Here is a 57,671-nt window from a genome sequence, read left to right as displayed (position 1 = left end):
GAGGGCGTGACCGTGGTCCGCCGCCCCGTCAACGGTGGTTTCGGTAAGGCAGTGAACTCCGGTGTCGCTGCCGCGACCGGTGAATGGGTTTTCATCCTCAACAGCGACCTGGAGCTGGATAACACCTTCGTCTCGCGCATGCTCGCAGCCGTGGAACGCCACGGCGAGGTGCTGGCTAGCCCGCAGATCATTGGCCACGACGGCAAGCAGCAGTGGGTGGCACGTAAATTCCCCACCGCAGCGCATATTGCGTGGGAATGGTTCACCCCGCTGGCTCGTTTCAAGCCGACCAACTGGTGGCACCGTGGCGTTGGCCACGACGTTGAGGCATGCACCGGCACCTCCGACGCGAAGGTTGACTGGGTTATGGGCGCGTGCATGGTCGTGCCCCGCGCAACCTTCAACCGCCTCGGCGGGATGGACGAGCGATTCTACATGAATAGCGAAGAGGTGGACTTCCAGTACCGCCTCTCGAACGCTGGCGTGGACCGCTACCTGATTCCTTCGGTGACTGTAACCCACGAGGGTGGCGGATCTTCGCCCTCCGAGCGTCGTGTGCAGTGGCTGACCACCGCCCGCTTCATTTATGCGGATAAGTGGGGTTGGGAGAAGAAGCTTGCTGCTGCTCTGCGCGCTACCAGCTACGCAAACTTTGCGGTGAACTCGGTGCGCGGCCTGCGCAATAAGGATGTGGACGCTCGTGGCTTCCTTGCCACCGAGCTGGAGCGTATTGTCAAGGCAGAGCGCCGCGAGAACTAGGTGTGAAACCGCCGGAATTTACCGTGATGGTTCCGCATGATTTGTTGCCTTCTTCATATGAAGGTTCACATAGAACGTAGGAGGCGACACAGTGCACTCGAGTGTGTCGTCTCCTGCTTTCGTTGTAAAATTTCAATAGGTATGTTTTACCTCAAATTAGAGGTGAAACTTTCCGATCCTCTTCACTCCAACACATAGCACCGCACGGTTCTGCCCTGCGGGTTCTTATAGCAAACGCCGACAGGATTCAATCCTCATATGACTCAGCCCAAACTTCTACTGCTCTCACCCGCATTCCACGGGTACTGGAAGGCAATTCAAGCATCCCTGGAAGTGCACGGATATGAAGTGCGCACCCACATCTACGATGCCCCGGGTACTCTGCCCGAGCGCATCCTCAACAAGCTTGCCCACGAGCTACCCGAGAAGTATCGCCCCGAAAGCTTTGCGGCTCAGGCAACTCGTAAGGCTATCGACGCTTTCAACGAGTTCCGCCCCGATATTGTGCTGGTCATTAAGGGCGATATGCTCTCCCGCGAATGGTGGGACCTGCTGGAGACCTCCGGCGTTCGCTACGGCACCTGGCTGTACGACGAAATGCGCCGTATGAGCTACACCGAAGAGGACCTGCACCACCTGGGCGCGCTGGCAAGCTACAGCCCGCTGGATGCGCAGCACCTGCGCGAGCAGGGCTTTGAGGTGCTCGACATGCCTAACGCCTACGACACTCACTGCCCGGTTGTTCCCATGCGTGAGGACTCCATCAACTTTGTGGGCGCTAAGTACCCCAACCGTGAGGAGACCCTGCAGGCGCTGGTCGCTGCCGGTCTGCCGGTGCGTGCGTACGGTCGTGCCTGGTCGCGTCACCCCTACGACATTCTGCGCACTAAGCAGTTCAAGGACTCCGGCGTGCCCGCAGGTCGCGATATTGACCGCTCTGAAGCGTACGGCATTATGGCGTCCTCCCCGGCAACGCTGAACATCCACAATAACCAGGATGGCTTCACCATGCGCACCTTCGAGGCTCCCGGTGTGGGCGCTCTGCAGGTGATTGACCGCCCCGACGTGGACCGCTACTACATTCCGGGTGAAGAGGTTCTGGTCTACGAGAGCATTGATGAGCTCATCGAGATTTGTACCCGTATTTTCCGTGACCCTAAGTGGGCTCGTCAGATTCGTGAAGCCGGTCAGAAGCGTACTCTGGCTGAGCACACTTTCGATCAGCGTGTGAAGATTTTGGAGCAGCTATGGGCCTAACCTATCCCCTCGACATTGATGCTTGGGCTGCCTGGCAGAAGCGGCAGAACACCCTGCGCTGGGCTAAGACCGAGGCACGTAGCCTCGTTGGTCGTCTGCGCGGGGGCGCGGCGGAACAAGAGGCACCTGTCGGCGGTGTACTATACACCCGCGGCGCGGTACCGCGCGTGCTCATTGTGCTCGATTCATTCTCTCCGACAAGTCGCAACTCCCTGCTGGAGCCTCTCAAGCACCTCGAAAACGTGGGCGTGGCCCTGTGGGTCCCCGAGGACGCCTCGGAGTACCTCAACGGTCAATACGCCACCGAGCGTTACGGCCGCGATGCCTGGACCGAACGTGAGATAACCGCCGACGAGCTGCAGGAGCTCCTGCCCGGTGTACGCGTGGTCCTTTCTCTCGGCCATTACCTGGCTCGTGGCGCGGCAGCCTACGAGTTCTCTCGCGCGATCGGCGCTGAGTACTGGGTTGTTCAGCACGGCCTGCTGGTGCCGCAGGCTCCGCCGTTGCCGGTCGGCTGCACCCTGCTGGCGTTCAGCGAAGCTGACGCAGAATTCTGGGCATCGGGTCGCCGAGACGTGACCACGCACGCGGTGGGTTCGCAGCTGCTCTACCTGGCAGCCCAGAAGGCCGCTGGCACTGAGGCACAGAAGCAGAACGACCTGGAGCCCATCTTCCTGGGCCAGATGCACGGTGCGGAGCTTCCGCGCGCATCCTTCGCCTACGCTTCGCATTCCTTCTTGAAGAAGTTCGGCGGCGTTTACCGTCCGCACCCGAGCGAGAAGGATAAGCTGTCAGTACTGACCCATAAATTGTGGGAGAAGGAAGGCATCCGTATTGACCGCTCCGGCACTCCGTTGAACGAGGTACCGAACCCGGTCGTGTCGATTTTCTCTACCGGTGTTCTGGAGGCGGCAATCCGCGGTATCCCGGCGTGGGTGTACCACCCGGCACCGCCGGCATGGCTGGTGGAATTCTGGGATCGCTACGGCATGAACCAGTGGGGTCAGGAACCGACCCCCGCACCGATTCAGCCGGATAAGGAGCCCGCGCGTCGCATCGCCGAGCTCATGATTGAAACTTTGGAGGCATAATGCGTATTCTCTGCGTCATTCCCGTGCGCGGTGGCTCGAAGGGCATTCCGCGTAAGAACCTGCGTCCTATCGCGGGTAAGCCGCTGGTTGCATGGACTATCGAGCAGGCACTGGCTGCTAAGGAAGAAGTCGCCGGCGAGCACGAGTTGCGTGTTGTCGTCTCCACCGACGATGCTGAGCTGGCTGATATCGCCCGCGAGTACGGTGCCGAGGTGCCGTTCATTCGCCCGGCACACCTGGCTGAAGATACCACTGCAACCGAGCCAGTCATTGAGCACGCCATCGAGTTCTACACCGAGAACGGTTGGGAACCCGAGGCTGTCATGCTGCTGCAGGCAACCAGCCCCGTGCGTCTGCCCGGTACCCTGGCTCGTGCGGTCCGCCAGTTCGCTGAGAACGGTAAGGACTCCATGGTCGGTGTGATTCCGATTGGTCCGTTCATCTGGACCTGGCACGCAGACGGTGAGCCCACCGCGGCATTCGAGATTATGCATCGCCCTCGCCGCCAGGAGCTGACCAAGGAAACCTTCCGCTACCGCGAGAACGGCTCGATGTACATCACCAAGACTCACGTGTACATGGACCACCATAACCGCCTTGCGGGTTACCCCGGCGGTACCATTGACTTGTTCATGCTGGACGAGGTCGAGGGCGTCGACATTGACGCACCGATTGACTTCTCCGTGGCAGAGCACCAGCTCACTCAGATCCTGGCCGAAGGCAAGTAGCCTTCACCAGCGGCAGTACCTCGTCTGCCGCTCCCGGCTTGACCGGCACTCAGGCATTCAACTAAACACTCAAACGAAAAGGTCAAAATCGTGATTATTGAACGCAATATTGCCCCCTACGTGGTCTTCGCTGAAGACCCGATTCTCAACGCCCTGCAGAAGATTTCTGCTAACGGCCAGCGCATCATCTTCCTGGTGAACGAGTCCGGTATTCTGCGCGGTTCGCTCTCTGACGGCGACTTCCGTCGTTGGCTGATCGCTAACCCGACCGCATCCCTGGAGACCAGCGCTCTGGACGCTGCGAACACCAACCCGCAGACCGCACCGGCTGACGCTGACCCCGAGACCCTGCGCGCATACTTCGCGAAGGGCATCAACCACGTTCCGCTGACCGACGAGCGCGGTCACCTCGTGGCACTGGCAATGGACGAGCAGGACGTCCTGCGCATCGGTAAGCACACCATCAGCGAGGATTCCCCCTCCTTCATCATTGCTGAGATCGGTAACAACCACCAGGGTAGCGTTGACTTCGCTAAGGAACTGGTGGACCTGGCTGTTGAGTCCGGTGCGGACGCTGTGAAGTTCCAGCTGCGTGACATGGACGCTCTGTACCGCCAGCGCGGCGCAGCAACCGCAGGTGAGGACCTGGGCGTTCAGTACACCCTGGATCTGCTGTCCCGCTTCTCCCTGACCGTTGACCAGATGTACGAGGTCTTCGACCACGTCAAGCAGCACGACATGGACATCATGTGCACCCCCTGGGACGCACCCTCCGTTCAGGCGCTGGTTGACTACGGCATCCAGGGCATGAAGATTGCTTCTGCTGACCTGACCAACCATGAGCTGTTGCGCGACGTTGCTTCCCGCGGTCTGCCCATGCTGGTTTCCACCGGTATGAGCCGCGAAGAGGAAATCCGCGAGTCGGTTGCCCTGCTGCGTAACGCTGGCGCATCCTACGCTCTGCTGCAGTGCCAGTCCGCATACCCGGCACCCTTCAAGGACGTCAACCTGGCATACATGGACCGCCTGGCTGAGATCGGTCAGTGCCTGGTCGGTTACTCCGGTCACGAGCGTGGCTACCACGTGCCGATTGCTGCTGTTGCTCGCGGCGCGAAGATCATTGAGAAGCACTTCACCACCGACAAGACCCTCGAGGGTAACGACCACACCGTCTCCCTGCTACCTGAAGAATTCAAGGCGATGGTCCAGCAGATTCGTGAGGTTGAGGCAGCTATTGGTTCTGCTGCTCCTCGCGAGGTGTCCACCGGTGAGCTGATGAACCGCGTGAACTTGGCAAAGTCCCTGGTTGCTACCCGCCACATTGCTAAGGGTGAGGTCGTGACCGAGGCTGACGTTGCTGTGAAGTCCCCCGGCCGCGGTCTGCAGCCGAACTACCTGCCGCAGCTGCTGGGCCGCACCATGCAGCGCGACGTTGAAGAAGGCTCGTTCTTCTTCGAGGGTGACCTGAAGGATGACCTGGTGACCCGCCGCGACTTCAAGTTCGACCGCCCCTGGGGTCTGCCGGTTCGTTACCACGACTACAAGCCGCTGATTGAAGAGGCTAAGCCGGACTTCCTGGAGTTCCACTTCTCCTACAAGGACCTCGAGATCAACATCGACGACGTCTTTGACTCCAAGCTGGACATGGGCTTCACCACCCACCTGCCCGACCTGTTCGCAGGTGACTTCCTGGTGGACCTCGCCTCCAAGGACCCCGAGGTGTGGGAGCGCTCCATCGCTGAGGTTCAGCGCACCATCGACATCACCCGTGACCTGACCCGCTACTTCACCGTAGATGAGGACCCGGTCATGGTTGTGACCATGGGTGGCTTCACCAAGGACAAGCACATCCCCGCTGCTGCACGTGCTGAGAAGTACGAGCGTATCGGTGAGGCCCTGAAGCGTCTGGATGCATCCGGCGTCCGCCTGGCGGCTCAGACTCTGCCCCCGTACCCCTGGCTGATGGGTGGTCAGCAGTACCACAACCTGTTCCTGGATCCGAAGGACACCGCAGAGTTCTCGCGTGCATTCGACACCGCGCTCTGCCTGGACATCTCTCACACCATGCTTGCTTGCAACTTCCTGAACATTCCGCTGTCGGAGGCTGTTGAGCAGCTGGCACCGCTGTCCATTCACCTGCACCTGGTGGACGGCACTGGCGTTGACGGTGAGGGCGTTCAGGTTGGCGAAGGCGATGTCGACTGGGCATCCCTGGGCAAGCAGCTGCGTGAGCTGGCACCGAAGGCATCCTTCATTCCCGAAATCTGGCAGGGCCACATCAACAACGGTGAAGGCTTCTTCACCGCGCTGGACCGCCTCGAGAAGTGGCTGTAGAAAGTAGACACTCACTCATGAATTCAAACGGAGTTCCCACGGCCCTGTGGGTCGTTCCGGTTCCCGATTTTGGTGGAGTAGCTCGGCACGTTGTCGATATGGCACGTGCCGGGCTCCCCGGCTTTAACCTGGTGGTTCTCGCACCCGAGGGTAAGCTCACGAGCCGTCTTGAGGAACTGGGCGTCACCGTCATCAAGGCTGAGTTCGGTCCCGACTACGGTTTTAAGACTTCTTTTGCTTCTTTGCAGAAGGCTATTGAGCAGCTCCGCCCGGAGATTGTGCACAGCCACCTCGCATATGCGGACGTCGTCGCAACCGCTGTGGTGAATGCTCTGCGCATCCGTAGCGTTATCAAGCGCGGTACCTGCGTGCCGAAGCTTCTGACCACTGAGCACGGTATTGCCGGTAACGACTCGGTGTACCACGGTAGCTCCTGGCGTTCTAAGCTCATGGAGACCGTGCACCGTGTGCGCCTGTGGGGTACCGATCAGGCGATTGCTGTTTCTCGTTCTACCGCTGATCAGATGCGCGCCAAGTGGGGCGCTCGTGGCGTGGAGCTGGTGTATAACGGCGTGGATATCCCCGAGGTACATGCGGCTGTTGAGCAGCAGCGTGTTCCCTCTGAGGGGGGTCCGCGTATTCTCTCGCTGTCTCGTCTGTCTCCTGAGAAGGGTATTGACGTGCTGTTGGATGCTTTTGCGCAGCTTCGTGCTGAGTACCCGAAGGCTCATCTTGAGATTGCGGGCTCTGGCGATTTGGCATCCGAGTTGCAGGCTCAGGCTCAGCGTCTGAACCTGGGCGATTCGGTGACCTTCAGCGGCTTCGTTAACCCGATTGAGGCGATGGGCCGTAGCGACATGATTGTTCAGCTGTCGGTGTGGGAGAACTGCTCCTACACTCTGCTGGACGCTAAGGCTGCGGGCCTGAAGACTGTGGCTACCGCGGTGGGTGGTAACCCGGAGATTCTGGGCGCCGACGAGCTGGTGGACCGTCAGAGCGCAACTCTGACCCAGGACGTTCTGCAGGCGATGCGTCAGCAACTGCAGAAGGACGATTCGGAGCCTTTCACCTGGATTTCGAACGAGCAGATGGCTGCTCAGACAGTTGATATTTACGCACGTGTACTTCGAGGAGGCCGATGATGAGCCAGACTTCGCAGGTTTACGCGCACTTGAATGAACCTACTGAGAAGCCTGAGGTTTCGCGTTTCTCTGAAACTGTGTCTCGCGGTAGCGAGTATGTCCGCCATCAGAGTAGCCAGATTCGAATGCCTGAGTTCATCATGGCATTCATGCTTCTGTTCGCTACGCCTATTGCTGGTATCGGTCTGCCCTTTAACCAGGTGGTTGTTATTGTCTTGGCACTATACGGCTTGACCCGTAAACCGACTTTTGACGTGAGCCACTTTTCGGGTCTGCGTGCCATCATGTTTATTGCGATGGGGTACCTCGCAATTGTCTCGATGAATGGTGTCCACTCGGAGGATGCGTCGGACTGGACTCGACGTTTGCTTCGTCTTGTGGCTGCAACAGTGCTGATTTGGACTATTGCCGCAGGCCGACTGCATATTCGTTCCATTGTTCTGGGCTATTCGGCAGCTATTCTTTTCAACGCGGTAGCTTATTTTGCTGGTTTTGCTCCGGTGACCGGTTACTACGGCTACCTGACTGGTTGGCTGAACGATAAGAACTTCTCAGGCCTGGTGTATTGCCTCTTTGGCTTGCTAATCCTGAGTTTTGCCCGCAATAAGATTGAGGTCATCCTCGCCATAGTGGTCTTCTCCGGGCTATTGTGGGCTACGGGTTCTCGTACCTCTATCGCGGCGTATGCAGCGGGTCTGATTTGGATCGTTATTGCTCACCGTATGAAGACTTTCGGCCGCATTGCCTTGGGTGTGGCCCTGTACTGGCTGATCGATATTCTGACCAGCGACTACGCGCACTCTGGTGCCTTCGCAGATCGTACCGGTACCGATGCGCTTCGTTCACTGATTGACCAGGCATCTGAGATTAAGGTTCAGGCTGCTGGCTTCTTCGGGCAGGGCTTGGGCGAAGCGTATGTATATCTGGCACATACTGGTTCGAAGACCTGGTTCTTCCACAATTCATACTGGTCTGCCCTGGTTGAGGGCGGCTGGCCCTGGATGATTCTGGTTGTCACTATTACTGTTCTCTTTATCGTGAACGTATTTAGCGGTCAGAAGACCCTGCCCGCAAAGTTTTATGTTGTGCAGGGTGCAGGCGTTGCCATCATGATTTGTGCATCGCGTCTGGGTGAGGTGTTCTACACCTGGCCGTGGGCTGTTGCCTGCGGACTGGCTTTGCGTGTGTTGTTGCTCGAGCGTGAACAGCGTCTGGGCACCGGCCATGACGAGGCGAGTATCGAGGGCTTTGACGAACGAATTGAGATTCGTGATGCAAAGGAATCTAAAGACCAGCCGCTAATAGCGCAGGGTGCACGTGAGGGGTAGAGGAAGTACACACGGATCGTTTCTGATCTGGGTGCCTATTTTCTCTGCATCGTGAGCGTCGTGTAACTATCTGCTGAACCGCTTATTGAAGCGCCTTGTTCTGGCGTATCCGGGGGAGTCTGGATTGTTCTCTAGAAGGACAAAACAACATTCCCCTTGTGAATTGCTCTAGGAGTAGAACAATGAAGAAAGAACTGTATATTGCTACCAATAACGGTGATATTGGTGGCGGCGAGGTTATGCTTCTGAACATTGCCCGCGCAGCCCGTAACCTCGGGTACAAGGTCACCATTGTGGGCCCCTCGGAACCGAAGCAACTCATGGAAGCTGCCGCGGATGAGGGTTTCCCTCGCATTATGTTGCCTGCTAAGAATCGCGCACAGTACATGCTTGCTTTGCGTGCATGGCATGCCCAGAATAAGGATGTCCTGCTTTGGTGCAATGGTCTGGTTCCCGCAGTAGCAACGGGTGGCCGTAAGAACCGCATCGTACACCTGCATCAGTACGCTACTGGTATCAATGCCAAGCTGGTACCGTTCGCTCGTCGTAATGCATCGGTTACTTTGGTGCCTAGCCGTTACGTCGCACGTGCTTGCCCTGGCAGCGAGGTTTTCGCTAACTGGGTCAACGGTGTCTCAACTGAGCTGGACCATCACGTTGGCGATCGTCGTCTGCGTGTTGGTTTCTTGGGTCGTCTGACTCCTGCTAAGGGTATTCCTGCTCTGTGCGAGGCGTTGAGCATTCTCAACAAGGATGAGATCATCTACGATTTCATCATCGGTGGCGAGCCTGTCTTTGCTTCTGAAGAGGGCCGTGTTGAGGTTGAGACTGCTCTGGCTCGTGTCGCACCGTTCAGCACCCGTTTGGGCTGGACCACTCCGGACCGATTGTTCTCTAACATTGATATGTTGGTTGTCCCCTCGGCTGGTGCTGAAGAGTCCTTTGGACTTGTGGTTGCTGAAGCGATGAGCGCGCGCATCCCTGTCGTTATCAGCGATGCTGCACCTCTGATGGAGGTTGTGGGTGGCAACGGCTCCTACCCCTATATCGTCCCGGTGAACCAGCCGCAGGCACTTGCTCAGGCGATTGAGAAGCTGGGTCAGGAAATCCGTGAGGAGACTGAAGAGCTGGCGGAGCGAACCTCCGAGCTGTTCTGGCGTTGGCAGGAAAACTACTCGCCTGAAGCAGGTAAGGTCCGTGTTGGTGAGATTCTGGAGCGTTTTATCCGCTAAGGTGCTTCTAAACGTATAAGCCATTCCCAGCGGAGATCCTCTCACTCAAACCCTGAAGGAAAATTATGACGACTACCCACCGTTACAAGGCCGCGGTTATCATCCCTTCTCGCGGTGGTGCAGATATTCTGCACTACCCGCTGGATGCCCTTGCCGCCCAGACCGAGAAGGACTTCCAGGTTATCGTGGTCCTCGACGGCGATATTGATAACAGTGAAGCTGTGCTTGACCGATACATTGCAGAAGGCAAGCTGAACCTGACCAAGATCGTTTTCGAGGAGAACCGCGGCCGCGTGGCTGCGTTGAACGCTGGCCACCGTGCGGCTGATGCGGATGTTCTTATCCGTTGCGATGACGATCTTGAGCCTGCTGCCGACTACGTTGAAGCGCGGATCCGCCTGCACCGTGATTACGACGGTGTGATTGGTACCTTGAAGAACGTGTACCCGGACACTCCCTACTCTCGTGTGTACGGTAACTTCCGCGATGCCCGATTCAAAGAAGGTGCCCTCAGCGTAGCTGAAGAAGGCCGTTGGCTGTACTGGAACGGCAACTCTTCTATCTCTGCTGAGTACTTTGACCGTACTGGCGGCTACGACCCCGCGTACCGCCTCTACGGCTGGGAAGACGTAGACATGGGCAAAATGGTTCATGACGCTGGTGGCCGTATCATCATCTCTGATGAGGTCGAGGTCAAGCACTACGCCGAGGCTACTACCGCTGCAGTGCGTGCTCTGCGCGCCCTGCACTCGGGCTCTGCCCGCACCATCTTCGTCCGTAAGCACGGCGAGGAAGCACACCCTGCCCCGAACCCGACGGGTCCGTGGGGGTTCTTGGTCAAGACCCTCGCTCGTTTCACCACCGAGAAGACCATTAAGGCTCTGGGCGATGCGAGCGATAAGATTCTGCTCAAGCTGCCTGCTAAGGCTGCTGAGAAGCTTGTGGCACTGCAGGTCGAGGCTGCATCCTACGCCGGTATTCACTATCCTGAGCGAGCTCAGAAAGTTTTCTAGGAGGAAAAGAAAATGTCACTCACTCAGCTCTTGACCTCCGCTCCGTTTACCGGGCCGAAGAACCCTGACGCGGTGCTTGCGGATATCCCGAAGAGCCTCAAGAAGCTTGGCCGCCTGGTGCGTCGTTACGTGCCGCTGGTGAAGCCTGAGGCTACTGAAGAGATTGCAATTGCCCACGACTACCTGACTCAGCGTGGCGGTGCGGAGCGTGTTGTGCTGGCAATGCACCGTGCGTTCCCGGATGCACCGATTTACACGACTCTGTACGACCCGGAGGGCACCTTCCCGGAGTTCAAGGACGCGAAGATTATCACGAGTCCGCTGAACAAGATTGGCTATCTGCGTCGTAACCACCGTATGGCTCTGCCGATTCTGCCGTTTGCTTCTTCTTTCTTGAAGGTGCCAGCTGAGCGTGCTGTGGTGTCCACGACTGGTTGGGCGCACGGCTTCAACTTCGCCGGCCGAAAGTTCATTTACTGCCATTCGCCGGCGCGCTGGCTCTATCTGAGCGATCAGTACCTGGGCGAGAAGAGCACCGGTCCCGTGCCTCTGCTGCTGAAGACTCTGCGTCCTGCACTGATGCTGTGGGACCACTGGGCGGCTCACCGTTCGGCGGTCTACGTAGCGAACGCGAGCGTGATTAAGAAGCGCATTGAGACGGTGTACGGTAAAAAAGATGTTCCGATTTTCTTCCCGCCGCACTCGGTAGACACCACCGCACCGGTTGAACCTATTCCGGGTCTGGAAGAGTTCACTGAGTCGGAGGACTACTTCCTGATTGTTTCGCGCCTGCTACCCTACAAGAACGTTGATAAGGCTGTTGAGGCATGCAACGAGTTGGGTAAGAAGCTGCTGGTGGTTGGTCGTGGCCCGGAGAAGGAACGCCTTGAAGCGCTTGCGGGCCCCACTGTTCGTATCGTTTCTGGTATTTCGGATGCCCAGCTGCGTTACGCGTACCGTCACTGTCTGGCGCTTCTGGCTATCTCTTATGAGGACTTCGGTATCACCCCGCTGGAGGCGGGCGCTAGCGGTAAGGCTGTGATTGCGTACCGTGCGGGCGGCTTCCTGGATACCATTCAGGAAGGCAAGACCGGTATGTTCATCAACCAGCCGACCGTGGAGCAGCTGGTGGAAGCGCTCAAGGCTTTCAACCCGGATGACTGGGACGCTGACTATATCCGTGAGCACGTTGACGGTTTCTCGGAGGCTCGTTTCATTAGCCGTCTGAAGACTTACGTGCAGGCTCTGCCCGAAGACTAAAAAGAGCTAGGTGGCTCATAGAAGAAGGCGGGGCGGTAGAACTATAAAGTTCTACCGCCCCGCCTTCTTTGTGTCTTCTTGGAAGCCTAGCGGGCTTCTAGGAGCCCCTTGGAGAGCAACTCGGGGATGAAACCCTCGATCTGCGGCCCCATGGTCTCTACAGGCTGTTCATACATTTCGCAGAGCAGATCGATAGCCTCCTGTAGAGACATCGGGTCCTCAAAGATACTCCAAATAATGGAGGCCGAATCCTGAAGAACAGACAGCTCACCGTTGGCAAGATTTGCAAGATACGTTGCTGTGGGGGAGTACTTAGCGAACTCTTCAGAATGAACGTACGCGATGTTCTCGGGGATACCGTAGACAGTCTGATGGGAATCTACCGGGTTGCTCATTTTTTCACCTTGATTCCGAAACGTTCAAAGAACTTGGCACGAATTTCAGCCTTGGTGGGGGTGCGTCCCAGCTGCATTGCCAAGTGGTCCTTATTCACGAAGAAAATATTTTTGAGGGTGCGTAGCTTATCGTGCAGGGTGGTTGCTGACTGCAGACGCCCAATCCACTGAATATAGTGGGGGACGTCCTGAGAGACAGACAGCCACAGCAGGTAGTCGCGGTCGTCACGGTACTGCTCCAGACCGCCCATCGCTGCGCTATACGCCAGGGAGGAGTCAAGCTCCTCCGCACGGGCGCGCAGGCGCTGCCAATCGCTGTAGGAGAGCAGAGAGACCAGATAGTTAATATCTGCGCTGTAACGCGATGCCGCGCGGGCGCGGTGAAGCACCACGAGAAGACGCGCATCCAAATCGCTGGGGACAACGCAGGGACGGTGAGCGATCATGCGAGTCTTACGTGCCGCCCAGACACGGTCAAACGCCTTCTCATAATCGCCATGGCGTCCAAGACCGGGGAAGAAACGATGAATGTCGGTCAGACCCCATGAAGCGTGGTAGAGCGTCATCGCGTGTTCGAACACGGAGCCTGTCTCGAAATGGGCTTGAATACGCCATCCGTCTGCCCTGAGGATCTCTACAAAGCGGTCCACGTGAGAGGGGCGAACCAGCAGGTCAGCGTCGGAGCTATACCTGCCCTTGCGGTAAATTTCCTGGGAGAAAGCGTAGCCTTTGACATGCAGAATATCGATGGAATGCAGGTCGGCAATTCGCTGGAAGTAGGCGTGCGCAAGCCGAATCCGTGCCGCAAGAGGAGTGGTCTGCGGCTCCGGGGTATTGGGTGAGTGAGTGGTCACAATAGCCTTTCGGTGCACATGTATACCAGATAAGTATAAGGCGGGACGGACAGAAAAACTGCCCATCCCGCCCTAAGTTGCTCCCTAAGATTTAGGGGGCTTATTACGTTATTACTTCTTAGCCGAGGACTTCTTGGACGACTTCTTATCGCCGTCCTTACCGTAACCGTAGTAGGTGGAGTAACCGACGTACGAGCTTGCGTAACCGAAGCCGTAGTAGGAGTTACCCAGGCCCTTACGGGGTGCACGGTTCAGAACCATACCGAAGAGGTTAGCGTTAACCTTCTTCAGGATGCTTGCTGCCTCAGTCATCTGTTCACGGTGGCTTCGACCGATAGAACCAACGAGGATCACGCCATCCACGGAGTGGGAGAGCAGCGAAGCGTCGGTCACGGGCAGTAGCGGCGGAACGTCGACAACCACGATGAACTCTTCGGAGAGCTCGTTGATCAGCTGGCGCATCTTATCCGAGCCCAGAAGTTCGGAGGGGTTCGGGGGGATACGACCTGCGGGCAGGACGAAGAGGTTCGAATCGCCCAGCTGGTGCACAGCGTTAGCAATCTCAACCTGGCCAGCCAGAACCTGGGTCAGACCAACCTTAGCGTCGAGCTTCAGCTTCTTAGCCACGGTCGGGCGGCGGAGGTCGGCGTCAATGAGGATGACGGGCGAACCTGCATCAGCCATTGCGCGAGCCAGCGAAAGCGACACGGTCGACTTACCTTCACCGGGCACTGCGGAGGTGACGATGAACGAACGAGGGGGAGTGTCAACGTTCACGAAGCGCAGGTTAGTGCGCAGCTGACGGATGGACTCCTGTGCGATGTGATCGTCGGTGTCACCGTTAACGATATTCTCTTCGTTCAGGTCCTCACTGACGGGCAGAACGCCGAGGACGCTTGCACCGGTTGCCTTGGTAGCGTCGTCACGGGTACGGATACGCTGATCAAGTGCGCGGCGCAGGAAGATAGCCAGATACACCAGGGCCAGGCCAGCAACGGCGCCAACGAGCACGTTCTGCTGGTAGTTCGGAGCCACCAGCGGCGGGTTCACGCTTGCGTTGTTCAGCGGAATCACGCGAACGGTGTTGTTGGTGGTGGGGGATGCGCTAGTGTTTTCGCCGTTCACCAGTGCCTGAGCGTTACCGGGGTTCTGCTCAATTTCCTTGATGTAGTCGGCGGTAGCCTGCAGTGCACCGTTAGCGAGCAGCTGTGCGTTCTTCGGGGAAGAAGCCTGTGCGCTTACGGTAATCAGTGCAGCGTTGTCACCTGCGGTTGCGGTGAGGCTAGAACGAATCTGACCGGTGGTCAAGGACAGTTCGGGGTTGTTCTGCTTAATCTTCTGTGCCACGGCCTCAGAGGAGACGATAGCTGCGTAGGAGCGAGCACGCTCCTTAGCGGCTGTAGAGCCCGAGAGAACATCCACCGTACCGGACTCGCCCACGGTCACGTAGCCCGAGGACGATGCAGCATAGACCTTCGGCTGGAGAGAGGCATAGCCGAAGCCCGCTGCGGCACCGACAACGATGCCAATGATCAGCAGCCAGAGGTTAGCCCTCGTGGTGCGGAAAAATTCCAAAATGGTCATGGTAGTGAGAATACTCCAGAAAGGTTTGAGTTAGCGTACCTGCAACGTGGAGTGTTGTTGCAGGCGGTGAAGGGATACTAGATCCCCTGGTGGGTTATTAGCGGAGCAATCCGAGCAGGTAGCTACCGTAGCCGCTCTTGACGAGGGGGGTAGCGATGTCGCGCAACTGATCATCGGAGAGCCAGCCGTGGCGCCACGCAATTTCCTCCGGGCAACCAACTGACAGGCCCTGACGGCTCTGAACGGTGCGGATGAAGTTAGTGGCATCAGCGAGTGAATCAAAGGTTCCGGTATCGAGCCACGCAGTGCCACGAGGCAGAACCTCGACCTTCAGTTTACCCTGTTCCAGGTAGACGCGGTTAAGGTCAGTGATTTCCAACTCACCGCGCGGAGAAGGCTTAATCTGACGTGCATACTCTACAACCTTCGAGTCGTAGAAGTACAGACCCGGAATTGCGTAGTCGCTCTTGGGGTTCTCGGGCTTCTCTTCGATGGACAGCGCGTTGAAGTTCTCATCGAATTCCACCACACCGTAGGCGCGAGGGTCAGCAACCCGGTAAGCGAAGACGGTTGCGCCGTCCTTCTGCTCGTAGGTGGCAAGCTGAGTACCCAGGCCGGGGCCGTAGAAGATATTGTCACCGAGCACGAGTGCTACAGGGTCGTTACCAATAAAGTCAGCACCCAGAATAAATGCCTGTGCCAGGCCATCCGGAGAAGGCTGCACCTTGTATTCGAGATTAATACCGAAACGGGAACCGTCACCGAGCAATCGCTGGAACTGCTCCTGATCGGCAGGAGTGGTAATAATCAAAATATCGCGGATACCCGCCAGCATGAGAGTGGACAGCGGGTAGTAAATCATCGGCTTGTCATAGACCGGAGTGAGCTGCTTGCTAATACCCTGAGTGATAGGGTGCAAACGGCTTCCGGTACCGCCGGCAAGAATAATTCCCTTCATAACTTCTTATTGTGTCATGTTTATCTCGTTGTTGAGGCATAAAAATCACCGTTTAGCCAGGTAAAATCTACCGTATGGCTCACATTCTTGTTACCGGCGGTGCCGGTTTTATTGGTTCGAACTTTGTTCACCACCTCATCGATAACACTGATCACACTATTACTGTGCTGGATAAGATGACCTACGCCGCAAATGCTGCGTCTTTGGATGGTCTTCCTGAATCCCGCTTCAAGCTCGTCGTAGGCGACATCGCCGACCGCGAGCTGGCTGACGAACTGGTCAGCAAGGCAGACGCTGTTGTCCACTACGCTGCGGAATCGCACAACGACAACTCCCTGTCCAACCCCGAACCGTTCATCCACACTAACCTCATCGGTACTTTCAGCCTTCTGGAAGCAGTCCGTAAGCACGGTACTCGCTACCACCACATCTCCACCGACGAGGTCTTCGGCGACCTCGAGCTGGACGATCCTGCAAAGTTCACCGAAACCACCCCCTACAACCCCTCTTCTCCTTACTCCTCCACCAAGGCAGGTTCCGACCTGCTCGTGCGTGCATGGGTCCGCTCCTTCGGTATTGAAGCAACCATCTCTAACTGCTCCAACAACTACGGCCCCTACCAGCACATCGAGAAGTTCATCCCCCGCCAGATCACTAACATCCTCTCGGGCCTGACCCCGAAGCTGTACGGCGAGGGCCTGAACGTTCGTGACTGGATTCACGCGTCCGACCACTCTTCTGCTGTGCTGCGCATCCTGGAGCAGGGCAAGATTGGTGAAACCTACCTCATCGGTGCAGACGGCGAAGAGAACAACATCACCGTTCTGCGTACCATCCTGCGCCTGATGGGTAAGGATGAGAACGACTTCGAGCACGTGGTTGACCGCCCCGGTCACGACCTGCGTTACGCAATCGACGGTAGCCGCCTGCGTGCAGAGCTCGGCTGGGAGCCGAAGTTCACCGACTTCGAGTCCGGTCTTGCCGACACCATTAAGTGGTACACCGACAACCGCGGCTGGTGGGAGCCCCTGAAGGCTGAGGTTGAGGCTAAGTATGCAAAGGCTGGCCAGTAATGACCAAGGAATTGAAGGTTACTGAAACCGAGATTCCCGGCCTGCTCATCATTGACCTGCCGGTTCACGGCGATAACCGCGGCTGGTTCAAGGAAAACTGGCAGCGCGAAAAGATGGTCGCAGCCGGTCTGCCCGACTTCAACCCGGTGCAGAACAATATCTCCTTCAACGCTTCGGTAGGTACCACCCGCGGTATCCACGCCGAGCCGTGGGATAAGTACGTGTCGGTTGCGACCGGCCGTATCTTCGGTGCGTGGGTTGACCTGCGCGCTGGCGAGTCCTTCGGCAAGGTCGTCACCGTTGAGCTGGGTCCGGACACCGCAATCTTCGTGCCCCGCGGCGTGGGTAACTCCTTCCAGACCCTGGAAGAGAACACCGCCTACACCTACCTGGTGAACGACCACTGGTCGGCGGACGCAGTATCCGGCTACAGCTTCCTGAACCTTGCCGATGAGACCGTCGCCATCGACTGGCCCATCGACCTGGCGAAGGCTGAGCTCTCCGAGAAGGACCGTAACCACCCGCGTCTGAACGAGATTAAGCCCCTGGAAGCTGACCCGATCCTGATTATTGGCGCGGGCGGTCAGCTCGGCACCGAGCTGGTTCGCCAGCTCACCGAGCAGAACGTACCCTTCCTGGCTGTGGACCGCGACCGCCTCGACCTGGGTAAGCCCGAGCAGTGGCGCGACGCATTCCGCTGGCGCTCCTTCCGTGCGGTCATCAACGCTGCAGCGTACACCGCAGTGGATCAGGCAGAAACCCCCGAGGGTCGCCGCGACGCCTGGGCAGCTAACGCCCTGGGCGTGAGCGCTCTTGCCTCCATCTGTGAAGAAGCTAACCTGCCGCTGGTACACGTATCCACCGACTACGTCTTTGACGGTTCCCTGCCCCTGGGTGAGGAATACCCGGAGGATCACCCCTTGGCACCGCTGAGCGTCTACGGCGCATCCAAGGCTGCCGGTGAGGTTGCCGCCGCCGCGTGGCGTAAGCACTACACCCTGCGCACCAGCTGGGTTGTCGGTGCTGGCAAGAACTTCGTGGGCACCATGGCCTCCCTGGCAGAGCGCGGCATCGACCCGTCCGTGGTCGCCGACCAGTGGGGTCGCCCGACCTTCACCCAGGATTTGGCAGCTGCTGCTCTGCACCTGCTCTTCTCGGGCGCGGAATACGGCACCTACAACGTGTCGAACACCGGCGAGGTCATCAACTGGGCCCAGTTCGCCCGCGCGGTGTACGAGGGTACCGGCCACGACCCGGCACGCGTCAGCGACACCACCACCGAGGCCTACTTCGCCAACGTTGAGCTTTTCGCTCACCGTCCGACGAACTCGGCAATGGACCTGTCCAAGCTGATTGCCGCAGGCTTCACCCCGCGTGATCACCGCGAGGCGCTTGCCGCCTACTTGGCAGAAATGGGCTCCTAATCCTCTAAGGAATTGGCTCTATATCTGCTGACAACAGCATAAAAGGCGTGAAAAGCGCCATATCACAGGTTCCCGGCCCTTGAAGAAGAGCCGGGAACCTGTACAATATTGTCTTGGCCAAGGCGGTGGAATACACGAAACGTGTAGGTCCGTAACTGACGGTGGCTGGTTGGAAAGAGATTTCTGGCGCCAGTCCCTATTCCACTTGGCGCATAACTTCTAACCAAGAAAGGGTGGACAACTCATGTCAGATACCATCAAAATTTCAGCTACCGTACGTAGCGACTTCGGCAAGGGCTACGCGCGCCGCATCCGCATGGCAGGCGACATCCCCGCCGTCATCTACGGCCACGGCGAAGAGCCCAAGCACGTAGTACTCCCCGGCCACGCAACCACCCTGGCTGCCCGCGTCCCCAACGCTATCCTCGACCTCGACATCGAAGGTGAATCACACCTCGCAATGATCAAGGACATCCAGCGTCACGCAATCCGCCCTGAACTGCAGCACATCGACCTGCTGACCGTTAAGCGCGGCGAGCGCGTTGAGATTGAGGTTCCTGTACACGTTGAAGGCGAGCCTGCTGTTGGCGCCGTTGCTAACCAGGAAGAAACCGTTCTTCTGGTTGAAGCTGACGCACTGAAGGCACCCGAAGCTTTGACCGTGAGCATCGAAGGCCGCGAAGCTGGCGCTCACGTTCTGGCATCAGACGTTGAACTGCCCTCAGGCGTAACCCTGGTTGCAGACGCTGAACTGCTGATCGTTAACGTTTCTGAGCCCGAGGAACTCGACGTTCCCGAGCCCGGTGAAGAAGGCGAAAACGCACCCGAGGGTGACATCGTTGAAGCTTCCGAGGAATCAGATCAGGCTGGCGAAGCTCACGACTCAGATAACTCAAAGCACTAGACCGCGCCCTGCGCCTAGCGCAACAATGATTTGTGGATGGCCCGCCGCTACCTCTCTTCTGAGGTGGTAGCGGGCCATACTCATAGAATGGTGTAGTCCATGAATTTTCTAAAAACCTTTTACAGCGCCGTGGAAAGGGCGAAGATATGTCTGATGCGTGGCTCATTGTTGGTCTGGGGAACCCGGGCCCGGAGTACGAGAAAACCCGCCATAACATCGGCCAGATGGTGGTTGATGAACTGGCGCGTGAAGTAGGCGGTGGCTTCAAGAAGCACGGACGCGCGCGCGCCCAGGTGCTGGAAGGACGTTTGGGTATAGGCGGACCCAAGGTAGTGCTGGCCAAGCCCCTGACCTATATGAACACCTCGGGCGGCCCGGTATCGGCTCTAGCCCAGTTCTACGATATTAACCCCGACCGTATCATCGCGGTGCACGATGAACTGGATATCCCCTTCGACACCATTAAGCTCAAGATTGGTGGGGGAGAGGGCGGCCATAACGGTCTGCGTGATATCACCAAGGCGCTGGGCACCAAGGACTACTACCGCGTGCGTACCGGCATCGGTCGTCCGCCCGGACGCATGGACACCGCGGACTTCGTGCTCAAACCCTTCAGCAGCACCGAAGCGAAGGCTCTGCCGTTCCTCATCTCGAACGCCGCGGATGCAACCGTCATGCTCATCAAGGAGGGCCTACAGGCTACCCAGCAGCGCTACCACGGGGCCGCATCCTAGCCGATTGCCTCGCCGCTGTGCGCCCCGCGAACTAGGCTCTACCTAACTATGCAAGAGCCACTCAAGGGAATAAGCTAGAAAAGAATGACGTTATACGCTCCACGACGGGAAAATACCCGACCCGTGGAGCGTATGAGCGAGAGAAGAAGGTACCCGTGGCTGAATACTCCACCCCCGCCAACACCCCGCTGAGCGACGACATCGTACGCCAGCTTCGCCAGGATTTCCCGATCCTCAACACCGAGGTCAACGGGCATCCCTTGGTTTACCTGGATTCGGGGGCGACCAGCCAGAAACCCCTTCAGGTGCTCGACGCAGAACGCGACTTCTACCTGCACGCTAACTCCGCCGTACACCGTGGCGCACACACCCTCGCGGTCGAAGCAACCGACCTGTTTGAGGACGCGCGCATCACCGTCGCCAACTTTGTGGGCGCCACGGATGAAGAGCTCGTGTGGACCTCCAACGCAACCGAGGCGCTGAACCTGGTTGCCTACTCCATTGGTAACGCCTCCCAGGGTATCGGTGGTCCCGCCGCTGAGCGTTTCGCGCTGGGCCCCGGCGACGAAATCGTCACCACCGAGATTGAGCACCACGCTAACCTCATCCCCTGGCAGATTCTTGCCCAGCGCACCGGCGCGACCCTGCGCCACATCCCCTCCACCGAGGACGGTCAGCTCGACTACGCGGCAGCCGAGGGCATCATCAATGAGAAGACCCGCATCGTGGCGTTCACCCACGTCTCGAACGTGACCGGCGCAATTACCGACGTGCCCCGCATGGTTGCCATGGCTCGTAAGCACGGCGCTCTCGTTGTGCTGGATGCCTGTCAGTCCGTACCGCACATGCCCGTAGACTTCCACGCCCTGGACGTCGACTTTGCGGCGTTCTCCGGCCACAAGATGCTGGCGCCCACCGGCATTGGCGCCCTCTACGGCCGCGCCGAACTGCTGAACGCCCTGCCGCCCTTCCTGACCGGTGGCTCCATGATTACCCGCGTGGGTCTGCAGGACGCCGAGTACATGCCCGCCCCCATCAAGTTTGAGGCGGGCACCCAGCGCGTCTCGCAGGCAGTCGCCTTCGCCGCTGCCGTGCGCTACCTGCAGCACCTGGGTATGGAGAACGTTGAGGCGTGGGAACACGAACTGGGCGCTCGCCTGGTTGAGGGCGTTCAGAAGATTGAAGGCGTGCGCCTGCTCGGCCCCGCCGACCCCTCCAAGCGTGCCGGCCTGGTTGCTCTCGCAATCGACGGCGTGCACCCGCACGATGTGGGTCAGCTGCTCGACACCCAGGGCATCGCCGTGCGAGTGGGCCACCACTGCGCCCAGCCGCTGCACCGCTGCGCCGGTGTGACCGCCTCGACCCGCGCCTCCACCTACATCTACAACACGACCGAAGATGTGGACGCCTTCCTGAAGGCACTCGCTGAGGTTCGCCCCTACTTCGGTCTCTAAAACAGACGCGTTAGATGCTAACGCCCCAATTTTTCAGACATACCAACTGACGGAAGAAGAACACCATGTCTCTTGAATCCCTGTACCAGGAAATCATTCTGGAGCATTCTAAGCAGCGCAGCGGCGAGCACCTCGTTGAGGTACCCGCCGGCCATGCAAGCGCCGATAACCACCAGTACAACCCCACCTGCGGTGACGAAATCAACTTGCGCGTGGTGCTCTCTGACGAGCTGAAGGACGGCGAGAAGACCATCGAGTCTATCTCTTGGGAAGGTGACGGTTGCTCCATCTCCATGGCTGCCGCTTCTGTGCTTTCTGAAATGGCTCCCGGTATGACTACCTCCGAGCTTCAGCGCCACGTGGATGCGTTCCGCGAGATGCTGCGCTCGCGCGGCAAGGTGACCCTGGACGAAGAAGAGTACGGCGATATGGCGGCATTCTCTGGCGTTTCGAAGTTCATGGCGCGCGTGAAGTGCGCAATGCTCTCCTGGGTTGCTGTTGAGGAAGCCACTAAGGAAGCAGCTGCTAAGAATTAGTTCTTTGCTGGGGAGGCAGGCTGAAGTGACGGGGAGTAGCTAGTATTTGAACGCCAATCGAAAATACCGAATGGTTACCGAAATGGCTTTCGAAGCTAAAATCCTGCACCAGGACGTAGGTATTTGATGTCAAAGTATGCAGAAAATACTGGCTAAAAATCTTCGCTAAAACCTAGCAAATAATTGTTTATCTATATAAGCTTTCTTTGATTTCAGGTAAGGTATAGAAAATATGAGGCGGATACTACACTGTATCCGCCTCATATTTATATCTTCCCCTTTTTCCTCCAAAAAGGTGACTGGTAAAATAAAAGGACGAAGGGCGCCCAACCAGCACCCTCGAGAAACTCTTTTCGGACCCGCACGTTCTAAGGCAACAGCGTGAAGAAATAGGGCAATATAAGAAAATATTTTCTCAATATTGCACATTCTTCGTTTCATCTCATGCTCTCACCCTAGACCGCGGATACGTTTCTCACCCTCCGGTACCTCAACCACACCGGAATACCCATCGCCGCTACCAACCACAAGGAAGCCCCATGATTATTGGCTACGCCGCAGGCGCCTACGACCTTTTCCACTACGGCCACCTCGAGATTCTCCGCAAGGCCAAGGAAAACTGCGACTACCTCATTGCAGGCGTCGTGCACGATGATGTCCTGGAAGTGACCAAGGGCCGCCGCCCCGTCATCCCCATCGAAGAGCGTGCCGCCATCGTCAGCCACATCGACTACGTGGACGAAGTGCACGTCGAAACCACCCCCGACAAGCTCGAAACCTGGAAGCAGAAGCCCTTCAACGTCTTCTTCAAGGGCGACGACTGGAAGGGCACCGACAAGGGTAACGCTCTCGAAGCACGCTTCGCAGAGGTCGGCGTGGAGGTACACTACTTCCCCTACACCGAGCACACCTCCAGCACCAAGCTCCGCAAGGTTGTTGATCTGCTCGAAGCAGAACACGACCTGCGCGTAGAGATGCGCCGCTTCGCCGAACTGCTCGGCGAGCGCGAGTACTCCGAGGCGATTGTCGCTTCCTAACGCGCATAGGCCCTCATACGGGCGCTAGAGCTCGTAGAGACCCATAAAGAACAGAGGATCCCCGCCGTAATTACTTACGACGGGGATCCTCTGTATATCGGCGTATCTAGCCGTATATCAGCTACACCTCCAAAGGCGAGCGTTTATAAGCTTTAGCGCTGTGCCAGCCACTTCTCAGCGGAGGTGCCCAGAACCTTCAGCACGCGGCCAACCTGCGGCTCAGCTGCGGCAGCGATCTTCTTGCCCACCAGCGGGATGGAGCAAGAAACCTCGCCGTTGACGTCCAGGCGGGTCTGCTCACCCTCGGGGGTCAGCTTCTGGGTAGCCTGAGCGGAAACGGGCACGCCGTTAACCTTCACCTCGGTGGAGACGGTGCGTGCACCATCAGCTGCCGGTGCGCTCACGGTGTCCACCTGAGTCATGGAGACACCGCTACCGACGAACTTACGAGCGATGTCCGGTACGCGCTCAGCGGGCACGGTGCGCTCGGTGGTTGCGGTGAACTCTGCGGAGGTGTCACCGGAAACGGAGAAGCTACCGAACTCAACGCCAACCTCGGAGCAGACGAAGCGTGCGAAGTCCTCGCTGGAGAACGCCTCGATAACCTGCTCAACGCTTGCGTTGATAACGGTCGATTCCTGAACTGCCATAATTGTTCCTTTCGTAGTGCGCGAAAACCCCGCGCATTATCCCTTACTAAGGATACGGTGCGCGGGGTTTCGCAACCAATGTAAAGACGCGAATCCACCTGAGAATATGCCGTGAACAAGGGAAAACATCCACAGCCTCTCACAGGGTGGTTGGAGGATTCGCATGCCGGTCTAAAAATGTGGGAAGCACCCGGCAGAGCACCTCCCACACCGCATCACGAGGATGCTGAGCTTAGAAAGCAAGAAAACCTTAGGCGCTGGGAGCCATCGCGTCGATGCGAGCCATCTCAGCCTTACCCGCACGGTGCGCGCGAGCGGCCTGCTTCAGACGGCCCCAGAAGGAATCCTTACGGTGGGTCTTGCCAGCGAGCAGGTCCTGCAGTTCCTCGCCCAGCTGAGCTGCGGAAATCTCCGGGGTGGAGACGTACGGCTCAGCGGTGCGGAACAGGGAGGGGTTCGCTAGAGCAAGATCGAGCTTAGCGAAGAGATCTTCACGGCTCTCAACAACAACAGCGTGGCCGCGCTTCTCCATCAAAGCGGTGAAGGGGACCTGGTGGTTGTCAACAACCTCATCGAACTCTGCGCGGCGCGGAACAGCCAGGGGCAGAGCGCCGGTGCGGCGGGCATCCTGGATAGAGCCGGGGCCGCCCTGAACCAGCACCACGCGTGCGGTTGCGTAGTAGTCCAGCAGTTCGGAGGCGGGAAGAAGCTTAAGGTTGTCTGCGTGCTTAATGGGCGCAGTGTGACCGTGCTGCACGAGGCAGGTGACCTCGGGGTGAGCCTCAAGGTAAGCCTCAACCCAGCGCAGGAGACGATCAAAAGTGTGAACGTCGGTGCCGAGGGACACCACCAAATCGTAAGTCTTGGTAGGAATACGAACGGGCGCGACGGCAGGGGTAAATACGGGCAGGTCGAACTTGGAAGTATCAACGCTGACGCGGGGGAAGTTCTGAATAGACATCGCCTATTCCTCTCTATGTATTTATCGGTAGTAACCCCGTATACCTGACGCAAAAATCCGGAGGGCATCATGGGTATACGCGGTGGCGTCGTGCCGGAGAAAATGGTGAGTAATCTCCGCATACGCTTCTCTGGCGAGTGGTTAGTTCGCTTGGATGGTGAGTCCACAGTGGAGCGCACGACTTATGCGTATCTGTATGTATTAATAAATACTATACCCTGAAAATAACGCCCCCAGCACACGCGGGGACGCTATTTCCAGGATAAATTCATCACTCTTAGAAAATGGGATGAATTACACGAGAATCAGGGAAATTCTCCTGCTGTTCCTCGCTCTGAACAATAATTCGATCAGCAAAGGTGTACAGCATCTTGCCGGTCATCGTCGGCAGAGTCGGTCGGTCAAAACACTCAATGTAAAGAGTCTTTACGCCAAAAAGTTTAGCCGCAACAAAGAAAGGAACAGCAACACCCGCACCCGCAGAAACAACCGCATCCGGGCGTTCCTTCGGGAAAATACGAAATGCCAAGAACAAATTACGAATAGCGTTCTTAATATTTCGAGTGGTCGGGTAATACGCCCAATAGGTCTTCTCATCAGCGAGAGAAGATTCAACATCGGGCTGCTTAAAGCTAACCCATACGCGGTCATAATCCTGCCACGCAGCAGAAGTAGCCGTCAGATGCTTCAAGTGTCCGCCACTGCTAGAAACCAGCAGAAGCTTCTTCTTCGGTGCCTGAGAGGAAGTTGCCTCAGTCATAGTGTTCTCCTAAAGCCCCAATACAAGAGAAAAATAAGAAGAGAAGATAAGGGTGAGCTGCCGGGCCCGGCAACACTTGCATCAACAGACCTGCCGCAACAGATCCGCCTCAGCAGGTGTCACCGCACCCTACGCTCAAGGACGAAGGACGAACCCGCACAGAAGCGAGGCATCCATCAACAGAAACCCGATTACTCGCAATTACTCGCGGTCCAGGAACACAGCCAGAGCGTTCACGCCCTCAAGCTGATCCAGCTGAGTGAAGAGCTCACGAACCTGCTGCAGAGAAGTAGCCGCAGTCACCGGAACCAGAGCAACGCCGCCAGCCTGAACGAAACGCAGCTGGGTCGACAGGGGAGTAGCGGTGCTCAGGCTGATCACCAGAGGAGTCTCGCTCTTCTCAACCAGCGACTCGGGAGTGTGGCGGGTCAGAGCGTCACGGACCGAAGCGTAATCGGTGAAACGTGCGTACTCAGTGGGCAGAACACGCTGCAGCATCTGGTACAGGTGCTCAACACCGCGGTCAGTACCGGGCAGAATCACAATGCCGGAAGCGCCAGCGCTCTTCACGTCGCCGTCAGGAGCACCAATGGTGCGCAGCAACATGAACGCGTCATTCGCCTCAGAAGTGGAACCCAGCTCGTGAACAGGGATACCAGCATCCTCCAGACGATCAGCGTAACCAACGTGACGCATGGTGCGGTCACGACCGTACGCCAGCACAGCACCAATCAGCAGACCGGCAACAGCACCAACAATACCCATCTTCACCGGGCCAAGAGCCGAGGAAGAAGAAGGCACCTGAGCCTCGCTCATCACGCGGCCACCGGTGGTAGAAGTCAGCTGAATCTGAGCGCGACGGTCCTGCAACTGAGAAAGCAGAGCCGCGCGGTTGTTGTCACCCTCGAGGGCAGAAATCTGCTCATCAATCTGGTGCAGAGCAGAATCAACGCTGCTCTTCAGCGACTCGGAACGAACCTGCAGGTACGCGTTCGCCATAGCGTTAGCGTAACGTGCAGCCTCAGTGCCGTTGGGGCGGGTCACCTCAATATCCAGAACAGCAGTCTGGGAGGTGCCAGTCACCTTGACGGAGTTCATCAAGCGGCTGGTCAGCTGAGCCTCAGAGAGAGTATCGCCATTAGCAATCAGAGCCTTAGCCGCGTTCTGCGCAACCTCACGAGAGGATGCAACGCGAGACTCGGTCGCAATATCCACCTTCGCGGAGTTAGCGCTACCGGTACCGGCGGGATCAACCACCAGCGGGTAAACAACCAGCGAAGCCTTAGAAGTGTACTTGCTATTGGTCATGTAGCCGTAGGCGGCACCCACCACAGCGAAAACCACAACCGACAGCAGAATCAGCAGACGGTGTCGGAAAATGCGACGTACCTGGCTGCCAAGGGTAACCGAGGAGGTATGAGAGGTGTTATCCATGAGGACATCCTTGAGGAAGAGAAACGGACACTAAATATCGGAGAAAAACGTAGAAGAAGCGGAAGTCTAAGACTTCGCTCGGCGGGCAGACAGGAAACGCTCAATACCGAGTGCCTTACGGAAGCGGAACAGCACCGCACCGTACACCGGCACCAGCAGCACCACGTACACGATGACACCCAAAACGCTCTGACCCAAGATGGCCAAAGACACCAGAGCGCACACCGTCGGAACAGCCGCGCCCAAGAAGAGCGACGGAGCCATCTCGCGAGCCGAAGCTCGAATACCGACCAGACGGAACACCTGGTAGCTCGCCAGGAAGGTATCAATCAGCAGAGCAGATGCCCACGCCGTCACCGCACCGTACAGGCCCCAAACCGGAACCAAGGTGAAGTTCAAGGTCACAGCCACCGCCAGCGAAGAGAGCTTGTTCAACAGCTGCCAGCGGCTCTTACCGCTCATCAGCAGAACAGACTGCACACCACCGGCACTCATCGACAGCATCGCTGCCGGGCAAATCACCCAGAGAATACCAGCGCCAGCCTCGAAGCCCTTGCCGAAGAAATGCAACAGCACGGGGCCGAAGAACGCCAGAGAGAGGTAGAACGGCCACGACAGCGCAGTCAACACGCGAGTGGTCGACAAGAAAATCTCTCGAGCACGATCCAGCTGACGAGTCGCCAACGCCGCACTAATCGACGGGCCAGTCACCACACGTCCGGTGTGCTCAATCATGGTGCCCACACGAACACAACGATTCACAGCACCATAGATGCCACCGGCAGCGGCACCCAAGAATGCCGTCACGACCAGTACGTCAATCCACTCCAGGATCGTCTCCACAATGGTAGCGACACCGCGTGCAGAGCTGAAACCCCAGAACGAGCGGAACGTCTCAGTCGGAGAATGCTCAGAGGGAAGGACCTCCACATGCTCCTCATTGGGGAATGCACGCTCCAACAACCAGAGTGCCACAATCGCGGTCACCGCCACAGGCACAGTCCACGCGTACACCAAATCCATGAGCTGACCCGAGAACAGAACCACCAAACCCACAGCCGCAAAACGCAGAGTAGGAAGCAGAACATTCTGCAGAATCGTAAAGGTAACCACACGGTGCAGACCACGCAGAGCGCCGAAAAACACCGTCATCAGCGCCGCCACCAGCACGAAAGCCGAGCTGACGCGCATCGCCGCCTGATACTCGGGAGCCATAGGCACAATCTCGGTGTAGATGTACACCCCCGCCACCAGCAACACCGAAGTGACCAATGAGGGAACCAGACCGTACCGAATCAGCTGCGGAAGCACACCGTACCGACCCAGCGCACGCTGAGCACTCATCGTACGAACCAAGCCAGTATCCGCGCCGAAGGTTACCAGCGAAATCGCAATCGCAAAAAGCGCCATCAGACGGAAAAACTCGCCCGAACCCTCAGCACCAATACCGTTCGACACCACCATCGTGGTCACGAATGCGATACCCGCACCGTACATCACGCACAGAGAAGCAAGAGAGCCGCTCTTCGCCAAGCTAGGCTGCTTACCCTTAGCAGGAGCCTTCTTGACCAGCGTATTGACCGGCGCATCCTTCACGGAGCCGCTATCAGCCTGAGCCTTAGAATCGGCAGACTCAGCAGTAGCCGAGGCTATCCGTCGGGAACCGGGTAGATGAGCACCCGCCGCAGCGGTGGCGCTCGCATCTGCAGAATCTGTAGCTTCAGAACCCACTACCAAAGACTCGGGGAGCGAGTCCTTAGGGGCAAAGCCCTGAGCAGGAGGCACAATCGACAGAGCCGTGGTCGCCGGAAAACGACCCGAGCGGATGTCATCCACCGTCGGAGCGAACTCATCAGCAGAAGACTCAGCCTCTTCCGCTGCCGGCTCCACATACTCGCCGCTCTCACGCAGACGCGCACGGCGGCTAGGATGACCACCCGTCGAATATGCATCGTCGAAAGATGAAACCGCAGAAGTATCTAAGCCACGAGGGGACTGATTCTTCGTCATAGCCCCTCACCATCCCGAATGGAACGAATGCACGCCATTGACGCGAGCATCAGAATGGTCAGCTGAGCAATATCGAAGCTGTAGAAAATAAAGACAACGCAGCACGCCACCGGAACACTATGCAACCAGTACCCGGAGGCGGTCTTCACTCGTGCGCCGCTTGCCACAGTGCACACCATGAAGAGCGCGAATAATGCCAGACCCACAAAACCGAAGCAGAACATCAGAGTCCACAGGTAGCCCTGGGTACCCATCGACACGCCAATGCTCGGTTCCATACGCGGAGTGCCATAACCGATAATCGGGGACTCCAGGGTCGCCTTCCAAGTAGCACGGTAGAGCGCCGCACGACCACCGGTGGAGTCCGAGTAGTCCTGACGACCCAGAATATGGTCCACAGTGCCCGAAGCAAAGAGTGCAACAACCACAGCCGCAATCGCCGCAACACCCATACCCACAGCACGCCAATTAGCCGCCAGGAACTGACGCAGCAAAACGTACGCCGCGCTAATACCCAAACCAATGAACATGCCGCGGTTACTGGTCGCAATCGCCGGAACAGTAGAAAGAGCCATGCCAATCAGCAACGCAATACGCAGCCAGATGGAACGCAGACGCAACAGGCACGCCAGCATCACCGGAGTAAGCAGGGTATACGCCAGACCCCAACTATTCGCGTAGGGGAACGGTGCGGAGGGGCGAATATACGCCTCCGGGGCACCCCAAGGACGCTGAACCTCCGCCAGGGGAGGAAGCATATAGTCACGCACCAGCGGGTTCTGCATAAAACCAGAAGGCATGATGAAGCTCATCGGGGTACGCAGACGGAACTCAGGGAAGAGCACACCGCCGTAACCCAGAACAATGAGGGTCACCCACAGGGTCGCCAGACCACCCAACAACCTGTTGAGGCTAATAGAGGAACGCGCATTGTAGTAGTACAGGGCGTAAATGCCTGCACTGAGAATGTTCACAAAACGCAGACCCCAACCGATCATGTCGGTGGAACGGGTCAGAGCAAGCGCCGCAACAACAACCCACACGCAGAATGCACCCCACACCCACAGGGAACCGGGCACACGCACGTTACCTCGAATAATGAGGTAAAAAAGCATGATCGCTGCCAGTACCAGCGGCGCAATCTGAAGCAACCCCATAGCCCACAGCGCCGGGAAGCCGTACAGCAAAGCCAGCAGGGGCCAGGCGGGGAGCTTCTTCTGCGCTGTCGACATCGGGCGGATGCGCGCGCGGGCACGCAGAATACCGCTGGGCGGCGTACTAGCCGACTCCGCGGAATCCTTTAGCGCCACGGGCGAAGCACCCGGATGAGAAAGAACGGAAGAGGAAACCATGTCTGTGCGATACCTGGTTAGAGACCTCGACCGGTCTTCTGGACGAGATCAAGAAGAGTAGCGGGTTTAATAACACCGGTGGACACAACATACGCCGCCCATGCACGAAGCTGCTTGGGGTCACGGCGCAGAGCGGCACGAGCGTAAGCGCGCGCCTCCTTGTTGTTGCCCAGAGAAGCCTGAGCGTAGGCAATCTGACCGGCAATACGTGCCAGGCCCTTGGGATCCTGCTCAAATTCGGGGAACTTACGCAGAATGTAGCTCAGGCCGTCAACCATGGACTGCCACTTGCCGGAGAAGAAGGATGGACGGTCCCAGAGCACCAGAATCAGCGGCTCGGGTACGCTCAGCACATCGCCGTGGCGGGTTGCACGCAGCAACAGGTCGTAGTCTTCACCGTAGGCAGCGGGCAGCTCCTCATCGACCAGGCCGATGCGAGCGGGCTTACCGTCAACGCCGAGCAAATCCTCGCGAGAGTACAGCATAGCGGAAGGGTGAATCTCGGTGATGCGCGAACGCAGGAAGTCCGCGAAGGTCGCACGCTCGGGTGCCAGGCGCACGATGTCCTGACCGCCGGAGCGGACGGTAATACCCGAAGAGATAGCGGCTGCTTCGGGGTTTTCGCGCCAGAGAGCGACCTGCTGGGTGAGCTTGGACGGCATCCAGTAGTCGTCGTCATCGCAGAAGCCAATCATCTCGCCGCTGGAGGCGATAATGCCGCTGTTACGGCCGCCAGCCAGACCGCCGGAGCGGGTATTGGAGACAATCTTCAGAGCACGGTTCTCACCGACCTCAATATCTTCGAGATGGTCGGGCTCAACGCGGTCAAAGACGACAACAACCTCAACGAAGCCACGGTAGCTCTGCTCAAGAATGGAGCGGACCGCCACGCGCAGCAGTTCGGGGCGCTTGCCGTTGGTTGCAATTACGGCGGAAACGGCAGGGTTGCGAGAGGTGAAGTGCATCATTGGGTTTCTCCTTACTCAGCGGGGGTCGCGAGGCTAACGTACTTGCGACGCATGGACAGCAGAACAGTTGCGGCGTTAGCCAGCAGAAGCAGTGCATAGACGATGACGAATACGGGGCCGAAACCAACGAAAATGTAAATCCAGCAGAGGGTGCCAGCGTCCATGTGCAGGTTGATGAAGGAGCGCAGCGGGCCACCGGTCGGCGGTGCCGCGGTCTTGCGGTTGTTGCGCAGCTGCTCAGCCAGAATCTGGCTCATGAAGTGACCGGCGGTCAGCGCGGTGAAAATCATCGGCATAGCAATAATCCAGCCGTTGAATGCGCTGGAATCGGTGAAAGAGTAGTGTGCCGGGTACAGCAGGAAGGAGAGCAGAGTCGCCATGTGCACGGAGGGCACACGGATGGAGTCGACCACGTGGTCGAGCCACTCACCGGCGGGAGAAGACGCACCGGTCACGCGAGCAACCTGGCCGTCAGCAGAGTCCAGACCGTAACCGAGGGCGAAAAGCAGCGCAACGCAGATACCTACACCGACGCTGGGCGGGCAAGTGATCAGAACGATGAGGCCTGCTGCGGAACATGCAGCGGAAATAGCGGTAACGCCGTTGGGAGTGATGCCCAGAGCGACAGCCGTCGCAGCGAAGTAGCGTGCTACTCGGCGGTTAACCCAGCGAGTGTAGGCGGGAACGCCAATGCCAGGCTTCTGTGCTGCTTCAAGGGAGCGCAAGGTGTGGGAAAACTTCGCAGAAAATCCCGATGCGGGTGCGGAGTTTGGGGTGTGAGGTGCCTCAGAGGTGGACATGCACATTCCTTTTTAATCGGTGAGAGGAGTGAAGGAGAGCGAATTACTCCCTTTCGGGGTGGTCGCGAGAAAGTCCGGAAGTCCCGCACGCGAAAATAAGGGGTGGTTGGTCCCTTTTTCACATACACCACTATATAGATATTTTACAACGAGATAAAGTGCGACAGGGCGCGTGTGGTCAGGGTCAACAATTGTGTCGTAAAAAGCCGCTGACAATGCGCTTTAGTGCAGATTGGCGGGTCCCTGAAAGGTGGTTAGGGGCCTAGCCAACCGGGGGTATCAATGCTTTCTTCCTGCGAATTATGGTTTTAGAATTCATATCTTAACATTGCGCAGAGACGCACATAACAGAAACACAAATAACAGGAATAAATGATGCAAAAACGCAGAAAAGCGGGTGGCACACGCAAATGGGGTTTGATTTCCTGAACCATTCAGAAAATCAAACCCCATTTAGCTGAGATTATCTAGAAGGTATTAGTTCCTTCGATACTGCACCGGAACGCGGGTTCCAACTCCGTTATTGACGATGCGTCGCTCACCCTGGTCGGCTGCCGCGTTGTTCGCGTTATCGACCGCGGGCTGCTCAGCCTCGTTTGCCACGGGAGCCTCCGCATCCTTGTCTGCTTCCTTCTCAGCAGGCTGCTCAGCAACCGGTGCCTTGGAGGTAGCCTGCAAATCAAAGCTCACGTTCGGCAGAGTGTTGCGTCGAGCGAACGCCGGGTGAACCTCAACCGCGATGAGGTTCTCGCCAGCCTTCAGCTGAGAAGCCGGAACCGTGAAGGTCACCGGAGTCTTCTGAGCCTCAGCAGTATCTACCGAGCTGGAAGCCGCCGCGCTATTCCACAGCTTGCCCCTGATGTCGAAGTTGGAGCGTCCAACCTCTTCACCGTTGACACCCACCGCAATAGCGTCATCCGCGTAGGTGGTCAGCACCAGGTCGCGGCTCGCCTGCTCACGAGTGAGCTGGATAGTAGTGTACGCGTAGATGTTGTTGCGGGTACGCAGCAGAGGTACATTAGCGCGGGTGTTGAGGTTGCCGTTGCCCACACCGATCGGGGTCTTGCCGGTCTGCCAGGCTTCCTGCGCGATATCTTCCAAGGTGAAGTGGAAGTTGTACTTCCACGCATGCTTACGGTTGGGAGCATTGGCAGCGACCATGTACTTCCACTCGGATGCGTAGGGCAGAACAATCTGGTCCTTAGCGGTTTCGTCCTTCGGATTTTCTTCCTTAGGATCAGCGGGCTTCGGCGCCTCGGTCGTTACCTCCACGCTCGGAGTTGCCGAGGCGGTGGGATCAACAGTAGCGGTCGGGTCAGCACTTGCCGACGGGGCAGCGGTAGGAGTCTCGGTTGCGGTCTCCGTGGGGGTAGGAGTCGGACGAACCGGAGCTACCTGAACCGGAGTAGAAGCAGAGTAGTTATCCGAGCTGTCCACCGCACGCACAAAGTAGCGTGCATTATCGGTGTGGTCAATCTCGAACTTCGTACCCGAGGTGCTAGCAATGACGCGGTCATCACGCAGAATCTGGTAGCGGACACTACCGGCATCCTGCACAGCATCCCAGGTCAGAACGTCTTTATCGTCCTTCAGCTCAACCTGCAGGTTCTGCGGGGTAGCCGGAGGAGTCACATCGCGAGCCTCAAAGCGCGCAAAACCGACGGTGTCCTGAGTACCGTGAACACCCAGAGAACGGTGAATATCGCCACCAACCCACAGGGTACCCTTCGAATCCACGAAAGACTCCCAGATACCGAAACCGTGGTCACCCTTAATCGCGGGGGAGAACTCCGGCAGCATCTTACCGCTGTCCTTATCGAACGCAGCAACCAGCTTGACAGAGTGAATCACGCTTGAACCGCCCACCGGGAACCGCTTATTACGCGAATCCTGGTAGAGGAAGTCACCGCAGTGGCAGGCACCGTAAATGGTGTTGCCGTGCAGATGCAGATCCTGGAAGTCGCCACCGTCACGGGTAATTGCGGTGTAGGTGGGGGTCAGAGTTGCCTTGTCATAACGAGAAATGAGGTGCTCAGTACCGCCCACCCAGACGCCGGTGCCGGCATCCTGAACGTCGAACTGGAAACCCCAAATCTTGGTTTCGTTACGCAGGTCAGAGACATTAGCACCGGCAGGAATCTCAGAGTGCTGGTACACCCACGGGCTACCCTTCTGCAGGTTCTGAGTAATATCAGCCACACGGTAGGCAAGACCGCCGTTAAGCCACGTGAAGTAACCGACTACGTAAACATGAGAGTTATCAGCGGAAGCACTAATACCGTTGACGGTGCCATTGAACACCTGACGCCAGTTGCGATCCACACTCACGATACCGGGCACGCCGTCAGAAGGCTGACCCAGCTTAAAACGGGCAATATTGCGCGAATATGCAACACCCGCCTTTTCACTTTCATGAACGTGGGTAAAGGTGCCGCCAATATACACGTAGTCACCCTGACGGTGGATGGTCTTTACCGTCATTGGCTCGGTCAAAATACGATCTTCGACTTTAACCTGGGACCATTCCGGAGCAACTTCACCGGTCGTGGCGTCAACAACGACGAAGCTCTTACGCTCCTCACCGTTAACCTTGGTAAAGGTACCGCCAACCGCCAAACGGTTATTCGGCAGTGCCTCAACAGACTTAACCTGACCGTTAACAGTCAGCTTGAAATCGCGGCGCAAATCGCCGGTCTCCGGGTCAAAGGCAGCAATATTAGACTGGTTAACATGCTCGCCGGTGGAAGACTCAAGGTACATGAAGTCGCCACCAATGAACACGCTGGAGGTGCCGTTGCCGTGATCGACCTCGGTGATTGCCTCAACGTAGGTGTTCATCTCGTTGGTCTCACCGGTGAAGGTCTTGGTGCTGGTGCGCCAACGCCAATCCGCCGAACGGCTACTGGGCAGGGCACGACGAGCACTCGCCTGAGTACCGGAATCCGGGATAGCGCCCAGGTGCAAATCGTTCTGAGTCAGCTTCGGGCGCAGGAACATCTGGGTGTAACCGAAGGAGGTTTCACCGTTGCTTTCCTTACCGTAAATGTAGGAGTTCTGCGCATCGGTGATCGCCGGCTCAGAGCCATCCTGGGAAATGGGAGCGTTCGCACCGTAACGGAAACCCATACGGTAATCCTGCGAAGCCATTTCCTCAAAGAGCATCGTCCTGAAGCCGTAGTTCTGGCCGCCCAACATATGGTCTTCCCACGTGCCATTAGGCCAGTCCCTGCGGCCATTTTCGTTGTAGGAAGAGAACTCGTCAGGGTTCGTGACAACCGCGTTAGCCCAGACAGCGTTCGAACGCAGAGCCCAGGTCCACTCGGAGGTCTGGCGGCGGTCAACCGTCGCCTCCTGCCACTTAGTGCCAGAAGTATTTACAGCGCGACGGAAACGGTAACCATCGGGCAGCTGATCGGGGCGAACGCCGTTGAGCAGCTGAGAAATAGTGGTGCCCGAAAGCTGAATCGGGGTCTTTGCGGCGGGCAGGGAGCTCAGGGGCTTGCCCTGTTCGAGAGTCAAACCGGACGATGCGGGGGCAGCATCGCTGTAGAGCTGGGAGGTATCGCCCTGGCCCTCGTAGTTTTCGGTCCAGCCGTCACGACCCTCACCGATCTTGACCCAGCCTCCGCCATCAGTTTCCTGATCGCAATAGAACTGGGCCGGCTGGCTCATCGCGGGAGTGTACAGCCAGTATGCGCCGCTCTTTGCCTCGGGGTTAGCCTGCTTGGCTTCCCAACAGCTGGCGGCAGCACGCTCGGAGGTCGTGCCATTGTAGAAAGCAGAGTCCCTTTTTTCCGCAGTCTGCTCGACCGCGGTACTCGGCGTAATAGCGGGGATAGCTACGGGCAAAGCCAAAGCCGTAGCAATGCTCAAGCAAAGAGTTGAGCGGGTTATAGCAGAACGAGAAAAGCCTGAGCCCGTCATGCCAAGGTGGGCTTTCATAATATCTCCAAATGAATGCCAAGAAATGTTATCGAATGCGCATCAACATTAATGCGCGATGGACGATAATGCGCGGTTTCCAGCGAATTATCGTTGGAAACCGGCATCTTAATTAAAACCCTTAACAGTCAGGATTGTTCGGGAAGTCGTGGGTTGCAATCTTCCACTGACCATCGACCTGAACGAGGGTGTAGATATTGAGTGAACGCTTGGGAGAATTATCATCCTTTACAGGCTGATTATTCTCATCGTAGATCTTCACAGAGGAAGAATCCATGCATACTTCCAGCATGCGCGCGGGCTGACCCTTGTACTGAGTTGCAGTCATACGGGGGGTGCCCACCACAGTGGAAGAACCTTCATAATGCCAGCCTGCCAGCGCATATTCGGAAGCCTGCACAGCAAACTCAGCGGCAGCAGAATCCACGGCGACAGCCTCGATGGAACGAATCGTCTCATCATCGAGGACAGCACGAGCCTGCTCAACATTCTGCTGCTCAGCTTCTTCGTCGCTGGTCGGATCAGCGGTGCGCTCCGGGGAAGGAGCGGCAGAAGGAGCTGCCTTAATCTTGGTCAGAATGTTTTCAAAAGAATTGACCAGTTCGGTGGTCTTTTTCACTTCTTCAGTGTCAACGGGCACGGAAGAAGCATTCTTCATTTCCTCCGAACCGGTGTAAATCTCTTCAAGCTTCTGGCCATCAGAAGAAGTAGCCTCAGCATCCGCCTTGGGGGATGCATCGCCCGAAGCCTCAACGGACGCAGAAGCAGTGCCCTGCTCAGAGACCTGGGGAGAAGTGCTCGACGACTGACCGGAAGAAGCGTGCGCAGAAGCGGAAACGCTAGCGGACGCAGAAGCAGAAGAAGAGCTATCGGAGCTCGGGTTTTCAGTAGCGCAAGCGCTCAGAACCAGAGCAGATACTGCAAGGGTGCCCAGGGTGCCCAGAAGGCGAGACCGGGAGGGCTGCTTGAAGAATGCTGACATAGGAAGCCTCTTTAGTGGTTGGAGTGAGATCGACTATATTCCGGAAGATAATACCTTGCGCGATGGCAAAGCACCTAAAGGCTAGCACGCAAAGCTGGGAGAATACTTAGACTCGCAAAAATAACGTTTTTATAAATGATGAGAATAAGCCCTAAATAATGCTCTATTTTGGCTTGAATAGAAGGTAAATATATATCTCTGGATGAAAAAACCTTCATGTAAATGAATGAAATAGATTCACAATGTGCAAAAAAGTCCCGGGCTGGTTATGAACCAACCCGGGACAATAGGGCGAACATCACTAAAATTATTTGTCATAAAAGCGCATGTCGCCCTGATGAGGGGTTATGCCGCCTGGACAGCCTCGGTACTTGCCGAATAGTTATCCGAGTTATCTACCGCGCGCACATAATAGCGGGCGCCATCGCGGTGATCCACCGAATAGCTCGTACCCGTTACCGTTGCAATAGGACGATCATCGCGCAGAACCTGGTACTTCACATTACGTTCGGAAATACCCGACCAAGTCAGCTGATCCTTCGAACCGTTCTTCGTGACCTTCAGATTGCTCGGGGTAGCCGGAGGCGCCACATCGCGAGGTGCATAACGCGCGAAACCAATGGTCGGCTGGACACCGTTAGCACCCAGCGACTTACGGATATCGCCACCAACCCACAGAGTGCCGGTCGAATCCACGAAGGACTCCCACACGCCGTAGCCGTAGGCGCCGTTCATAATCGGGGCCCACTCCGGTAGCACCTGGCCGGTATCCTTATCGAATGCTGCAACCAAACGAATCGTCTGGGCATCCGTAGCGTTCACCCACTCCGAATCAACCTTGGTCGCGCCCTGGTAGATGAAGTCACCACAGTGGCACGCACCGTAAATGGTATTGCCGTTCAGGTGCAGATCCTGGAAGTCACCACCCTCGCGAGTAATCGCGCTGTAGGTGCGGCGCATGGTCGACTTATCGTAGCGGCTAATCATATGCTCGGTGCCACCCAGCCATACGGAAGAGCCAGCATCCTGAACATCGAACTGGAAGCCCCACATCTTACGCTCGTTCTTCAAATCCCAGGTCTGAGCGCTGGAAGGAACGTACGAAGGCTCATGAGTCCAATCGCCGCCGCTCTGGCGGGGATCCTTGATATTGGCGATACGGAATGCCTCACCACCGTTGAGCTGAGTGAAGTAGCCGGCCACGTACACGTGGCTATTTCCCTCGGAAGCGTTCACACCGTTAACCGTGCCGTTGAAGACCGGACGCCAGTTCCAGTCCACCTCGCCGTTACTCAGCTTGATGCGGGCCAGGTTCCTGGAGTAGGCGTACGTGGGGGAGGTGTTACCCTTCACGTGCGTGAAGGAGCCACCGAGGTACAGGTACCCGTCGCGAACGTGCAGGGTCTTCACCTGCACCGGCAGGGAAGAGATGCGGCTCTGAACGTGAATATCCCAATCCTTAGCCACCTGACCGGTCTTCGGATCCAGAATCACGAAACCGTTGTAGTACTCGCCATTCACCTGATCGAAGGAACCACCCACGGCAAGCAAGCCGTTCGGCAGAGCCTCAACCGACTTCACCTGACCGTTAATCTTCGGGCGGAAGGAGCGGCGCAGCTCGCCGGTGCCCACCTCGTAGCCAGCCAAGAAAGCCTGCTCAACCTTCTCGCCACTCGCCGACTCAACGTACGCGAAATCGCCACCGGTAAAGACGGCGCCACCAACCTCGGTAATCGCCTCAACCTGGGTGTTCATCTCACCCTTCTTGCCGGTACCGGTGTCAGTACTCGTACGCCACTTCCACTTCTCAGAGTAGCTATTGGGCAACGCGCGGCGGTTACTTGCCGGAGCCCCCTGCTGACCGTAAGCGTGCAGGCCCTTAGCCGCCAAATCGTTCTGAGTCACCTTCGGGCGCAAGAACATCTGAGTGAACACCAAAGGGGCGGTCGAATCATTCGCCGGGCGGTAGATGTAGGAAGAGGCCCTGTTCAACAGGTAATTCTGGAACCAACCCGTAATCCTAGCGTTCGGGCCGTAGGTAAAGCCCAGCTTATAACCCTGTGACGGCTTCTCCACGAAGTGCAGGGAACGGAAATCATCCGAATAGCCGTAACGGAAGATATTGCCCGCCGTCTTCTCCTGGCTGTAGTAGTTGTAGCCACGGTACTGTCGCGGATGAGTAATCGAAATGTTCGACCAGTACATCGTTGAGCGAAGGGTCCAAGACCACTCGGTGCTCGCGGCACGCGTAGCCTTAAAATCCTGCCATGCGGTACCGTTCACGTTCATGGCGCGGTGGAAACGCACACCATCGGGCAAATCCTGCGGACGGGTACCGTTCAGCAGCGCGTTCACCGTCTGACCCGGCAACTGCACCGCGTCAAAACCAGTGGGGTTCTGATGCAGCTGCTTGGCATCGCCACGACCGTTATAGTTCTCGGTCCAGCTCTCGCGGCCTCGACCAATCATGACCCAGCCGCCGCCATCAGTTTCCTGATCACAATAAAACTGCTCAGGAGCACTCATCTGCGGGGTGTACAGCCAGTACGCACCACTCTTAGCCTGCGGATTATTCTGCTTAACCTCCCAACAGCTGGCTGCGGCTCGCTCGCTCGACGAACCGTTATAGTAACGTGCATCAGCGGCCTGTGCACCCGAAGCAATCGGGCCCAAAGAAGCCGCAACCATCGCAAAAGAAGCAACTGCCGCACCCAAAGCACGGGAACCAGCACGAGAAGCTACGCGAGAACCCTCAGAAGCGGAAGAAGCAGCGCCCTGCGAACGCCCTCCACTCGCGAACGGAAGAAAATTCATTATGTCTCTCCTAGAGACCTCAACCGGCATACGGCAGAAAACGCAAATCACACAGCACCACCCACCCAACACAAGGCACAGCATAGTAACCAGGTATCGGGGGAAAGAAGCAGTATGAAAAGCACTAACAGCGAGTCTGTAGCCGGAATCAGTGAGTGTAGTTATCGGAAATTGAATGAATACGCCCCACCAGCTCACGCGCGAAGCCAACAACGGCAACGCATCACAAGAAGCGGAACGCTAAAAATCTGTGAAGCCTCCCCGACCGTACCAACAGCGAAGAAACACCACAGACAAAGATTCAGCCCATCATCGGAAGGACGGAAGCAACCTATCCGACGCAATGAATCCCAACCCATCATAGCCGCCACAGGGGCGAAGAGATAGCAAATTGGGAAAACCGGACCAAACCAAAACTATAGGGGGCATACACCCCGGGTGCACCACCGCCTGATCCAGACCCCGCATACCCTGCAGAGCCCGAACCAGGCGGCGGCTCAAAGAAACTAGATCAGTAACCTGACCTAAGCCTGAGCAGCTCCCGTAGAAGCCGAGAAATTCTCAGATGCATCAATGGAACGCACGTAGTAGCGTGCACCATCGGTGTGCTCAACCTCGTAGCTGGTACCGGATACCGTAGCAATCACACGGTCATCACGCAGCACCTGGTAGCGAGCGCCGCTCTCACGAACGCCAGACCAAGACAGCTTATCGGTCGAACCATCACGCTGAACCGACAGGTTCGACGGAGTTGACGGAGGAGTGACGTCGCGAGCCGCAAAGCGAGCGAAACCGACAGTGCGCTGCTCACCATTAGCACCCAGCGAACGGTTGATGTCGCCGCCAACCCACAGGTTGCCACGAGAATCCATGAAGGACTCCCAAACACCGTAGCCGCTAGCGCCCTTCAGAACCGGGCTGAACTCGCCGATGACCTCGCCGCTATCCTTGTCGAACGCTGCGACCAGGCGCATACGGTGAACCGCCTTCGATTCCTTCCAATACGTGTGGTAGCCGGTCGAACCCTCGAAGAGGACATCACCGCAGTGGCACGCACCGTAAATGGTGTTACCGCTCAGATGCAGATCCTGCCAGTCGCCACCGTACTTAGAGATAGACGAAGAAATACGGCCGTAACCGTTCTTCGAGTAGTTCGCAATCAGGTGGTCAGCGCCGCCAGTCCACACGGTCGAACCAGCATCCTGAACATCGAACTGGAACGCGTACACAATGCGGTCAGTAATGTTCAGCTTCAGCGACGGCTCCCACTCCCACTTAATATTCGAAGCGTTAGAACCATTCAGTGCCGCCAGGCGGAACGCGCGCTGGTTATTCAGCTCGGTGAAGTAACCCGCAGCGTGAACAGTGGAATTATCGGACGCAGCGGTAATACCGTTGACCGTACCGTTGAAGTTCGGGCGCCAATTCCAGTCCACCGCACCGTTCGAGAGCTTAATACGAGCGGCACCACGCGAGTAAGCGTACGCCTTAGAAGTATTGCCCTTCACGTGGGTGAAGTTACCACCAATGTACAGGTAACCATCCTGAACCAGCAGGGTCTTCACCTGAGCCGCATCGCCGTTACGGCGCTGAATCTGAAGATCCCACGTGCGGTCAATCTGGCCGGTGGTCGCATCCAGAATCACAAAGTGGTTGACCTTCTCGCCGTTCACCTGGGTGAACTCGCCACCGACCGCCAGGCGGTTATTCGGTAGCGCCTCCAGAGCCTTAATCTGACCGTTGAAGGTCGGGCGGAAGGAACGAACCAGTTCGCCCGAATCTACGTTGTAGCCAGCCAGGTACGACTGGTCCACGCGCTCGCCGCCAGCAGACTCAACGTACTTGAAGTCGCCGCCGGTGAAGACGGTGTCTCCCACCTGAGTAATAGCCTGAACGTAGGTGTTCATCTCGTTCTTCTTGCCGGTGCCAGTCTGCTCACTGGTGCGCCAGCGAACGGGCATCGTGTAGCTATTCGGCAGGGCGCGGCGGTTACTAGCGGCAGAGCCAGAACCAATCTGCGAGAAGTGCAGATCATTCTGAGTCAGCTTCGGACGCAGGAACACCTGAGTGAAGGGGATAGAGTAACCGGCAGAACCACGCTTGTGGTAAATGTACGAATCCGAGTTCTCGTTACCAAAGTTCACCAGCGCACCGTACGCAAAACCGATCTGGTAGCCCTGATTCGGGTTAGCGAAGAAACGCACCGAGCTGGTGGTAATACCCGGAGCCATCTCCGAAGCGGAACGGCCCATGTGAGCGGTGCGGTTAATGCCGGCACCGGTGAACTTCACGGTGCCCCAACGCTGACCGTAGCTCATCGCCCAGGTCCACTGCTCAGTCTGAGGACGCTGAACATAAACGTTCTGCCACTGGGTGCCCCTCGCATTGTGGGCACGGTGCAGGCGCATACCGTCGGGAAGATCCTGAGGCTTAATGCCGTTCAGCAGAGCATCGACAGTGTTTGCGGGAAGCTGGACCGGAGTAAAAGCGGAAGGGCCGGTGGGGTTCTGGTGCAACTGGTTCGGGTCGCCGGTGCCATTGTAGGACTCAGTCCAACCTTCGCGACCACGGCCAATCATGACCCAGCCGCCGCCATCAGTTTCCTGATCGCAATAGAACTGCGCCGGGCCGCTCATCTGCGGGGTGTACAGCCAGTAAGTGCCAGAAGAGGCAGAAGGATTAACCTGCTTGACCTCATAGCAGGAAGCAGCCGCCTTATCACTGCTGGAGCCGTCATGGGTTCCGGTCGCAGCCGAGGCGGGGGTAGTAGGAGTAAGCGGTGCCGCAGTAAAAGCAGTACCAAAAGCGAGTGCGAAAGCGGCCCACTTCTTAGCGGACCATGAACGGGCATGGTGCTTTTCAGCGGGTTTGTTCGTGTATGTGGTTGTCATATGCGTCTTTCTGATGCGACGTTCCGGAAGAAACATCGAAAGATACGGTGAATTATTGCACTAGAAAAACCGCAGTAAATACTGAAAACCTGAGGTTGGTTGGAAGAGGTAAACAGAATCCGGAAGAGGATATACCGTCTGGTTTTTCTATAAGTGCTAATGATTAGGGTACAGGATTAAGCTGTGAAAATAATGGTGCACAAAGTGCAAAGATACCTGTGAGTGTGTGATTTGCGCCCCATGCAATGGGCGTTGTGACACAGGAAAAGACACAGAAGAAAACCATATTCAAATATCACCCATGAAAGCGACAGTCGAGTGCAAAAAGACATATATTCCACCCCAGAAGAACGCAGGAGAAAAATGCCAGAAAATGCAGACAAGTCCTACAATGGAGAAGCCGCAAAAAAACACCCCCAAAACACACAAAAGCACCGTGAAATAAAGGCAAAACCACTCGGGTACCCAACCTCACGCAGGTACCCAACACGGCACACATTACTGGCATACTCGCCAAAACCGGCAAACCCGCCAATCCCGAGGACCGCAGATTCAGGAGAACCCGTGAGCACCACCCGAAAAGCTACCGCACAGCCTCTCGAGGCACCCCTGCAGCCCCTCCTGAACACCCTCAACCAGCTCAACAGCTGGGCGGCAATCCGCACCGCCGCCTCCGCACAGCCCCGCGAACGCAGTGCACGCACCCTCATCGGCGCAGTTGCTGGAACCCACGCCGCACTCATCGCAGACATCTCCACCGCAGTACGCGGTGCCACCGGTGAAGCGCTCAGCCTCATCATCGCCCCCACCGACCGCCAGGCAGAAGACCTCGCCGCAGCGCTGCGCTCCTACCTGCCTGCCGCCGACATCGCGCTCTTCCCTGCCTGGGAAACCCTTCCGCACGAACGCCTCTCGCCGCGCTCCGACACCGTCGGCCGCCGCCTGCAGGTGCTACGCGCCATCACCGGGAACACCACCCGCCCCCAGGTCGTCATCGCACCCGTGCGCGCCGTCATCCAGCCCATCGTCACCGGCATCGAAAAGCTCGAACCCGTACACCTGGTCCGCGGCGAAGAATACCCCTTCAAAGACGTAGTACGAGGACTTAACGACGCCGCCTACTCCCGCGTAGACCTCGTCGCCAAGCGCGGCGAGTACGCGGTGCGCGGCGGCATTATCGACGTTTTCCCGCCCACCGCAAACACCCCCGTACGCCTCGAATTCTTCGGCGACGAACTCGACGAAATGCGCCACTTCTCCGTCGCCGACCAGCGCACCCTCAGCGGGGGAGAGGAACTCACCGAACTCACCCTGCTGCCCTGCCGCGAACTGCTCATCACCCCCGAGGTCATGAGCCGAGCCGCACGCCTGAAGGCAGACTACCCTGCCGCTGCATCCATGCTTGAGAAGATTGCGGGCGGAATCTACGTTGAGGGCATGGAATCGCTCACCCCGCTACTCATCGAATCCATGACTACCCTCACCGAGCTGCTGCCGGCAGGGTCCATGATCATCAACGTCGAACCCGAACGCGTGCGCGCCCGCGCCGAAGACCTCGTCGCCACCAACGAAGAATTCCTCGCCGCCGCCTGGGATACCTCCGCAGAAGCCGATGCTGTAGCACCCATCGACCTGGGCCAGCTGCGCATGAGCGACAGCGGATTCCGAACTATTGACCAAACCACCGCACAGGCACTCGAAGCCAAGCTCAGCTGGTGGGAAATCACCGAACTCGTCACCGACGCAGACCTGCTCGAAGACGCCGCTGGAGCAATCCAGAGCCAGAGCATCGCCGATGCTATCGAAGACGGAATCGACACCTACACCGTCAACGCCGCCCCCGCAACCGCATTTAACGGCTCCGTCGAACGCATGCTCAGCCAGGTTGGCGACCTCATTCAGAAACAGTGGACCGTCCTCGCCCTCACCAACGGCCGCGGCTCCACCGACCGACTTATCGACCTCTTCCACTCCGGGGAAGGGGCGCTCGCCGTACCCGCAGCCCGACGAACCAGCCTCGAAGCCGACCCCGCAGGCGACCTCGAGCACGGCATCGTCGAGGTGTGCGAGGCGCCCGCCTCCGCAGGCTTCCTCATCGAGGAGGCGAAGCTCGCCGTCTTCACCGAAGCCGAACTGCTCGGACGCCGCGGCACCTACGCACCCCGAGGCGCCGCCGGGCAGAAATTCAAGACGCGCCGTCGCCGCAATGCCGTCGACCCGCTCGCACTGAACCCCGGCGACTACGTGGTGCACGAACGCCACGGCATCGGTCGCTTTGTCGAGATGACCTCCCGCCCGGTGGCGGGTGCCTCCCCGGTCAACGGCGTGCAGCCCATGAAGGAATACCTGGTCATCGAGTACGCCCCCGCCAAGCGCGGTGGCGCGCCCGACCGCCTCTTCGTGCCCTCCGACCAGCTGGACCTCATCTCCAACTATGTGGGCGGCGAGAACCCGAGCCTGTCCAAGATGGGCGGCAGCGACTGGGCGAAGACCAAGTCCCGCGCTCGCAAGGCAGTCAAGGAAATCGCCGCCGACCTGGTGAAACTCTACTCGGCACGTCAGGCATCGCGCGGTCACGCTTTCGCCCCCGACACCCCCTGGCAGCGTGAGCTGGAAGAGTCCTTCCCCTACAACGAGACCCCCGACCAGCTCACCGCCATCCACGAGGTGAAGGAAGACATGGAGAAAGAAATCCCCATGGACCGCCTCATCTCCGGCGACGTGGGCTTCGGTAAAACCGAGGTCGCCGTGCGTGCCGCGTTCAAAGCGGTACAGGACGGCAAGCAGGTTGCCGTGCTCGTGCCTACGACCCTGCTCGCTCAGCAGCATTACGAGACGTTCAGCGAGCGTTTCTCGGGCTTCCCCGTGAAGATTCGCGTGCTCTCCCGCTTCCAGAAGGCGAAGGAAACCCGCCAGATTACCGAAGAGATCGCATCCGGCGCGGTGGACGTGGTGATTGGTACCCACCGCATCCTCTCGGACAGCGTGGTGTTCAAGGACCTGGGCCTGGTCATCATTGACGAGGAGCAACGCTTTGGCGTGGAGCACAAGGAGAAGCTCAAGCAGATGCGCACCAACGTGGACGTGCTCGCCATGAGCGCAACCCCGATTCCGCGCACCCTCGAAATGTCGCTGACCGGTATTCGTGAAACCTCCACCCTGGCGACCGCCCCGGAGGAACGCCACCCCGTACTGACCTTCGTTGGCCCGCGCACCGACAGCCAGATTACGGCCGCGATTCGCCGCGAGCTCATGCGTGAGGGACAGGTGTTCTTCGTGCACAACCGCGTGGCTGATATCGACGATGTTGCCGCAGAAATCGGCAAGCTCGTGCCGGAGGCGCGCATCGCCACCGCCCACGGTCGCATGAGCGAGTCGCGCCTGGAGCAGATTATTGTGGACTTCTGGGAGCGCCGCTTTGACGTGCTGGTGTGCACCACAATCGTGGAGACCGGCCTGGACATTTCGAACGTGAACACCCTCATCGTGGACCACGCCCAGAACTACGGACTGAGCCAGCTGCACCAGCTGCGCGGGCGCGTGGGTCGTGGTCGCGAGCGCGCCTACGCGTACTTCCTGTACCCGGTGGACAAGACCCTCGGCGAGATTGCGCACGAGCGTCTGAAGGCTGTCGCGACCCACAACGAGCTGGGTGCGGGTCTGCAGCTTGCCATGAAGGACCTGGAGATTCGCGGCGCGGGTAACCTGCTCGGTGGCGAACAGTCCGGCCACATTGCGGGTGTGGGTTTTGACCTGTACCTGCGCCTGGTCGGTGAGGCCGTGGCGAACTATCGCGGTGAGAAGGAAGAACGCGAGGTCGAAACGAAGATTGACCTGCCCGTCAACGCGCATATTCCTCACACCTACATTGATTCGGAGCGTCTGCGCCTGCAGGCGTACCGTCAGATTGCAGCAGCCGATACCGAAGAGAAGATTGCGGAGGCACGCGAGGAACTGGTCGACCGTTACGGCGAACTGCCGGAGGCGGTAGAGAACCTGCTTGCCGTGGCGACGGTGCGTATGCACGCCCGCGCCGCCGGTATTCATGAGCTGGTGGTTCTGGGCCCGAAGGTTCGCGTGGTGACCGCTACGCCGCTGCCGGAGTCTCGCCAGATGCGTCTGAAGCGTGTGTACCCGGGCTCCACGCACGCTCAGCCGAAGGGTATGGATACCTGGCTGACGCTGGTTCCGCGCCCGAAGACTATGCCGGTTGGCGGTAAGGACCTGGTGGACGGCGCGATGCTGCAGTGGGCTGAGAAGTTCATTAACTCGATTTATGCGGAGAAGCCCCAGGCTCTCGAAGACTAGAGACTAGAAGAATAGGGGAGCGCCCGGTCATACCGGGCTACCGCGTCAGAAAATGCTCGCCGTGCAGATTGCCACAATATGGCACATCTGCACGGCGAGTGCGTTTGCCCCACGCAGGCGGCATAGCTCACAATTAAGGCATGACTTCAACGGTGAATTATGCATCTCAGCGAATTGTAATTATTGGTGGCGGCCCCGGCGGCTACGAGGCAGCGATGGTGGCTGCCGCATCCAACGCGGATGTGACTCTGATCGAGCGTAATGCCATTGGTGGCTCCGCCGTTCTGACTGACGTTGTGCCCTCTAAGACCCTGATTGCTACGGCGGATATGATGACCCGCTTCTCCGAGGCGGGTAGCCTGGGCATCGAGAACACGAAGGGTAAGGCGCCGCAGCTTCGTGTTGATATGGACCGCGTGAATCGCCGAGTCCGCGACCTGGCCCAGCAGCAGTCTGCCGATATTAAGCGTGCTCTGGCTTCTGCGGGCGTGAAGATTATTCACGGTACCGGTAAGCTCCTGGACCGCCACACCGTGCAGGTGACTGACGAGGCGGGTCTGGTTTACCCCCTGCAGGCGGACTTTGTGCTGCTGTCGGTGGGTACGCATCCGCGTGAAATGGCGACCGGCATGCCTGATGGCGAGCGCATCCTGACCTGGACTCAGCTGTACAACCTCTGCGAAGTTCCCGAGGAGCTGATTGTGATTGGTTCGGGTGTGACCGGTGCCGAATTCGCGTCGGCGTATAACGGCCTGGGTTCGAAGGTGACTCTGGTGTCTTCGCGTGACCGCGTGCTTCCCGGTGAGGACGAGGACGCAGCCCGCGTGCTGGAGGACGTCTTTGAACGTCGCGGCGTGCGAGTGATGCCCCGTTCCCGTGCGGCTGCTGTTGAGCGTACCGGGGACGGTTCCGGTGTCATCGTGACCCTGTCGGACGGCCGTAAGGTGTCCGGCACTCACTGCCTGGTGGCTATTGGTTCGATTCCGAACACTGAAGATTTGGGCCTGGAAGCAGCCGGTGTGGAGCAGACCCCGAGCGGTCATATTAAGGTGGACGGTGTGTCTCGCACGAGCGTGAACAGCATTTACGCCGCCGGCGACTGCACGGGTGTTTACCCGCTGGCTTCCGTGGCTGCGATGCAGGGTCGTATCGCCATGGCGCACATCCTGGGTGATGCGGTGCGCCCGTTGCGTACCGATAAGGTTGCCGCGAACATCTTCACCTCCCCGGAGATTGCGACCGTGGGCGTGAGTGAGAAGGACCTTGCCGAGGGCGCCTACCGTGGTGACGCGGTGACCCTGCAGCTGAGCACTAACCCGCGTGCTAAGATGATGGCGATGCGCGACGGCTTCGTGAAGATTTTTGCTCGCCGCCACTCCGGCACCGTCATTGGCGGTGTGGTGGTTGGTCAGCGTGCTTCCGAGCTGATTTACCCCATTGCTCTGGCGGTGGAGAAGAAGCTCGCGGTGGACGATCTGGCGGATACCTTCACGGTCTATCCCTCGCTCTCCGGCTCGATTGCTGAGGCTGCGCGCAAGCTGCATACTCGCGGCCTGTAGCCTGCGCATAGATACCCTGGGCTTGTAGAGAGCCGGTATCTCTGAAACGTACAAAAGCGGTGGGGGTCGCCTCCTGAATTCCTAAGAATCAGGAGGCGACCCCCACCGCTTTGCCGTAGAAACGCGTTAGCTGCGCGAAGCTTTACTTCGTGGTGCTGACAGCGTTCATGTCCACGTCACGGGTTTCGTGAGTGAGCAGAATGAAGACAACGCTCAGAATCGATGCGAATGCCAGGTAGCCGCCCACTGCAGCCACACCGTAAGTGGAGTTCAACCAAACAGCCACGAACGGGGTCAGTGCCGCGCCGAGGATGGACGCCACGTTGTAGGCGATACCGCTGGCGGTGTAGCGCACGTTGGTGGGGTACAGCTCCGGCAGGTACGCGGACATGGAACCGAAGGACAGACCCATCAGGCACATACCGATGAAGATGAAGAGGGTGACCACTGCGGCGTTTGCGTTCGCACCGGTACCGACGACGGAGGGGGAGATGAACAGGCCGAAGGACAGACCGAAGACAGCCATAGCGATGGTGGTCCACAGCTGCTGGGTGCGGCGGCCGTACTTGTCAGCCAGCCAACCCGAAATCGGGATGAAGATTGCGAAGCCAATGATGGAGATCAGCTGAATGATCAGGAACTCGCGGTAGGGGATAGCCAGGCCGCCCTTGTCAGCCTTGCCGATACCGTAGGAGAGGACCCATGCGGTCATCAGGTAGAACAGCACGTAGCATGCCACCATGATGAAGGTACCCTGAATCATGGGCCACCAAGCGACCTTGAACGCCTCAACGAGCGGGGTCTTAACCTTCTCGTTGTTAGCGGCAGCCTTGGCGAAGACGGGGGTCTCCTCCAGCTTGAAACGCACGTACAGGCCGACAGCAACCATCACGATGGACAGCAGGAACGGAATACGCCAACCCCAAATGAGGAAGGGGTGGTCAAGGGTCTTACCGTCGGTTGCGGAGTTGAAGGTAATCCAGCTGGTCAGCAGCAGCATGAAGCCATTCGCAAGGACGAAGCCGATGGGTGCACCCAGCTGAGGCCACATGGCGGCGCGGGCACGCTTGCCGTCCTCAGCGTATTCGCTGGCGAGCAGTGCCGCACCGGACCATTCGCCGCCCAGACCCAGACCCTGGCAGAAACGCATGATGGTCAGCATGGTCGGAGCCCACAGACCAATCTGGTGGTAGGTGGGCAGCAGACCGATGATGAAGGTTGCCAGACCCATGGTGAGCAGTGCACCGACGAGGGTTGCCTTACGGCCAATCTTGTCGCCGAAGTGGCCGAAGATCACGGAACCGAGGGGGCGCGCGATGAAGGCGACGCCGAAGGTGGCGAAGGAAGCCAGAAGCTCGGTGGTTGCGTCCTTCGAGGGGAAGAACAGTACGGGGAACACAGCCACTGCTGCCGTGGCGTAAATGTAGAAATCGTAGAACTCGATGGTGGTACCAACGAGCGAGGCGAGAATAACTCGACTGCGAGGAGTCGTATTCTTCACCGGTGCAGCAGACGCTTTCGTGTCGGATGCAGAAGCGCTCATGAGGAAAACTCCCGAGATGGTGAATTTGTGTGTACACATGGAGCCTGAGGTAGGTGTTCCGTTGTCGGTCAGCGCGGGAGGCGGGTGTGCCGTAGGCGCGTACTGGGTGCCGTGACCGCACCGGGTGGGTGCGGCGGGCGCCGGAATCTGAAAGGCTCCTCTAAAGTGCAACATTATAACTCTGTTCAGAAAAACCCAAACAAATACAGCCACTATCTGGACGCGAACACAAGGGTTAGCGGCGTAAATCCCACCTAAACAGGCAAGAGCGGACATAGAAAATCCCCTGGAAAGATACGAGGTATTACCTCATACCCTTCCGGGGGATTCGTAGAATATGCGCTCGTGGTATCGAGACCGCAGTAGCGAGATAGAGCGTTACTTAATGGTTGCCAGTACCGCGCCGGAGGTGACGGTATCGCCGGCCTTAGCGGACAGACCCGAAACCTTACCCGCCTTGTGTGCGGTAATGGGCTGCTCCATCTTCATAGCCTCCAGCACCAGAATCAGGTCGCCCTCAGCAACAGTGTCACCGTCAGAAGCGGCAACCTTCACGATGGTGCCCTGCATGGGGCTGGTCAGCTCGTCGCCGCCACCCTTCGCCGCGCCGCGTGCCGAACGCGACTTACGGGTCTTGGAGGCGGGCTTAGCGGCAGGCTTGGTGGCACCACCCAGGTCGGGCAGGGACACCTCCATGCGCTTGCCGTTGACCTCAACGACCACGGTGGTGCGCTCATCCTCATCCGAATCCACGCTACCGGGAGCACCGGAGTACATGGGGATGGTGTTGTTGAACTCGGTCTCAATCCAGCGGGTGTGCACCTTGAACTCGCCGCCCTCAGCCGGTGCGAAGGCGGGGTCATCCAGCACGACGCGGTGGAACGGGATGACGGTAGGCATACCCTCAATGCTCAGCTCAGCCAGGGCACGGCGGGCACGCTGCAGAGCCTGCTCGCGATCCGCGCCGGTGACAATGAGCTTAGCCAGCATGGAGTCGAAGTTACCGCCGATAACGTCACCAGCCACGAAGCCGGAATCCCAACGCACACCGGGGCCGGTGGGCACGGTCATCTTCTCGATGGTGCCGGGGGCGGGCATGAAGGAACGGCCCGCATCCTCACCGTTAATACGGAACTCGAAGGAGTGACCGCGCAGAACCGGGTCCTTCTCCTCAATCTTCTCGCCGCGAGCAATACGGAACTGCTCACGAACCAGGTCCAGACCGGAAATCTCCTCGGAAACCGGGTGCTCCACCTGCAGTCGAGTGTTGACCTCCAGGAAGGAGATGGTGCCGTCGGTGCCGACCAGGAACTCACAGGTGCCGGCGCCCTGGTAGCCAGCCTCGCGCAGAATCGCGCGGGACGCCTCGTACAGGCGCTCGTTCTGCTCATCGGTCAGGTAGGGGGCGGGCGCCTCCTCAACGAGCTTCTGGTTGCGGCGCTGCAGGGAGCAGTCACGGGTAGAAACCACCACGACGTTGCCGTGCGCATCCGCCAGGCACTGAGTCTCAACGTGACGGGGCGAATCCAAGAAACGCTCGATGAAGCACTCGCCGCGACCGAACGCCGCGGTAGCCTCACGAACAGCGGACTCGTACATTTCAACAATGCTTTCGCGGTCGCGGGCGACCTTAATGCCGCGGCCACCGCCACCGAAGGCAGCCTTCACCGCGATGGGCAGGCCGTGCTCATCGGCGAACGCAACAACCTCATCGGCGGACTTAACCGGGTCCTTGGTGCCGGGCACCAGGGGAGCGCCCACCTTCTGCGCGATGTGGCGTGCCGCCACCTTATCGCCCAGCTGGGTAATGGACTCGGGGGAGGGGCCAATCCAGGTCAGGCCCGCGTCGATGCACTTCTGAGCGAACTGCGCGTTCTCAGACAGGAAACCGTAGCCGGGGTGCACAGCGTCAGCGCCGGAGCGGATAGCAATCTCAATGAGCTTGTCCATCACCAGGTAGGACTGAGCCGCGGTGGCGCCGCCGAGAGCGTAGGCTTCATCGGCAAGCTTCACGTGCTGGGCGTCGCGGTCCGGGTCAGCGTAGACGGCGACGGTCTGCAGACCCTCATCGCGGGCTGCACGAATCACGCGGACAGCAATTTCGCCGCGGTTAGCGATTAGAATCTTGCTGACCGGGCCGGTGTGGCGGCCGGGGACTGCAGTAAATTTCTTGGCGGCTTCTGCCTGGTGCTGAGTCACTTAAAGCTCTCCTTTAATCTCCTGCTCCAAGGATACATCGGCAGGATTGGCGAATATAACGCGCATCATACTGTTCTATCTTATCGATTGGTGTTCAACAATGTGTATTTCAGGGCGCGCTTTGAGACAGATTTATACGGTGGGAGCGGTTCTACTCCTCATCCTGGGGCGCCAGCCACAACTCGGTCACCGCGACCTCGCGGCGGCGCAGCATATCGCGTAGCGCGTGGATGGACAGGCCCACCACCGTGTGGAACTCGCCCTCAATACCGCGAATAAACGCCGAACCGTAACCATCCAGGGTAAAGGAACCGGCTACCCAGAGCGGCTCGCCGGTAGCAATGTACGCCTCGATTTCTTCGGGGCTGAGCGTATCAAAGTGGACGGTAGCGCTGCGCAGCTCAAAAACGGTGGGCAGCTCAGAAGTAGCGGACAGCTCGGCACCCGGCTCAAGACCGCGCAAATCCACGAGCGCGTGACCGGTATGCAATACACCGTAGTTTCCGCTCATTGCGCTGATGCGCTCGCGTGCCGCCTCGGCGGTGTGCGGTTTACCGTAGGCGACACCCTCAAACTCGAAGACCGAATCGCAGCCCAGAACCAGCGCATCCCGCACACCTTCAGCAGCAAGTTCAGCGGCAACTGCCTGCGCTTTCAGCTGCGCCAGCAGGGAAGCGGTCTCAGCCGGGGTGAGTCCTTCCCGACCCTGGGTGCGTGCCTGTTCGTTAGCGGCGGCGAGCGCGGCATCCTCATCTACGGAGGAGACGCGCACCGTGAAGGCGATGCGGGAGTCTTCCAGGAGCTTGCGGCGTGCCGGGGATGCGGAGGCAAGAATCAAACGGATCGGTGTGGTACTCATAGGTTCTATTTTAGAGCCTTGCGGGTGAGCCTTACCCTCGAGTGCAGATTGAAGGGTGTCAAGAAGCTGGGGGAATGGGCGGAAAAGTAAGGGGGGACGAAAAGAGCGTGTCCCATCCCCCTCAACCACGTAGGAGATGGAACACGCCGTTCAAAATCATAACTCTTCTCAAACCTTAAAGAAAAAAAGAATCAATAGTGACACTTTTATGACGTTTGACAAATGTATTTTGCCCATGCTGGGGGCATGGGTAGCGGAGAAGCTACACGGCGCTAAGCGGTACCGCCTAGCGCCGTGTGCGTGAGCCTTCGTCAGATTAGCGGTGTGCCACGGCGGTGTTGTCTTCCACCTCGTGAAGTCGCTGCGCCTCGCCGGCGATGCGCTCATCGTAGAATTCCTGAGCCACGAAGCCGCCCTCAGAACGGGGAGCGTTGTAGAGCTCCTCATCCAAGATGCCCTCGCGGCGAGCCACAATCGCGGGAACCAGAGCTTGACCGGCAACGTTCAGGGCGGTACGACCCATGTCAACGATCGGGTCAATCGCCAGGAGCAGACCCACACCGTCCAGCGGCAGACCCAGAGTGGAAAGGGTCAGGGTCAGCATCACGATAGCGCCGGTGGTACCGGCAGTCGCAGCAGAACCGAGCACGGACACCATCACAATCAGCAGGTACTGGGTGAAGTCCAGCTGAATACCGTAGAACTGAGCCACGAAAATTGCGGCAAGGGCCGGGTAAACCGAAGCGCAGCCGTCCATCTTGGTGGTCGCACCCAGCGGAACCGCGAAGGATGCGTACGCACGGGGCACGCCCAGGTTGCGCTCTGCAACGGTCTGGGTCATCGGCATCGAACCCATCGAGGAGCGGGAAACGAAGCCCAGCTGAAGCGCCGGCCACACACCCGAGAAGTACTGGCGGACCGACAGGCCGTTCGCACGCACAATAATCGGGTAAACCACCAGGAAGACCAGCAGCAGACCAATGTAGAGGGCGATAACGAACGCGACCAGCGAACCCATCGACGCCCAACCGTAGGCGAACACTGCCTTAGCGATCAGACCCACGGTACCCAGCGGTGCCAGGCGAATAATCCACCACAGAATCTTCTGAATAATCGCCAGAGCGCTCTTGACCACGTCGATGAAGGGCTTAGCAGCCTCGCCGACCTTCAGCGCGGCAATGCCGACCGCACCGGAAATAACCAGAATCTGCAGCACGTTAAAGGACGCGGAGGCGGTGATGCCGGAATCACCGGACTTGGCGCTGACGCCCAGACCCAGGAAGTTCACCGGAATCAGGCCGGTCAGGAACGCGGTCCACGAACCGGTCGAGCCGGTGTACGCCTTGCCCTGCACCTGCGCGCCCACGCCCGGCTGAACAATCAGGCCCATGGCAATACCGATGAGCACCGCGAAGAACGCGGTAATCGCAAACCAGATGAGCGTGTTAACCGCCAGACGTGCCGCGTTCGTCACCTGCGAAAGGTTCGAGATGGAGGCGACCACGGCGGTGAAAATCAGCGGAACAACCGCCGCCTTCAGCAGGGTGACGTAGGAGGAACCGATGGTATCCAGGGTCACCATGAGCCAGTTGGGGTTGCTCTTCGCGTCCCCGCCCAGTGCGAGGGCGAGCGCGCCGAGAACAATACCCAGAATGAGGGAAGCAATGATTTGGTTGCCGAAAGACGTAGCCCACTTGGGCAGACGTGAACGAGATGATGCATGCGGTGTAGACATGTGGCATACTCTAAAACTTTTGTGCACTCGCGCGCGAGTTTGTGTGAAGAAGTGTTTCAATCCGGTGCAGTGCAGGGGATGTGTGACGAATCGTGACCTTCCGGCAGGCCCGCCTGCAAGCGAGCGTAACGGCAGTTCGTTGAGGTAGGTAGAGGTAGATATTTAAGGGGGAATCATCGCAAAAGCAAACAGCAGGGAAACAACTGCGCAACAAGCGGCGAAGCTTACTGAGATTTTGCCGTCAGCTAAGAACCCGAAAGCTGGGGCTTGATATGCTGGAATCACACCGATAGTCCGGCGAAAGTCGCTGGATGATGCTGTACCTACTCAGCTTCATGTACGCGTTGAGCGTTACGCCACGCACCACCCCTCAAGGAGAGATGCATGAGTTCTGCTCCCCAATACCCCGGCGGAACCACCACCCCTAACGGCCCGAAGAAGCCTCGCAACCGCATGGAAGCGGTCGCAGATTTCGCTACCCGCGCCGCACAGACCTCTGCCCAGCAGACCCTGAACCTGGGCGCGACCCGCCCCGGCATCGCCAAGATGATTGCCGTAGCGGGTGCTGGCGTGTTGCTGGTTGGCGGTGGCATCTTCGCCTACAACTCCATGCACCAGGAAGAGAACGCGTTCCTGTCGCAGGGCGAAGAGTACGCCCGCGTCTGCCAGGATGCGAAGACCGGCCTGCGCGTGGAAGATAGCGAATGTGAGAAGGCTGGCGTTCAGGAGCCGACCGACTCGTCCAGCAGCGACTCTTCGGGCTCGTCGAGTTCCTCGGGTTCCTCCAGCTCTTCCGGTTCGTCCGGTTCCTCAGGCTCATCTGGCTCGACCACCACCCACAATAATTCGAATGCTTTCCTCTGGTACTACCTGGGGCGCCAGAGCGCCGCGAACTCCACCGGAACCCCCACGGTTCCCGGCGTGGGCACCAAGCTCTCCGGAGGCAGCACTACCCGCCCGAGCAACGGCACCGTCTACAGTGGCGTGTCTTCTAAGGGCGGTAGCTTCGAAGACTCCTACCGCAGCGCGAAGAAGTCCTCCACCGTCTCCTCCGGCAAGGTGACCAGCACCAATAACTCCGGTAAGACCTCCACGGTGCGCAATAAGACGACCGGCTCGGTCTCCAGCGGTAAGCAGGGCACCAACAACAGCGGCAGCACCGGAACCTACAGCAAGTCGAACACCTCGAAGTCCTCTTCTAAGTCCGGCTCGTCCTCGAAGTCTGGTTCTTCGTCCAAGTCCGGCAGTAAGGGCGGTTTCGGTGGCGGCTCCAAGTCCGGTGGCGGCCGCTCCGGAGGCTAAGCCATAAGCCATCACACTGAATGCGGGCAGGGACTGAACGGTCCCGCCCGCATTTTCCTCACTATTTTCCATTCACTACTTCGAAGGAGCCTAGCCCCTCATGCGCCGTGAAGAATTTCCCGTCGGCCGACCCGACTGGGAGAACGTCATCATTGAGGAAGGCCTCACCTACAGCGTGGACGGCCCCCAGGACACCGACCACTACTGGAACGAATACGCCGCCTACATTTTCAGCCCGCAAGAAATGGATTCTGTGCGCGCCCAGGCGGAAGAAATGCACCGCATGTGTCTGGAGACCGTCGAGTACATCGCCTCCGGTGCGTTCGGCACCCTCGGTCTGCCCCAGGCGGCATTCAACCTCGCCGTAGAATCCTGGAACCGCCGCGACGCCGATTTCTACGGCCGCTTCGACTTCACCTACTCGGGCGTGCCCGGCGACCCGATGAAGCTGCTCGAATACAACGCCGACACCCCCACCGGCATTGTGGAGGCGGCAGTCAGCCAGAAAACCTGGGCGAAAGACCAGCGCCTCGACACCCGCGGCTACGCCCACTGGGGTGAAATCGGTGAAGCCTTCACCAACCGTTGGCGCCACATTTTCGCCCCCGAAATCACCGCCGGAGTGCAGCCTGTACTGCACCTGGCGCACGTGCCCCCCGAGATTGACGAGACCAACGAGGACTACAACAACCTCTGGCTCATCGCCTACTCGGCTCAGCAGGCGGGCATCAAAACCCACATGATTCCCATCGACGAAGTCATCTTCAACGAAGACACCAAGAGCTGGGAAGACCCACAGGGACGGCGCATCACCAACCTCTTCAAGCTCTACCCCTGGGAGGACCTGGTCACCGACAGCGAAGCAGGCTACGACAAGCTCCTCTTCGCCTACCACGGCGCCATGGACCGCTGGATTGAGCCGGCGTGGAAGATGTTCCTCTCCAATAAGTTGCTACTCGCCGCGCTCTGGGATAAGTACCCCGGCCACCCGAACCTGGTCCCCACCTACGCCGGTCACCGCGGCGGCATGCGCAACTGGGTTCGCAAGCCCCTCTTCGGACGTGAAGGCGACGGCGTAGAAATCTATGCCCCCGACTACGACGTCTTCATCAAGCCCGAAGACGACGACTTCTTCGCTAACGCCCCCGAAAGCGAATTCATCTACCAGGAGTACATCCCGGCACCGCGCTACGAGGGCATTATCAATCCGGTCAGCCACCCCATTCTCGGCGTGTGGGTTGTCGACGGACGCACGGTAGGCGTGGGTATCCGCGAATCGAACGGCGCGCTCACCGATTACTGGTGCCGCTTCGCCCCGCACCTGGTGGACCTGAACGACTCCACCGGCATGGGTTTCGGCACCACGGACCCCGGCACCGCAAACTTCGGATAGCACGGAATCCCGATAGATAAACCTTGCATGAAAAGATGAAGCCCCCGCCTCAGCCAAATGAACTGCGCCCCGAAACTTGGACGCTATAAATAGTAACCCTTACACAGCTTCC

The 57,671-nt window shown here is 58.3% G+C and carries 41 protein-coding genes (1 of these 41 running past the window's edge); 21 read left to right on the top strand and 20 right to left on the bottom strand.

Translation table 11 applies throughout. The features are described from left to right. The 10 genes from RWZ58_RS06625 to RWZ58_RS06580 form a co-directional block, all read left to right on the top strand. Window positions 1–759: the 3' portion of a glycosyltransferase family 2 protein gene (locus tag RWZ58_RS06625; RefSeq protein ID WP_314658086.1), read on the top strand. It extends 162 nt beyond the left edge of the window; the window shows 759 of its 921 coding nt (coding positions 163–921); the start codon falls outside the window, past its left edge; the stop codon is at window positions 757–759. Between the two features lie 258 nt (window positions 760–1,017). Continuing rightward, entirely contained in the window at window positions 1,018–2,016 is a 999-nt protein-coding gene (locus RWZ58_RS06620; RefSeq protein ID WP_314658085.1) for a glycosyltransferase, read from the top strand. Continuing rightward, window positions 2,007–3,107, top strand: a complete 1,101-nt coding sequence (locus RWZ58_RS06615) for an RNA-binding protein (RefSeq protein WP_314658084.1) — start codon at window positions 2,007–2,009, stop codon at window positions 3,105–3,107. Before RWZ58_RS06620 ends, RWZ58_RS06615 begins: the two co-directional genes overlap by 10 nt. Continuing rightward, window positions 3,107–3,835: a cytidylyltransferase domain-containing protein gene (locus tag RWZ58_RS06610; RefSeq protein ID WP_070600619.1), complete on the top strand. Its 729-nt coding sequence runs from the start codon at window positions 3,107–3,109 to the stop codon at window positions 3,833–3,835. The genes RWZ58_RS06615 and RWZ58_RS06610 overlap by 1 nt, the downstream gene beginning before the upstream one ends. Before the next feature lie 90 nt (window positions 3,836–3,925). Beyond that, on the top strand, window positions 3,926–6,169 hold the full coding sequence (locus RWZ58_RS06605; RefSeq protein WP_070600621.1) for an N-acetylneuraminate synthase family protein: 2,244 nt from the start codon (window positions 3,926–3,928) through the stop codon (window positions 6,167–6,169). Between the two features lie 17 nt (window positions 6,170–6,186). After that, entirely contained in the window at window positions 6,187–7,311 is a 1,125-nt protein-coding gene (locus RWZ58_RS06600) for a glycosyltransferase family 4 protein (protein ID WP_314658083.1), read from the top strand. After that, the gene (locus RWZ58_RS06595; protein ID WP_314658082.1) at window positions 7,308–8,639 is read left to right on the top strand and encodes an O-antigen ligase family protein; all 1,332 of its coding nucleotides are present in this window, start codon (window positions 7,308–7,310) and stop codon (window positions 8,637–8,639) included. Before RWZ58_RS06600 ends, RWZ58_RS06595 begins: the two co-directional genes overlap by 4 nt. Window positions 8,640–8,821: 182 nt before the next feature. Then, window positions 8,822–9,871 (top strand): glycosyltransferase family 4 protein, encoded by a 1,050-nt coding sequence (locus tag RWZ58_RS06590; RefSeq protein ID WP_314658081.1) that lies wholly within the window; start codon window positions 8,822–8,824, stop codon window positions 9,869–9,871. Window positions 9,872–9,936: 65 nt separating this feature from the next. Beyond that, a complete protein-coding gene (locus RWZ58_RS06585) occupies window positions 9,937–10,884 on the top strand; it encodes a glycosyltransferase family A protein (protein WP_314658080.1) in 948 nt (315 codons plus the stop codon). A 12-nt stretch (window positions 10,885–10,896) separates the two neighbouring features. Further along, the gene (locus RWZ58_RS06580) at window positions 10,897–12,144 is read left to right on the top strand and encodes a glycosyltransferase (protein ID WP_314658079.1); all 1,248 of its coding nucleotides are present in this window, start codon (window positions 10,897–10,899) and stop codon (window positions 12,142–12,144) included. Between the two features lie 86 nt (window positions 12,145–12,230). Here the strand turns inward: RWZ58_RS06580 and RWZ58_RS06575 are convergent, their stop codons facing one another. The 4 genes from RWZ58_RS06575 to rfbA form a co-directional block, all read right to left on the bottom strand. Beyond that, window positions 12,231–12,539 (bottom strand): PqqD family protein, encoded by a 309-nt coding sequence (locus tag RWZ58_RS06575; RefSeq protein WP_294627774.1) that lies wholly within the window; start codon window positions 12,537–12,539, stop codon window positions 12,231–12,233. Next, a complete protein-coding gene (locus RWZ58_RS06570) occupies window positions 12,536–13,393 on the bottom strand; it encodes a nucleotidyltransferase family protein (RefSeq protein ID WP_314658078.1) in 858 nt (285 codons plus the stop codon). Before RWZ58_RS06570 ends, RWZ58_RS06575 begins: the two co-directional genes overlap by 4 nt. A 111-nt stretch (window positions 13,394–13,504) precedes the next feature. Further along, window positions 13,505–14,977 carry a polysaccharide biosynthesis tyrosine autokinase gene (locus RWZ58_RS06565; protein ID WP_314658077.1) on the bottom strand — a complete coding sequence of 491 codons (1,473 nt, stop codon included), beginning with the start codon at window positions 14,975–14,977 and terminating at the stop codon, window positions 13,505–13,507. Between the two features lie 97 nt (window positions 14,978–15,074). Next, window positions 15,075–15,935, bottom strand: a complete 861-nt coding sequence (gene rfbA / locus RWZ58_RS06560; RefSeq protein ID WP_294642767.1) for a glucose-1-phosphate thymidylyltransferase RfbA — start codon at window positions 15,933–15,935, stop codon at window positions 15,075–15,077. A gap of 74 nt (window positions 15,936–16,009) precedes the next feature. Here rfbA and rfbB point away from each other — a divergent pair, with 74 nt between their 5' ends. The 7 genes from rfbB (at window position 16,010) to RWZ58_RS06525 (ending at window position 23,097) form a co-directional block, all read left to right on the top strand. Then, window positions 16,010–17,008 (top strand): dTDP-glucose 4,6-dehydratase, encoded by a 999-nt coding sequence (gene rfbB / locus RWZ58_RS06555; protein WP_314658076.1) that lies wholly within the window; start codon window positions 16,010–16,012, stop codon window positions 17,006–17,008. After that, window positions 17,008–18,432, top strand: coding sequence for a dTDP-4-dehydrorhamnose reductase (gene rfbD, locus RWZ58_RS06550; protein WP_294642765.1), 1,425 nt, complete (start codon window positions 17,008–17,010; stop codon window positions 18,430–18,432). Before rfbB ends, rfbD begins: the two co-directional genes overlap by 1 nt. Window positions 18,433–18,676: 244 nt before the next feature. Beyond that, the gene (locus RWZ58_RS06545) at window positions 18,677–19,336 is read left to right on the top strand and encodes a 50S ribosomal protein L25/general stress protein Ctc (protein WP_012904012.1); all 660 of its coding nucleotides are present in this window, start codon (window positions 18,677–18,679) and stop codon (window positions 19,334–19,336) included. Between the two features lie 146 nt (window positions 19,337–19,482). Next, on the top strand, window positions 19,483–20,070 hold the full coding sequence (gene pth, locus RWZ58_RS06540; RefSeq protein ID WP_294616762.1) for an aminoacyl-tRNA hydrolase: 588 nt from the start codon (window positions 19,483–19,485) through the stop codon (window positions 20,068–20,070). A 155-nt stretch (window positions 20,071–20,225) separates the two neighbouring features. Beyond that, the gene (locus tag RWZ58_RS06535) at window positions 20,226–21,524 is read left to right on the top strand and encodes a cysteine desulfurase (RefSeq protein ID WP_314658075.1); all 1,299 of its coding nucleotides are present in this window, start codon (window positions 20,226–20,228) and stop codon (window positions 21,522–21,524) included. A gap of 65 nt (window positions 21,525–21,589) precedes the next feature. Beyond that, window positions 21,590–22,060, top strand: coding sequence for a Fe-S cluster assembly sulfur transfer protein SufU (gene sufU / locus RWZ58_RS06530; protein ID WP_049327952.1), 471 nt, complete (start codon window positions 21,590–21,592; stop codon window positions 22,058–22,060). 539 nt (window positions 22,061–22,599) lie between these two features. Beyond that, window positions 22,600–23,097, top strand: coding sequence for an adenylyltransferase/cytidyltransferase family protein (locus RWZ58_RS06525; RefSeq protein WP_005508886.1), 498 nt, complete (start codon window positions 22,600–22,602; stop codon window positions 23,095–23,097). 152 nt (window positions 23,098–23,249) lie between these two features. On the opposite strand, the gene RWZ58_RS06520 is transcribed toward RWZ58_RS06525, so the two are convergent. The 12 genes from RWZ58_RS06520 to RWZ58_RS06465 form a co-directional block, all read right to left on the bottom strand. Continuing rightward, window positions 23,250–23,747, bottom strand: coding sequence for a DUF2505 domain-containing protein (locus RWZ58_RS06520; RefSeq protein WP_294642761.1), 498 nt, complete (start codon window positions 23,745–23,747; stop codon window positions 23,250–23,252). A 250-nt stretch (window positions 23,748–23,997) separates the two neighbouring features. Next, window positions 23,998–24,708 (bottom strand): glycosyltransferase, encoded by a 711-nt coding sequence (locus RWZ58_RS06515; RefSeq protein ID WP_314658074.1) that lies wholly within the window; start codon window positions 24,706–24,708, stop codon window positions 23,998–24,000. Between the two features lie 277 nt (window positions 24,709–24,985). Then, entirely contained in the window at window positions 24,986–25,468 is a 483-nt protein-coding gene (pssD, locus tag RWZ58_RS06510) for a PssD/Cps14F family polysaccharide biosynthesis glycosyltransferase (protein WP_049327955.1), read from the bottom strand. Window positions 25,469–25,669: 201 nt separating this feature from the next. Continuing rightward, the gene (locus RWZ58_RS06505; RefSeq protein ID WP_314658073.1) at window positions 25,670–26,902 is read right to left on the bottom strand and encodes a Wzz/FepE/Etk N-terminal domain-containing protein; all 1,233 of its coding nucleotides are present in this window, start codon (window positions 26,900–26,902) and stop codon (window positions 25,670–25,672) included. 66 nt (window positions 26,903–26,968) lie between these two features. Beyond that, window positions 26,969–28,912: an oligosaccharide flippase family protein gene (locus RWZ58_RS06500; RefSeq protein ID WP_314658072.1), complete on the bottom strand. Its 1,944-nt coding sequence runs from the start codon at window positions 28,910–28,912 to the stop codon at window positions 26,969–26,971. Beyond that, window positions 28,909–30,264 carry an O-antigen ligase family protein gene (locus RWZ58_RS06495; RefSeq protein WP_314658071.1) on the bottom strand — a complete coding sequence of 452 codons (1,356 nt, stop codon included), beginning with the start codon at window positions 30,262–30,264 and terminating at the stop codon, window positions 28,909–28,911. The genes RWZ58_RS06500 and RWZ58_RS06495 overlap by 4 nt, the downstream gene beginning before the upstream one ends. A 17-nt stretch (window positions 30,265–30,281) precedes the next feature. Next, on the bottom strand, window positions 30,282–31,232 hold the full coding sequence (locus RWZ58_RS06490; protein ID WP_314658070.1) for a glycosyltransferase: 951 nt from the start codon (window positions 31,230–31,232) through the stop codon (window positions 30,282–30,284). 11 nt (window positions 31,233–31,243) lie between these two features. Beyond that, window positions 31,244–32,032, bottom strand: coding sequence for a CDP-alcohol phosphatidyltransferase family protein (locus RWZ58_RS06485; RefSeq protein WP_314658069.1), 789 nt, complete (start codon window positions 32,030–32,032; stop codon window positions 31,244–31,246). A 477-nt stretch (window positions 32,033–32,509) separates the two neighbouring features. Further along, entirely contained in the window at window positions 32,510–35,881 is a 3,372-nt protein-coding gene (locus tag RWZ58_RS06480; RefSeq protein ID WP_314658068.1) for a fibrinogen-like YCDxxxxGGGW domain-containing protein, read from the bottom strand. Between the two features lie 214 nt (window positions 35,882–36,095). After that, window positions 36,096–36,956: a hypothetical protein gene (locus RWZ58_RS06475; RefSeq protein ID WP_314658067.1), complete on the bottom strand. Its 861-nt coding sequence runs from the start codon at window positions 36,954–36,956 to the stop codon at window positions 36,096–36,098. 345 nt (window positions 36,957–37,301) lie between these two features. After that, a complete protein-coding gene (locus RWZ58_RS06470) occupies window positions 37,302–39,770 on the bottom strand; it encodes a fibrinogen-like YCDxxxxGGGW domain-containing protein (protein WP_314658066.1) in 2,469 nt (822 codons plus the stop codon). Between the two features lie 524 nt (window positions 39,771–40,294). Further along, window positions 40,295–42,661: a fibrinogen-like YCDxxxxGGGW domain-containing protein gene (locus tag RWZ58_RS06465; RefSeq protein WP_314658065.1), complete on the bottom strand. Its 2,367-nt coding sequence runs from the start codon at window positions 42,659–42,661 to the stop codon at window positions 40,295–40,297. A gap of 564 nt (window positions 42,662–43,225) precedes the next feature. Between RWZ58_RS06465 and mfd the strand changes: the two genes are divergently transcribed. Next, on the top strand, window positions 43,226–46,969 hold the full coding sequence (mfd, locus tag RWZ58_RS06460) for a transcription-repair coupling factor (protein ID WP_314658064.1): 3,744 nt from the start codon (window positions 43,226–43,228) through the stop codon (window positions 46,967–46,969). 140 nt (window positions 46,970–47,109) lie between these two features. Next, complete coding sequence (locus tag RWZ58_RS06455) at window positions 47,110–48,528, top strand: NAD(P)H-quinone dehydrogenase (RefSeq protein WP_314658063.1); 1,419 nt, start codon at window positions 47,110–47,112, stop codon at window positions 48,526–48,528. 142 nt (window positions 48,529–48,670) lie between these two features. Here the strand turns inward: RWZ58_RS06455 and RWZ58_RS06450 are convergent, their stop codons facing one another. The 4 genes from RWZ58_RS06450 to RWZ58_RS06435 form a co-directional block, all read right to left on the bottom strand. After that, window positions 48,671–50,071, bottom strand: coding sequence for an MFS transporter (locus tag RWZ58_RS06450; RefSeq protein WP_314658062.1), 1,401 nt, complete (start codon window positions 50,069–50,071; stop codon window positions 48,671–48,673). A 378-nt stretch (window positions 50,072–50,449) separates the two neighbouring features. Further along, entirely contained in the window at window positions 50,450–52,270 is a 1,821-nt protein-coding gene (locus RWZ58_RS06445) for a biotin carboxylase N-terminal domain-containing protein (RefSeq protein WP_314658060.1), read from the bottom strand. 151 nt (window positions 52,271–52,421) lie between these two features. Continuing rightward, entirely contained in the window at window positions 52,422–53,129 is a 708-nt protein-coding gene (locus tag RWZ58_RS06440) for a nucleoside triphosphate pyrophosphatase (protein ID WP_049338826.1), read from the bottom strand. A 316-nt stretch (window positions 53,130–53,445) separates the two neighbouring features. Continuing rightward, window positions 53,446–54,864 carry a dicarboxylate/amino acid:cation symporter gene (locus RWZ58_RS06435; RefSeq protein ID WP_294639901.1) on the bottom strand — a complete coding sequence of 473 codons (1,419 nt, stop codon included), beginning with the start codon at window positions 54,862–54,864 and terminating at the stop codon, window positions 53,446–53,448. Between the two features lie 384 nt (window positions 54,865–55,248). On the opposite strand from RWZ58_RS06435, the gene RWZ58_RS06430 reads away from it, so the two are divergent. Continuing rightward, the gene (locus RWZ58_RS06430; protein WP_314658059.1) at window positions 55,249–56,166 is read left to right on the top strand and encodes a hypothetical protein; all 918 of its coding nucleotides are present in this window, start codon (window positions 55,249–55,251) and stop codon (window positions 56,164–56,166) included. A gap of 100 nt (window positions 56,167–56,266) precedes the next feature. Continuing rightward, the gene (locus RWZ58_RS06425) at window positions 56,267–57,559 is read left to right on the top strand and encodes a glutathionylspermidine synthase family protein (RefSeq protein ID WP_314658058.1); all 1,293 of its coding nucleotides are present in this window, start codon (window positions 56,267–56,269) and stop codon (window positions 57,557–57,559) included. Window positions 57,560–57,671: the final 112 nt, after the last annotated feature.

Source organism: uncultured Rothia sp. (assembly GCF_963544205.1).
Lineage (GTDB): Bacteria > Actinomycetota > Actinomycetes > Actinomycetales > Micrococcaceae > Rothia.
Note: the sequence above shows the minus strand (reverse complement) of the source record. Positions and strands in the feature narration are given on the sequence as shown.

Coding starts and splice junctions, on each gene's coding strand:
- RWZ58_RS06580 (WP_314658079.1), top strand. CDS start 10,897: ATGTCACTCACTCAGCTCTTGACCTCCGCTCCGTTTACCGGGCCGAAG.
- RWZ58_RS06450 (WP_314658062.1), bottom strand. CDS start 50,071: ATGAGCGCTTCTGCATCCGACACGAAAGCGTCTGCTGCACCGGTGAAG.
- pth (WP_294616762.1), top strand. CDS start 19,483: ATGTCTGATGCGTGGCTCATTGTTGGTCTGGGGAACCCGGGCCCGGAG.
- RWZ58_RS06455 (WP_314658063.1), top strand. CDS start 47,110: ATGACTTCAACGGTGAATTATGCATCTCAGCGAATTGTAATTATTGGT.
- RWZ58_RS06485 (WP_314658069.1), bottom strand. CDS start 32,032: ATGTCCACCTCTGAGGCACCTCACACCCCAAACTCCGCACCCGCATCG.
- RWZ58_RS06435 (WP_294639901.1), bottom strand. CDS start 54,864: ATGTCTACACCGCATGCATCATCTCGTTCACGTCTGCCCAAGTGGGCT.
- RWZ58_RS06515 (WP_314658074.1), bottom strand. CDS start 24,708: ATGTCTATTCAGAACTTCCCCCGCGTCAGCGTTGATACTTCCAAGTTC.
- RWZ58_RS06425 (WP_314658058.1), top strand. CDS start 56,267: ATGCGCCGTGAAGAATTTCCCGTCGGCCGACCCGACTGGGAGAACGTC.
- RWZ58_RS06610 (WP_070600619.1), top strand. CDS start 3,107: ATGCGTATTCTCTGCGTCATTCCCGTGCGCGGTGGCTCGAAGGGCATT.
- RWZ58_RS06600 (WP_314658083.1), top strand. CDS start 6,187: ATGAATTCAAACGGAGTTCCCACGGCCCTGTGGGTCGTTCCGGTTCCC.
- RWZ58_RS06465 (WP_314658065.1), bottom strand. CDS start 42,661: ATGACAACCACATACACGAACAAACCCGCTGAAAAGCACCATGCCCGT.
- RWZ58_RS06520 (WP_294642761.1), bottom strand. CDS start 23,747: ATGGCAGTTCAGGAATCGACCGTTATCAACGCAAGCGTTGAGCAGGTT.
- RWZ58_RS06565 (WP_314658077.1), bottom strand. CDS start 14,977: ATGACCATTTTGGAATTTTTCCGCACCACGAGGGCTAACCTCTGGCTG.
- RWZ58_RS06545 (WP_012904012.1), top strand. CDS start 18,677: ATGTCAGATACCATCAAAATTTCAGCTACCGTACGTAGCGACTTCGGC.
- RWZ58_RS06590 (WP_314658081.1), top strand. CDS start 8,822: ATGAAGAAAGAACTGTATATTGCTACCAATAACGGTGATATTGGTGGC.
- sufU (WP_049327952.1), top strand. CDS start 21,590: ATGTCTCTTGAATCCCTGTACCAGGAAATCATTCTGGAGCATTCTAAG.
- RWZ58_RS06500 (WP_314658072.1), bottom strand. CDS start 28,912: ATGACGAAGAATCAGTCCCCTCGTGGCTTAGATACTTCTGCGGTTTCA.
- RWZ58_RS06525 (WP_005508886.1), top strand. CDS start 22,600: ATGATTATTGGCTACGCCGCAGGCGCCTACGACCTTTTCCACTACGGC.
- RWZ58_RS06470 (WP_314658066.1), bottom strand. CDS start 39,770: ATGAATTTTCTTCCGTTCGCGAGTGGAGGGCGTTCGCAGGGCGCTGCT.
- RWZ58_RS06475 (WP_314658067.1), bottom strand. CDS start 36,956: ATGTCAGCATTCTTCAAGCAGCCCTCCCGGTCTCGCCTTCTGGGCACC.
- RWZ58_RS06615 (WP_314658084.1), top strand. CDS start 2,007: ATGGGCCTAACCTATCCCCTCGACATTGATGCTTGGGCTGCCTGGCAG.
- rfbD (WP_294642765.1), top strand. CDS start 17,008: ATGACCAAGGAATTGAAGGTTACTGAAACCGAGATTCCCGGCCTGCTC.
- RWZ58_RS06575 (WP_294627774.1), bottom strand. CDS start 12,539: ATGAGCAACCCGGTAGATTCCCATCAGACTGTCTACGGTATCCCCGAG.
- RWZ58_RS06440 (WP_049338826.1), bottom strand. CDS start 53,129: ATGAGTACCACACCGATCCGTTTGATTCTTGCCTCCGCATCCCCGGCA.
- pssD (WP_049327955.1), bottom strand. CDS start 25,468: ATGACTGAGGCAACTTCCTCTCAGGCACCGAAGAAGAAGCTTCTGCTG.
- RWZ58_RS06495 (WP_314658071.1), bottom strand. CDS start 30,264: ATGGTTTCCTCTTCCGTTCTTTCTCATCCGGGTGCTTCGCCCGTGGCG.
- RWZ58_RS06490 (WP_314658070.1), bottom strand. CDS start 31,232: ATGATGCACTTCACCTCTCGCAACCCTGCCGTTTCCGCCGTAATTGCA.
- RWZ58_RS06595 (WP_314658082.1), top strand. CDS start 7,308: ATGATGAGCCAGACTTCGCAGGTTTACGCGCACTTGAATGAACCTACT.
- RWZ58_RS06585 (WP_314658080.1), top strand. CDS start 9,937: ATGACGACTACCCACCGTTACAAGGCCGCGGTTATCATCCCTTCTCGC.
- rfbB (WP_314658076.1), top strand. CDS start 16,010: ATGGCTCACATTCTTGTTACCGGCGGTGCCGGTTTTATTGGTTCGAAC.
- RWZ58_RS06430 (WP_314658059.1), top strand. CDS start 55,249: ATGAGTTCTGCTCCCCAATACCCCGGCGGAACCACCACCCCTAACGGC.
- RWZ58_RS06620 (WP_314658085.1), top strand. CDS start 1,018: ATGACTCAGCCCAAACTTCTACTGCTCTCACCCGCATTCCACGGGTAC.
- RWZ58_RS06505 (WP_314658073.1), bottom strand. CDS start 26,902: ATGGATAACACCTCTCATACCTCCTCGGTTACCCTTGGCAGCCAGGTA.
- rfbA (WP_294642767.1), bottom strand. CDS start 15,935: ATGAAGGGAATTATTCTTGCCGGCGGTACCGGAAGCCGTTTGCACCCT.